This window comes from Arthrobacter sp. 131MFCol6.1 (assembly GCF_000374925.1).
Taxonomy (GTDB): domain Bacteria; phylum Actinomycetota; class Actinomycetes; order Actinomycetales; family Micrococcaceae; genus Arthrobacter.
Window position 1 is genome coordinate 340,752 of record NZ_KB895541.1, and the last position, 57,671, is coordinate 398,422.

Sequence of the window (57,671 nt, forward strand, 5' to 3'; positions counted from 1 at the left end):
GGCGGTGTTTTCATGGGGTCGACGCTGTCCTCTGAGACCACAGCGGCTGCCGCCGGCCAAGTCGGGGTGGTCCGCCGCGATCCGATGGCCATGCTCCCCTTCATCGGCTACGACGCCGGAAACTACCTCAACCACTGGCTGGAGATCGGCCGGGCAGCCAATCCCGCCAGATTGCCCCGGATCTTCCTGGTTAACTGGTTCCGCCGCGACAGCGACGGTGGCTTCCTGTGGCCCGGATTCGGAGACAACTCCCGCGTCCTGAAATGGGCCATCGAACGGCTCGAGGGGACAGCCGCTGCCATTGAAACTCCCATCGGCCTCGTCCCGGCACCGGAGTCCCTCGACGTCGAAGGCCTCGATGTCACCTGCGGACACCTCAGTGCCGCCCTGGCGGTCGATTCACAGGAATGGGCCCAGGAAATCGACAGCATCGATCAGTGGTACGCCCGGTTCGGTGACTCGCTGCCCCCCGAACTGCCGGCCGAGCTGCAACGCCTCAAAACCCGATTCGCTGCCCGCCGGGGGACGCCGCGCATCAGCTCCCGATAGGAGCCAGGGGTGGCACCCGGTGCCCGGAACCGTCGTGCACCGGGTGCCACACTGGGTTCGCAAATGTCAGAGACCACCATCGGTGTGGGTCATTGTGCCCATGAAATCAAGGAGACCGCATGAACGAAAAGATCAAAGTCGTTGGCTCTATTGTGGAGCTTGACGGCGATGAAATGACCCGCATCATCTGGCAGTTCATCAAAGGCCGCCTGATCCTCCCGTATCTGGATGTGGACCTGAAATACTTCGACCTGTCCATCCAGAACCGTGACGCGACCGATGACCAGGTCACCATCGACGCCGCGAACGCGATCAAGAGGTACAACGTGGGCGTCAAGTGCGCCACGATCACCCCGGATGAGGCCCGGGTCGAGGAATTCGGCCTGAAGAAGATGTGGTTCTCCCCGAACGGAACCGTCCGCAACATCCTGGGCGGGGTCGTCTTCCGCGAGCCGATCATCATCTCCAACATCCCGCGCCTGGTCCCAGGCTGGAACAAGCCGATCATCATCGGACGCCACGCCTTCGGCGACCAGTACCGCGCCACCAACTTCAAGGTCCCGGGTTCTGGCACGCTGACCATGACCTTCACACCCTCCGACGGCGGCGAAGAGATCAAGCAGACGGTGGTCACCTACCCCGACGGGGGAGGAGTGGCGATGGGCATGTACAACTTCAATGACTCCATCCGCGACTTCGCCCGAGCCTCCTTCGCCTACGGGCTGCAGCGGAACTACCCCGTGTACCTCTCCACCAAGAACACGATCCTGAAGGCCTACGACGGCCAGTTCAAGGATCTGTTCCAGGAAGTGTTCGACGCCGAATTCAAGGACCTGTTCGAAGCCGCCGGCCTTAGCTACGAACACCGCCTGATCGATGACATGGTCGCGTCGGCGATGAAGTGGGAAGGCGGGTACGTCTGGGCCTGCAAGAACTACGACGGCGACGTCCAGTCCGACACCATCGCCCAGGGCTACGGCTCGCTCGGTCTCATGACCTCCGTGCTCATGACCCCGGACGGCAGGACCGTCGAGGCCGAAGCCGCGCACGGCACCGTGACCCGCCACTACCGCCAGCACCAGCAGGGTAAGCCGACCTCCACCAACCCGATCGCCTCGATCTTCGCCTGGACCCGCGGCATCATGCACCGCGGCAAACTGGACAACACCCCTGCCGTCATTGACTTTGCCATCACTCTAGAGGACGTCGTCATCAAGACGGTCGAAGCCGGCCAGATGACCAAGGACCTGGCGCTTCTGGTGGGCCCGAACCAGAAATGGCTGAGCACAGAGGAATTCCTTGCTGCACTGGACGAGCACCTAGAGGCACGGCTGGGCTAGCCCATCCGGTCTATCCGGCGCTCTTCGTGGACGCGATCGTAGTGAAGGTCCGTGTCGGGCAGGTGCGCAACAGCCCGTTCTTATGTCGTCATGGGCGTCACCGTCAACGGGGAGCGGGAGATTCTAGGGATCTGGGCCGGCGACGGCGCCGAGGGCGCCCGGTTCTGGCTCCAGGTGTTCTCCGAGCCAAAAAACCGCGGAGTGAAAGACGTGTTCATCGCTGTCTGCGATTGGCTCAAGGGTCTGCCGGAGGCGATCACGACCACGTGGCAGAGCGAACGGTGGTGCAGCAGTGCGTCGTGCACCTGATCCGCAACAGCTTCCGCTACGCCGGTCGCCAGCACCGCTACGGGATCGTCAAGGCCCTCAAGCCGGTCTGCACCGCCCCGTCGGAGCAGGCCGCGAAGGAGCGGTTCGCCGACGTCGGGGCGGGGGTGTTGTTGAAATCGGGCCAGCTAGTGCTTGGACCAGCGTGGACGGGATCGCTCGATGATGCTGGACGTGGCAGCTGCTGCCGTGAGGGCTGTCGCCAGCATAAGCGGTGCCCAGAGCGCTGGTGAGATGGTGGCACCCGCTACGGCTGTTCCGGCCGATCCCGCAGCGATCTTGAGTGCGCCTACCCAGATGAAGACTTGGCCGCGAGCCTCGATGGGTGCGTGTTCACTGCGCGCGGCGAGTGTTGCAGCGAAGAACATGGCGTTGGCGATCCCTGCCAGGCAGAAGGCAATAAGGGAGGTGGGGAGTGTCGGGGTAAGCATCACCAGTATCAGCGTTGCCCCGACGAGTGCAGCAAGGGAGCTCATGAGAGGGTCTGCGTCGCGTCGGAGCGGCCGCAGCATAAGAGCTGCTGATCCGAGGAGATTCCCGATTCCGTAAGCCGCGACCAGTATTCCGGCGGCTGAGGCCCCGCCGAACCCGGGAGCTGTTGCGACAGCGTAGATCGGTAACGCGGCGACCGAGAATGCGACGGTCACGGTGAGCCCGAGTGTGCGGCGCAGCGGACCACGTTCCCAGATCAGGCGCAGTGTTCGCCCGGGCGATGGCACCTCAACTGCCTTGTTGGGCGGCTCTTGCTTGGGGAGTGCGAGGACGGCTCCGGCACCAACGATGGCGGCTCCGGCCAGAACGAGTGTCGCGGTGAGCGCGTCGGATGCTGCCGCGATCCATGCGACTGCTGCGGGGCCGAGGGTGCCGCTGAGTCCGTAGCTTGCGACGTCCCAGCTCTGTGCTCTGCGTTGGCTGCGCTGCTCGGGGCCGGCGATGGAGGGCAGGCGGCTGCTGATCCCGCCGGTGAGCATCGGCCCGAAGATGCCCGAGGTAAAGAGCAGCATGGCTGGCCAGATCGCCCAGTCGACGGGCAGGAGAAGTGCGGCAGCTCCGAGGAGCACGCCGTGGAGGACGGCGGAGCACGCGATGACCTTTCGCCCGTCACGGGCTGTGTCGAGGCGTCGTCCAATGAACGGGCCAAGCAGGTGGGGAGCCGTAATGGATGCACCCAGGAGCCCTGCCAGCCAGCCGGGCATCCCGCAGGCGTGCGCGAGCAGCACGATAGCAACTACTGCGCCGCCGTCTGCGCTACGCACCAGGGTCGCGGCGAAGACGTAGCGGGCCAGCGCCCCGACCCGGCGGTCCTTCCTGGGTGGAACGCCGAGGTCAGCGCTACGGGTTGAGCCCGAGCTCATCGACAATCCTGGCGACATGGGCGCGCTGCTTCCCGGTCAATCCCTGGATGGGAAGCGGCAGGCACGATGTTGAAGCCAGTCCCAGCTGTTCTGCCATTGCCGCAACAACACGGATGCTCCCGCCAAACTCGGCAAACAGCTGCCACAACGGTGCAAGCCGTTCGGATTCGGCCAATGCGTCCGCGATCCGCCCTTCCAGGGCGGCCCCGGTGATCCGCATCGCTAGCGCTGGCAAGGTGCCGCCGATGACCGAGTACCAGGCGTCGCACCCGGCGGCCAGACCGGCGGCGGCCCTCGCGTCACCGGAAACTCCGATAGTGACATGATCCGGGACGGCCGCCCGGATTTCCTGAATCCGCGCCTGTGCTAGCTCGGGATCGGCCGGTACGCCAGGGATTTTGATGGAAGCGATACCGGGCAGTTCGGCTATGCGTCCGTAGAGCTCGGTCGTGAAGGTGAAGTGGGTGGTGCCCGGGTTGTCATAGACGATGACGGGCAGCGACGAGTTCGCGGTGACGGTGCGGAAGAGTTCGAACACGTCGTCGTCGGTGAGGGGCTGATAGGTCATCGGAGCCATCAGGAGCCCGGAAGCCCCCGCCTGCTCTGCTTTCTCAGCGTTCGCGAGGACGTGTGAGGTCCGCAAGGCCCCGACGCCAATGAACACGGGTGTATCGCCGGCGTGCTTGACGGCAAGACGGGCCACACGGCTCCGTTCCTCGCCGCTCAGGTACGCGTAGGATCCCGTGGATCCGAGCGCGGTAATGGAGGCAACCTTCGCCTCCGAGAGCCGTTCGATCAGGCGAACGAACGCATGCTCGTCAACGGCATCATCTGCCAGAGGGGTAAGGGGGAAGGCGCTCAAGCCGGTGAACATGGTCATAACTCCTTTGGTCTGAACAACAGGGAAGCAAAGTCTTGAGGCGCCAGCCGCTGCCTGGGCGGGCTGTGCTGCGGGGCCACATGTAAGCAGGGAAATCTCGCGCAGCGTCTGGCGGGCTCACTCGGCTAGAGGACAGCCGTCTACTTCGGTCCTTGGCTGATGAGGCCAGGGTCGGTGCGCGTGCCGGCGTGTTCGCGGGAGCGTGGTTGCCGTTGGCCGCCGCGTTGCGCGGCGGCGCCGGCGAGGACGACGAGCGTGATCCCGCCCAATTGGGTGAGCGAGGGTTGCTGGTGCAGCACGAGCAGCCCGAGGAGCACGCCGATGGCCGGTTCGAGGGCCATCAGGGTACCGAACGCGGTGGGCGTCATCCGGCGCAGGGCGAGCATCTCGAGCGCCATCGGCAGCACCGGCATCAGGACGGCCAGTCCCAAGCCGGCGGCAAGGATACCGGGGTTGAGGTGACCGACGGACTGCGGGATGCCGAGGATCGCTGCCGTGGCAGCGGCGACGGGAACGGTGAGGGAGAGCGCGCCGATGCCCGTGAAGCGGTCGCCGATCCGTTGGGTCAGCAGGATGTAGACGGCCCACCCGATGGCCGCGAGCCCTGCGAGGCCGATACCGGCGAGGTTGATCTCGCCAGCCCAGGGTTCGGTCAGCAGGACGACACCGAGGAGCGCGAGGGCTGGCCAGATTAGCGCCCGTGCGCTGTGGCTCCGTACTGCGGCGACGGTCAGCGGACCGAGGAACTCGATCGCGACGGCTGTGCCGAGCGGGATACGCTCGATGGAGGCGAGGAATGCGATCGTCATCAGTCCGGTGGCGACGCCCAGACCCAGAAGCACGGGGACGTCGTGGCGGCGCAGCGCGCGCAATGGGGGTCGGGCAACGGCGAGGAAGATGAGTGCTCTCACGCTGAGTCTGAGCCAGGCGGTTCCGGCCGGCCCTACCGATGCGATCAGATCCACCGACACGGCCGAGCTCAGCTGGACCGAGAGCATGGCGGCAACGGCCAGCCCCGACGGCGGCACAGGGAGATTCTTGGGGACACGTTGGCTCACGGCTGGCCCCTTGGGCCAGCCGGTCACCGATCGCGCGGATCCGGGGGTGGATGAGCATGTCAGTCTCCTTCGTTGGCTGGCGTGCCGGCGGCTATCAGGCGGCGGGCGACGCGGACGTCGGGACCGAGCAGGGTCAGCCTGGCGGCCAGGTCCTCGGCGACGGCGTGGAGCGCCTCATCGGTCATGGGTTCGAGCGCGTCGAGGATGAACAGTGCGGCGGTGGTGTCCTCTCCGAGCTGGGTGCGGCGTGCCTGACGCCAGTTCCAGCGTCGGCAGGTCACTCCGGCGTCGTCGCACCACACGACCTCGCCAGGTTCCGGGTGTTCGATCACCGCTGCGCCGCCGGCCGCCGTATCGAAGGGCTCCTTGCCGGTGGCGCGGACCAGCCGGGGCGCACCGGTGTAGCGGTTTAGGTCCTCCCCGCCCAGCGGAATCTGGTGGAGCACCGAAACGGCGTTATAGAGGTCGGTGAGACGGTTCACCCGGGGCAACCCGGACACCGAACGGCGCAGTAGCGCCTCCAGACTGTTGCGCGTGCGGCTGGGTTTGGCTCCGAAGGCCTGGTAAGCATCGCGCCAGGCCGCCACGTGCGGGAGCCGCTCGACCGGCCGGTCAGCGAGCAGCCCGCGGGCTGCGGATTCCGCCTCCTGGAGCAGCTCCTCACCGGCCTGGTCGCTCGGGCCCGGGACGAGTCCGTCAACGGCCAGCAGCGAGGCCCGGTAGTCGGGCCGCAGCGCGAACACGCCGGCGTCAACCTGGCCGCCGTCGAGGAATTTCTGCAGCATGCCTTGCTCAGACATTGGATGCCTCCGGCCGGTGTCCTGTCCCCACGCCCGGCTCGAAGACGGCCAGGGAGAACCTCGCCGGCTCTGTGCCCGTATTGGCGTAGGAGTGTGCCACGTCGCCCGGGAATGTCAACGCGTCGCCTGCATCGAGGGTGACCGACTGGCTTGCGACCTCCACCGTGACCGTGCCCTGCTGGACCTGCAGGAGCTCCTTGGTGCCCGATGTGTGGGCCTCGCTCACGTGACGGTCACCGGGACCCAACGTCCAGTCCCACAGTTCCACCACATCCGGCGGCTCGGTGCCGGCCACCAACACACCGAGGCCGCCGGACTCGCCGCTCCACAACGCAGCGCCCTCACCACTGCGGGTGACCTTCACCGGCTTCGGCCGAGGTGACTCGACCAGCGCCGGCAGCCCCACACCGAGCGCGTCACTGATCCTCAGGAGCGTTCCAACGCTGGGATTCGCGGCACCCTGCTCCACGTTGACGACCATCCTGCGGCTTACCCCGGCAGACTCCGCCAGCTGATCAAGCGTCCAGCCCCGCGACTGCCTCTCCTGCTTAACCCGGGAGCCGATGGCCAGCGCCAAGTTCGTTGTACTCTCATCCATTAGTGCATCATACTGCACTCGCAGTGCACTCGACTACTGCCCGTCGTGCGGCCGAGTGGCCAAAAGACCCTCTTGAGCTTCGACGTCGCACCTCATGCCGCCAATCAGGACCAAACCGTGCATGACTGAGACAACCCTTTGGGAGACTACTCGGAAGTGTCATTTTTCGAAGTCGTCTGCACCACTTCATGCGGAAGTACGGGGTTGTACAGGCGCTTTAGAACATCTGAGTGTTCAAAGGTGCCTGTACGGTCTGCATCTTGATCCGTAGTCGGCTGCACAAGCCGACAGGGCGCGCCCGGAGCCGGGCTTCTGGGCTTTCTGATACTCGGCCGTCAGAGTCTCCGGTGGTGATGCGGAGGAGGCGCCTAATACTTTGCGCCGGGGAGCACCACTAGCTCGCAGCTCGGCCCGCAATCTTGCGCAGGAGGCCGGCAAGGTGCTGAATGCCCGGGCTTTGGGTCATGGTCCTGCGGTGCACCATCCCCACACGACGAGCCGGCACGGGACGGACCACCGGTATAGTGACCACATCCGCGGGCAGTGCCGGCCTGCCGAGACGAGGCACGAGCGCCACCACGGCCCCTTGCTCCACCAGCGCGATGTGGGTTGCGAAGTCCGGATCGTAGACCTGGATATCCGGGATGCGGCCCAGATCGGCAAAAATCCGCAATAGGGCCTCGTTGCAGATGGCGCCGTGCGGGGTGCTGATCCAGCGCTCATCAACCATGTCGGCAGCTTCCACCTCCGTCCTTCCTGCCAGGGGATGGTTCCGGTGAACCAGGAGGTCCGCGATGTCATCGGAAAGCCACTCGAGCATCACGTGCTCTGGAATCACAAGCGGGACGGAGTTCCAGTCGTGGACGATGCCGAGGTCGGCTTCCCCGCCGGCTACACGTGCCACGGCTTCACGGGGGTCCTCAGCCAGCACAGTGACGTCCAGATCGGTGCCGGAGGAAGCGAGCATGCCCAGCATCGGCCCCACCAGCCCCCGGCACGCGGTGGAGAAGGACACCACCTTCAAGCGGCCATACGGTTTGGCGGGATCGGCCAGGAGCGTGGACTGGAGTTCTTCCAGTTCGGCGAGAATGCGGCGCCCATAAGCGGCCAAGGCAAGTCCGCGTTCAGTCAGCAGCACCCCTCGGCCATGCCGCTCCAGGACCGAGAAGCCAGTCTGCTTTTCCAGCTTCTTGATCTGCTGCGATACCGCCGACGGGCTGAAGCCCATTACCTCTGATGCTGCAATGACGGAACCATGGTGCTCAATCGCTGCCAGCGCACGGAGCGCTCCGATGTCTATCATGAAGCAAACGTACATGCTATGCGGTGTGAATCAACGCTGGTGCTTCATTCTCTTCTCTGTCAGGGTGGGGAGCGTGAACCTTCGCCATTCCTTGCTTGCCATCCTCGTCGCTGTCTTGTGGGGCCTAAACTTCGTGGCCATCGACTTGGGCCTCCACACCAACGGACGCGACGTTCCGCCGTTGCTGTTTGTGGCGATGCGGTTTGTCCTGGTGGTCTTCCCGTGGATTTTCTTCGTGCGCAAGCCTGATGTCAGCTGGGCAGCAATTGTCGGTGTCGGACTCTTTATGAGCGCCGGCCAGTTCGGGCTGCTGTACCTGGCCATGGCGCTGGGCATGCCGGCAGGTCTGGCCTCCCTGGTACTACAGGCGCAGGTTCTGCTTACGGTTCTGTTGGCCGCCGTGTTCCTTGGCGAGCGGCCCAGCGGGCGTCAGTTGGCCGGCGTCGCACTTGGCGTTGTCGGCCTGGCGGTAGTGGCGGTGGGCCGCAGTGCCGTAGCCCCGCTACTTCCGTTCATCATTGTGCTGGCCGCGGCGCTTTCCTGGGCTGTGGGCAACGTAGTTGCACGCAAAGCCAAGGCGGCGTCGGGGCTGGGGCTGGTGGTCTGGTCGGGTGCGGTGGTCCCGCTCCCGCTCGCCGGACTTTCACTGATCATCGATGGTCCCGATGCCATCACCGCAACGATCGGAGACCTCCAGCCCGCCACTGTCCTGAGCGCGCTATACACCGCGGTTTTCGCTTCGCTGGTGGGGTACGGGATCTGGAACCGGCTGCTCGCGACATACTCGCCGTCGGCCGTGGTCCCTTTCACGCTGCTAGTGCCGGTGGTGGGGATGAGCGCAGCGTGGCTGGCCCTGCAGGAGGTGCCCTCGGCCACGGAAGTGGCTGGCGGACTGCTCCTGCTGGGAGGAGTGGCGACGGCGGTGCTCACCAGAAGCGGCGGGCGGATTCAACGACAGGGCCCCGCTTTGCCGCCAGTTTTGGGCCCGGCTTCGGCCAGTGGCTTGCGGGTCGCAGACGCCGACGAACAAAACCTGCAGCGACTGCAGGGATCAGCCAGCGGAAAACCGTCCGAGAACTGACATCACGCAGTTCAGGGGCCAGCTCAACCACGTTAACAGTCTCACCCCCGAGATCGTCGACGCCGCTAGAGAAACGATGTTTTGTCCTGACACCAACCCCGGAACGTTGACCTCGAACGTGTTATCGCATCGGCGCGGGACCTGCCAGAGTTGTATGCCCGGAGCGTTCCGGCGATGGCCTCATCGAGGGGGGTGCTGTGAGCCCTAGTCTGTTCACGATTTTGCTGCTCTCGACGATGAATGGCTCCTCGAATTGTTACTGCATTTCGAGGAGTTCACGGATAGTGGGGTTGAAGAGGTTCGCCGAGGACTGCGAGGCCTTCGTGTCGGCTCCCCTGGGGACGACGAGTCAGGGGCTCGGGGATCCGGCCACCGCGAAAACTGAGTTCGGTGTTGAGCAGGCTCGACTTGACCGTGTTGAGACGGATGTCCGGACCGCAGGGCACTACAAGGGAAAGCTGGGGCGAGTCGTCCGATGAACCAAGATAGCCTTGGTATCCCTGGCGAGTCGACCAGGTGAACAGTGTTCCTGCCTGGCTGAGCCTTTCCAGGAGGCGGTAGGCCTTGCGGAGCCGGTCATGGGTTAACCACCAGCTCTGGTGTGCCCGCACCCACGCATGGGCCACGGTGGTGTTGCACCGCGGTATTGGACCAGCTATCAGACAACGCCGCGGCGATCCCGGATCCGCCGTCGGTGATCACCACCTGGGGTGCGGGGAACCGCTGCAGCAGCGCAGCCCAGGCGGCCTTTCTTCTCGGTATCGCACCACTGCCATCCGATCACGTGGTCGCCGGCGATGGGACCTAAGCCCCTACCGTTCCTGTTCGGACGGCCAAAACTGGAGGTGAAAGACCGCGTTCTTCCACGGTGCTCGAGCAGCTGTTGGAGGCGGCTGAGCGTCCTTGGCCGCCTCGAGGCGGCGGAGCATCCCGGGACGCGGCCGTCGACGCAGTAGTGCAGTGACTGCCACCGATCGAAGCGTGGCTCGTCCGCCGCAACTTCCAAGGAGAGCAATGCCCCGACTCCACCCGCCGCCGCCACTGCGCGAACACCCGGTCGTGACCAGGTTCCGGGAGAAGCGTGCCGAGCACCCGCAACTGAGGATCGCCGATGCAATCACCAGCTTTGCCGGATCGATGCCTTTCGTTTGCGTCCACGTGGCCGTCTTCGCCGGGTGGATGCTGTTCGTCGAGAAGAGCCCGTGGCCGACGCTGACCCTCGTCGTTTCGCTGGAGACGATCTTCCTGTCGACCTTCATCCTGATCGGGCAGAACCGCGCATCCGCCTTCCAGCAGGAAAAGGCTGATCACGACTTCCTCGAGCAGGAATCCGAACTGAAGAACAACACCGAACTCACCCGCGAGATTCACAAACTCACGACGGAGCTGCATCGACGTGTGATCGGTCAGGGATGACTGCCGCCTACGGCCCGAAGAGCGCCGCCCCGATTACCCAGAGGCCCCTGGCAGTTCGTGGCGTGCGCTGGCCGCGGTTCCGGCGACACGGCGGCATACCTCACGCGGCTTCGCCTTCGTCAGCGTCTCCGTCAACGCCGTCGCGCAGACCCTGCCCACCACGCCGACTGAACGCCGCGGTGACTCGTTCGAGCAGATCCGACACCGGTTGGGTCGGGGCGTTCATAACAGGGACGGTGCTCGTCTTGGCGGGCATCGCGGCCATCCGCGGGATTCGCGGCCTGCGACGGTCGGAACCTCCGGGCCGCGCCGTTCCGCCGGCGGGCCATCCCGCCTTGATCGTGAACCCCCGCAGCGGGGGCGGCAAGGCCGATCGCCTCGGCTTGGTCAACGAATGCAGGGCACGCGGCATTGAGGTGCTCATCCTGGAACCGGGGCAGGACCTTACCGGGCTGGCCGAGGCCGCAGTGGCCAGCGGCGCCGATGTGCTCGGCATGGCTGGCGGGGACGGCTCGCTTGGGCTGGTCGCGGACGTGGCCGCCCGGCACGGTGTGCCCATGGTCGTGGTGCCTGCCGGCACCTTCAACCACCTGGCCATGGATCTCGGCCTCGACCGCGGCAACGTTCTCGGGGCACTCGACGCGTTCGGAGTGGCCGTGGAACGCCGCATCGACCTCGGCCAAGTCAACGGCCGGGTGTTCGTCAACAACGTCTCGCTCGGGTTGTACGCGCAAATCGTCCGTTCCCCCGAGTACCGAAATGCCAAGGTGGACACCACCCTGAGCATGCTGCCGAGCATGCTGGGGCCCGGGAGCCAACCCTTCGACCTGCGCTTCACCGGTCCGGCGGGGGAGGAGTACACCCGCGCGCACGTGCTCCAGGTCTCGAACAACCCGTATGGGCGCACGCCCTCCACCCTCGCCAACCGGCCGCGACTCGACGGCGGCCACCTCGGGGTGATGGCCCTCAAGCTCCCGGACGATCCAGCAGAAGCACGGCGCCAGCTGGCCGCGGCCAGCGGGCACCCGGACACGTTTCCCGGCTCCGTCGCCTGGGAGCCCTCGACTTTTGAGGTGGACTCGGGTGGGCCGATCGACGTCGGCATGGACGGGGAAGCGATCCGCATGGCGGCCCCACTGCGGTTCACCATTCGGCCAGGCGCACTGCGGATCCGCCTCGCCCGGGAGACCCTGCTCTCACCCGCGGCCCGTCCGCTCCGGGCCCGCTCGGCTCTGCGGGACTTGCTGCGCTGTGGGCTCGGCCGTTGAGTGGAGCGCCGGCCACCGCGGCCGCGCGACCAAGTCGGTGATGGGCGCACTGCGCGAACCCTCGCAGTTAGTCCCGGAACGTAGCAGATATGGTGTCGCGGCTGTCGCTCACAGCAAGGGGGTCCCGCCGCTGGCGCGGCAGGTGCTCACCCTTCTATCGTCCAGTCAATGGAGTCGGCTCGCATCGTCCGCATTGACTGTTCCACTACCGCATTCGCAGTAGATGGATCAGGAGGCGAGACGTGCCCTGTATGCGTGGGCGACCAGCTGGGCCGGTCTCTGGTTCCTACCTTGGCCATGAGGTCGTTGACGAATGGCGCCTCCCGATCCACGACCGCAGGCGCCTGGTGGACACCGGGCGTTAGTGCGAGCACTTGATTGCGTCAGCGGGACAGCAGCACGCCGACCTGGGTCCGGATATCCCGCACAATCTCGTCGGTGCTCAATCCGGCGTTCACGCTCGCCGCCATGCTGAGGAACATGATTGCAGTGACGATGTGGGCCATCGTTGCGGCATCACCAGCACCGGCCTGCTCGTGCGTGCCCAGGACGGCAGCGGTGGCCTCCTCGGTCTGCGCGACGATCGACAGAGCTTCGCTGTGTCGAGGCTCCTCGGGATCGCCGAAGACCATCTCCCGCAGGTAAGTGCGTCCGTTGTCGACCTGGACGCGGTTGCACTCCACGATCGGCTGGACGATGGCCATCACCGCATCGAGGACATCGGATATGGTTTCGGCATCCGCCCGACCCCGCTGGAGTGCTTCGGCGTAGTGTGCGTTCTGCACGAGCAGCAGGAGTTCACCTTTGGACTTGGCGTAGAGAAACAGGGTCCCGGTGCCGATGTCCGCCTTGTCGGCGATCTGCTGGGTCGTGACATCCTCGATGCCGTGCTCGGCGAACAGTTCGCTGGCTGCCGCGGTAATACGGTCCAGCTTTTGTTGCTTGTTCCGCTCACGCCGTCCGACCGGCTGGGAGGCGAGAGACATGATGGATCCTCCGGGAATATATTCTGACTGCACTCAGTTATGAGCATAGTCATTACTGTAACGGGTTGAACTCTTCGCTAATTCTCCCACGCCGTTGGCGGGCTGCAACGGTCCGCCCGGGTGGAAGTGGCCGGTTTCCCATCAACGCAAAGGACTATGCACTCATGACCACGTCATCTTCGCTCTGGCAGCCATTCACCCTCGGGAATGTGGAGCTGCCGCACCGGCTCGCGCTGGCACCGCTGACCCGGAGCCGTGCGAACCCGGACGGTACCCCCGGGGAACTGGCCGCGGAGTACTATGGCCAGCGCGCCTCGCTCGGGCTGATCATCACCGAGGGCACACAGCCGTCCGAGGACGGTCAGGGCTACTTGAACACCCCAGGCATCTACACTCCCGAACACATCGAGGGATGGCGAAAGATCGCCGACACGGTGCATGCAGGCGGCGGAGCGCTGTTCATCCAACTGATGCATGTCGGCCGGATGTCGCACCCGGATAACACCCCGCACCACCGTCGGCCTGTGAGCCCGTCGGCGATCTCGGCCGAGCAGGACATGTTCACTCCAATGGGCCCGCAGAAGACGCCGGTGCCGCGTGAGTTGAGCGCCCACGACATCCAGGCCACCATCGCCGGGTTCCGCCATGCCGCGGCCTCCGCTATCGCAGCGGGAGCGGACGGCGTGGAGATCCACAGCGCGAACGGGTACCTGCTGCACCAGTTCCTCTCGCCGAACTCGAACCATCGCACGGACGAATTCGGCGGATCAGTGGAGAGCCGGTCCCGCTTCGTCGTCGCGGTCGCCCGCGCGGTGGCCGAGGAGATCGGGGCAGACCGGACCGGCATCCGCATTTCACCGGCGTTCCCGCTGGGCGGAATCAACGAAGGGGACCCCGTGGACGTCCGGACACAGTACCGACACCTGGTCGGCGAACTCGCCACCTTGAAACTTGCGTACCTGCATGTACACCACCTCGGTGACGACGAACTGCTTCGGTCCTTCCGCGACACCTGGCCTGCTGCCTTGCTCGTCGTCCGGTACGGGCGCGACCGCGAGCAGATTGCCGACGACATCGACGCCGGGCTCGCGGACATCGCGCCGCTGGGCCGATTCGCCCTCGCAAACCCCGACATTGTTCAGCGCCTGCGCACCGGCGCACCGCTGAACGAGCTGGACCCGGGCACCCTGTACGGCGGCGGTGCGGCCGGGTACACCGACTACCCTGCTCTGGCACACGCCTAGTCGTCTGCCGCGGGCAGCCCGCCACCGACCTCACCCAACCCACACCCCTCAGAAGGAAGAAACTGCCATGCCCTCACTCAACGGAGCAGTCGTTCTCATCACCGGAGCCAACGGCGGAATCGGCACCCACTTCGTGCACGAAGCCCTCGCCCGGGGAGCTGCAAAGGTTTATGCCTCCGCCCGCACGCCCGGCACTTGGAACGACGAACGCATCGTTCCGCTCGCCTTGGACGTCACCGACTCCGCCTCCATCCAGGCAGCGGTCGAGGCGGCACCGGATGTGACCGTGTTGATCAACAACGCCGGCGCGTCGGTCTCCAGCCCCGGGATCCTCACCCACACGGACGAGGAGATCCGCCGGAACGTCCAGACGAACTTCCTCGGGCCTCTGTTCGTCGCCCGCGCGTTCGCTCCAGTCCTGTCGGCGAAGGACGGGGCGATGATCATCGACATCCACTCGGCTCTGAGCTGGTACGCCGTCGCCGGCATCTACAGCGCCACCAAGGCCGCACTCTGGTCCGCGACCAACTCCCTCCGCCTCGAACTTGCCCCCGCCGGCGTGCACGTCGTCGGCGTCCACGTCGCATACGTCGACACCGCGATGGCCGCGCATGCCACCGACCCGAAGCTCGACCCGGCCGTGCTGGTGCGCGCCGTGTTCGACGCCACCGAGGCAGGGGAGTACGAGGTCCTCGCTGACGAAACGTCCGTCCAGCTCAAGGCCGGACTCAGCGCACCCCTCGAAGCGGTCTACCCGCAGTTGATGGACGCGAACGCATAAGCGAACATCCGGTGCCACCGGGTTCACCAAAAGTGAGCGCGGTGGCACCACACCTGTCCAAGGATGCCGCGGCCCACGAGGCCTCCAACAAGAGGCGACGGAACGGGTGGGGAGTGTCTGAACAACGGTGGGCCCTGTTCGAGCCGGCCGGCGCAACGAGGCCCCACGCCAATGGCCCTGCCCGCCCGTATTCACGGGCGGGCAGGGCCATTGTGCCTCTCTGCTCTGTTGGCGGGATCTGTCAGGTACGTGCTGGTCCGTGCGCGAGGAATTCTACGGCGACGGGGGAGAACCGGTCGTGGAACTGGAAGATGCCGCCGTGGCCCGAGTCGGGGTAGATGATCAGCTCGGACCCCGTGATGCGCCGGTGCAGGTCCTCGGACAGGATCGACGGCACCATGCGGTCGTTGTCGCCGTTGGCGATGAGGGTGGGGTGGGTGAGCTGCGACAGGTCCGACGGCGCGGAGCGGCCGAACTTCCGGATTGCCTTCAGCTGCGTCTGGAAGGCTTTGGTGCTGATCGGCTTGTCGCGGTCGACAGTGCGCTCCTGCAGGCTCCTGATGAACGTCTTCGCAGCCGGCTTGCCGGTGGCGTTGCGGTTAAAGAACAGGAACTCCTTCGGGTCCGCGCGCGTCAGGCTCGCGCGGAGGACGTCCCGGTAGGTCGTGCGGGCGACCTTGTCGATGTCCTTGCCGCCCCGCGGCCCGGTACCGGCCAGCACGAGCTTGCGGACGAGGTCGGGATGTTTGAAGAGCAGGTCCTGGGCGATCATGCCGCCCATTGAGAAGGAGAAGACGTCGATCGTGTCGAACCCGAGGGCCCTGATAAAGGTATAGGCGTCGTCGGCCATCGCCTCGATGCTGTCTGGAACCTGCCCGGTGGAGCCTCCGACCCCGCGCTGGTCGAAGGTGATGACGTGGCGGTTCTTCGCGATGGGCTCGATGATGCGGGGGTCCCAGTTGTCCAGGGTCGCGGCAAGGTGCACGAAGAACACGACGGGGATGCCGGCCTTGGGCCCGAGCTCGCGGTAGGCGTAGGTGACGCCACCGGCGGTGATGGTGCGTGTGGCGGCCTTCGCGTACGAGGTGACGACGGAGCCGTTTGGGGTGTCGAAGCTGCTCATGCTGGTAGTCCTCCTGAGTGGTCTGTGCGGTGAATGGTGCCGGCGGCTCAGGAGGGAAGGGTGACGACCGCTTTGCCGCGGAAGCCGCCCTTGGCCAGCGACTCGAGCGCCTGTGGGGTCTGGGCGAAGTTGAAGACCTTTCCCACGACCGGGCGCAGCACGCCGTCGTCGACCAAAGAGCCAATTTGGCGCAACTGGTCGCCGCTGGCACGCATGAAGAGGAACTCGTAGCTGACGCCGAGCTTCTTCGCCTGCCGCCGGATCCTGCTGCTGAGCCCCGCTATGGCCAGGCGCAGCACCGGGTTCAAACCGGCTCTGCGCGCGAACGCCGGGTCCGGCGGGCCGGCGATTCCGATCGCCTTCCCGCCGGGCTTCAGGATGCGCAGTGATTTCCCGAGGTTCTCCCCGCCGAGGCTGTCGAGCACCAGATCGTACCCTGCGAGGAGCTGCTCGAAATCCTGCGTACGGTAGTCGATCACCGTGTCCGCGCCGAGGTCGCGCACGAAGTCGGCGTTGGAGGCACTTGTGGTGGTCGCGACGGTGGCGCCGAGGTGCTTGGCGAGTTGGATCGCGATCGACCCGACCCCGCCGGCCCCGGCGTGAATGAGGACTTTCTGCCCCGGCAGTACGTTGCCTTGCTCAACGAGGGCCTGCCACGCCGTAAGTGCAACCAGCGGTAGCGAGCCGGCCTCCTCCATGCTGATCGATGCGGGTTTCAACGCCAGATCGGCCTCGGTGATGGCGATGCGCTCGGCGAACGTGCCGATGCGGTCTTTGTCGGGGCGGGCGTAGACCTCGTCACCGGGCTTGAATCCGCGCACCTTCGCCCCGACACGGATGACTGTGCCGGCGACATCGTTGCCGAGGATCAGCTGCAGCTTGTACGGGAGGATCTGCTTGAACTCACCCAGGCGAATCTTTTCGTCCAATTGGTTGAGGCCAGCTGCCTGGACCTGGACCAGCACATCGCGGTCGCCGACGGTCGGCTCAGGGACGTCGGCTGCGCGCAGCGGCTCCTTGTACTTGGTGACGACGAATGCCCTCATGGCGTGCTGCTCCTCATATGACGTGCGGTTCGTTGCAGCTGAGTTTACTCAATTATGAGCGTACTCAGAAATATAGTCAAGTGAACCGTGAGGTGCACGCGTTCATTTGAAGGTTCCCGAAGACGCGGGATAGAGGGCCGCCAGCGCAGTCCCCTGGCCCGCCCGGACATATGAGCAGCCTGGGTGGGGGCGCCGAGCGGGCCAAATTCAATGTCGGATCACAAGCGAGTCACACCAGTCACAGCCGTATCAACTTTGAACTGACCTTGGTAGGATCCCCGTCTATGGACATGCTGAAGGGCGAACAGATCGCCGAGGCCAACCTGACCGACTGGCGCAAACTGGCCCAGGGACTGCATGCCCGCTACCTGGTCGACGACTTCGGCGCCGGCGCACGGTTCGTCGCCGCGGTGGGCGAGGCGGGCGACGCGCTCGGACACCACCCCCGCATGTCGATCGGCAAAGGGTACGTCGACCTCAAGCTGATCACGGACGACGCCGTCTACCGCGACGGCGAGGGCACCGAACACGTCGTTGAATGGGTGACCCAGCAGGACGTCGACCTAGCGCGACGGATCACCGAGATCGCCGCCGACTACAAGCTCGACGCCGACCCGGCCTCGGTCAGCGACATCGAGCTCGGCCTCGACACGGCGCGCTCCGCGACCATCGCCCCGGTGTGGGCCGCCCTGCTGACCGGGAGCGCCGAGGCCCAGGGCCGCGGGTCCCCCAGCGATGAAATCAGGGACGCCACGGGACGGGTACCGAACCTGTGGTTCGGGGACGCCGAGGAGACGGAGACCTCGCGTCAGCGGTTCCACATCGAGGTCTATGTGGCGCCAGAGGTGGCCGAGCAGCGGATCGCCGCCGCCCTCGCCGCGGGCGGGACCGTCGTCGATGACAGCAACGCGCCCTCGCTCACCGTGATCGCCGACCAGGACGGCAACAGGGGAATCGTATGCATCGACCTGTCCGCCGCGAAGAAGGATTGAAACGCCAATTCGGTTGACCCGCAGCGCGCGGCGGCGGATCACTTCGGCCCGCGGGATCGAATACCATGAACGGCTCTTCTGGATCATTGCTGGTCTCTTCGTCGCCGTCGCCCTTGGAAACTTCTACGCCGAATAGGTCGTACTGCTGTAACAGTCTCATTCCAGCGACACGGAATCGCCAACCTCACCAATGGGCATTCACTAAAGCGGGGCTACATACCCGGACGTGTGAGCGCCGTAGACTTCGGACGGTGATCGACGAATCCGTAACCCTGGGCTTCGGATCGGGTGATACTGGTGCCGGACTGGTCCGGATTGCGGAGGATTTCGGGGGAGTGGCAGAAATTCGAGTGCTGGAACCCGGTTCGAGACCCACCTCGGGCACGTGTTTCCCTGTTCAGGGGCTTATGGGCCTCTGAGCGTGGACAAACAGTTCACATGAGGGCCCCTTCGGGGGCCCTTTCTTGTTGGTGGCCGTTGCTGAGGCCTGCGTGCTCCTTCCTTCCCTGGTCGGCGGTTTTGTCTTTTAGTTACCTGCACATGGACGTGACTGGCGGGGGCACCATGACCTGGTAATTCCCCTAGAACAGCGGCCAGGGCACCGCCGACATCTCACCGCTCGGAGCCGGAAACCGCCCTGCCAAGCGCAACCGGGCGCAGCGCGCGGCGAGCGATGCGATTTCTTCGGCGCTGAGCAAGTCCGCCAGGTTTCGTCCCAGCCCACCGTGCAGTCCCTCGCTGACACGATCGATGCCGTCGCGTTCCTCGGCGGTCAGAGCTTCTCCCAGCCACCCCACAGCACCGTGCGCAGGTTGTGGTCTCGGTGAAAGGTGAGCCCATGGTCCACGCCGTGCCGGTGTCCGTCCGTCATGGCAAGAATGTGGTCGCCTTTGCGGTCGGCGTTGTTGACGACCATGTCGAACACCGCCATGCGTCTGAGCGCTGGCGAGTCTTCGTGAACGAGGGCGACCATCCGTCCGTTCTCATCTCGTCCCTCGAGAACGTGTTTCCAGCCCGTCTCCGGCACCTGGTCCGTCGCGACCAGGTTCACGGCGCTTTGGGCTGGGTCTGGCTCCTGCCAGAGCTGCACCATGCCTTCGCCCATCGGACCATCGCGCAGCCAGGTGTGCGGCACGACGTCCCAGCCGAAGACCTGCGAGACCAGGTAGGCGGCCACCTCCCGGTGAGCCAGTGTGCCGTGGGGAAAATCCCACAGCGGACTTTCGCCTGCTATCGGCTTATAGACGACCACCACGTCGCCGATGCTGCCCAGAAATGTAGCGTTTGAAGCCGTCGTGATGCGGCCGGTGAGCGTCAGCTCGGCGGTCACTAGGTCCGGCGCTGGCATCAGACCTCGGGAAGGGTGCAGATGTGCCCGTCGGCGTCTATGGGGTAACCGCAGCGCGAGCACGTCGGACGCCCGGCGCCCACGATCTCCCGGGTGCGCTTGGCGAATGCGCGGGCGGTGCCGACCGGCATTCGCACCAGCAGCATTTCGGGCTCGTTAGCGCCGTCCACATCAAGCGATCTGTCGTTGTCATCAGCATCGACGTCGGTGATGGGGTGGGCCTCTAATACGACCTGGGCCGTGGTTGGGTCCCAACCTAAGCTCATGGCGCCGGCGCGAAACTGCTCCTGAACGGCCTCGAGTTGGTCATTGTCGACAAGTTCAATGGGAGTACTCGTGGGAACGCTGAAGGGGTTGCCCTCGATGGTGATCAGCTGGTCGAGAATTTCGTCGATCTTCTCCGCGAGCAGAGCCGACTGCTGCTTCTCCAGGGCAATACTCACGATCTGCGTCCCTGCGCGCACCTGCAGATAGAACGTTCGCGCCCCCGGAAGGCCAATGGTGCCAACGACGACCCGATCAGGCCAGGCAAACTCGTGAACACGTGTAGGCATGTCAGTATTCTAGGCACATGAGGTTCATGGCGCCTTTTGCCCTGCACCGCCACCCACCGGCGCGTCGCCAGAGTGGATGCCGTTCGACAGCCACGACAGATCACCCGCGTCGGTGTTTGTCGCGTAAACGCTCGGCCGACTAGCGCCGTAGCGCACGATCGATACGGAGGCGGGCCCCACGTTTATACGCTGGAACAGGTCAAGGTGCATGCCGAGCGCGTCGGCGAGGATTGACTTGATGATGTCACCGTGACTCACCGCCACCCACACGGCCCCTGGCCCGTACTCGGCTTCGAAGGCTGCATCGTGGCGTCGAATCGCTGCCACCGACCGAGCCTGCATCGCGGCCATGGATTCACCGCCGGGAAAGACGACGGCGGACGGTTGCGACTGCACAACGGGCCACAAATCCTCGGTCGCGAGATCACTGAGCGTGCGGCCCTGCCACTGGCCGTAATCGCACTCGGTGAGATCCGGATCGACCGGCGCGTACGGCGAGCCAGCCTGGCGATCGAGGATGAGCTGGGCGGTCTGCTGACAACGCTCAAGTGGGCTCGACACCACCCCGACTACTGGCACGGCCGCGAGCCGGTCTCCGGTCAGAGCCGCCTGGTCGCGCCCGATCTGGTCCAGGCTGACGCCGACGGCCCGACCGGCCAGCAGTCCAGTGGCATTGGCTGTGGTGCGGCCGTGCCGCACGAGAATAACTGTCGCCATCCACCCAGCCTAACCACCCGCTCGATGGCGGTGTGAACCTTGCCGGTCGTGCGTCGAACAGGCAGATAATGCACTGGCGGAACCCTTCAAGCACACCGACGCGCTCAAAGCCGCCTAAACGTACTCGGCACGCATCGACCAGCTCATGGCTGACGCAGCAAAACCGGACGAACCGGCACCGCCAGAAGAGTGTGGACAGTGTCCACACTCTTGGTTTCGGATCGGGTCTTTGCGATCCAAATTGGGTCCGACGTGGGATCGCCAGCAGTGCGGACTTGCCTCCGGTGTTGAGTGCTTGAATGGGGGCATGGTGGATCGCAGCGTACTGGTCTCCGGCGGCGGGATTGCCGGCTCGACCGCCGCGTACTGGCTGGAGAAGGCTGGCTGGTCGGTCACGATCGTGGAAAGAGCGGCCGACACACGATTCAGCGGCAACCCTATCGACGTACGCGGAGCAGCGGTCGCTATTGCACGGCAAATGGGCATCTGGCCGCGCCTGGAGGAGGCTGCCACCGGTGTCGAACGCCTGGTCTTCGTCGACGCGGACGGGCGGCCACAGGCCACGATCCGCACGCGCCGCCGCGTCGACCGCCAGCAGGAGGTCGAGGTCGCACGCAATGAACTCGTCGGCTTGTTGTTCGACAAGGCCCGGGAGACAAGTCTCATCATCCCGGACGACTCGATCGCTGCCTTGCATCAAGACGGCGGCGGAATCGACGTCGAGTTTCAGCGGACCCCTTCCCGTCGCTTCGACCTGGTCGTAGGAGCCGACGGACTCCACTCCACCGTTCGGCGCCTGGCATTCGGCCCCGAGGAACGTTTTTCCCGCCCTTTCGGCATGTTCGTGGGCACCGTGCGCGCCCCTGTGCCGGTCGCGGATCCGCGCACCGTGCTGTTGTACAACGAACCGGGAACCTCCTTGACCATCCATCCGGCGGGTGGGAAGCCCGGTTTCGCATTTATCTTCCGTGGGCAGCACGATTTCGACTACCGCGATGCGGAACAAGGAAAGCGCCTCGTCGAGTCCGCCTACGCCGGCGGCGGATGGCTCACCACGCTCGCGCTCGAGGAATGGGGTGCGTCCGGCGATAGGTACTTCGACGCCGTCTCCCGCGTGGACGTACCGCGGTGGAGTGCCGGCCGCGTGGTGCTGCTCGGTGACGCGGCGAGTTGCATCTCGCTGTTCGGTGACGGCTCCAGCAGCGCGATCGTTGGAGCCAAGACCCTCGCCGACGCGATTGCCGCCCATCCGGGCGACCACACCGCTGCTTTCGCCGGCTATGAACACAGGCACCGCCAACACGTCCGACCGCTACTACGGGGCGCCGGCATCGCATCGCGCCTCCTCGTACCCAAGACCCGATCGGGCATCGCGATGCGCAATGCGGTGTTGAACGCGGCCGGATCCCTCCGCCGCGGACAGCGCACTGAGGACGGGCTGCAACACCCGAACGGGGTGGATTGAGAATGGCGAAACGGACAGAGGAGGGGGACGGAGAACCCTGCGCCGATACGACCGGCTACTGTAGCGGTTTCTCGGGCAGCACTTCAGGTGAGTTGTATTCCGGAAGTACCCGGTACACAGCCTCGGCGTACGACGGTACTTATTAAACCGGCGTCGGAGGCTTGTTGCCTGAGTTTCGCGCCGTACGATCCTGTTCCCTCCATGGGAGAGCAGGACCGGCTTCACCGAACCGGCACCGTTCACCGGCGCGCTGGTGTGCTTGCGAGCCGTTGATGATCACGGCGCCCGTTGGGAGTCCTGCTTGGTTTGGGTGCCGGGTTGAATGGTTGGTATGCCGCGGGTGAAGACCAGGGCGAGCAGTGTGATCAGGGCAAGGATGGAGATGGCGGCGCGTAACCCTTGGATCTGGCTGTCCGCGTTCGCCTCCGAGACCGCGTCGATGGTCGCGGGGGGAACGTTCGCGGCAGTGAGCGCGGCCCTCAGGTCCGCGTCGGAAACGAACGGAACCCCGTCGGCGAGCTGTACTTGCGCTTGCGACTCGAGGGTGGCCGGGATTTCCGGGTTGTCGTGGATGATCGCGAAGAACGAGGCACTGAGCGCGGAGATGAGCACAGCGCCGGCTAGCGCGGTCCCGATCGAGGCGCCGAGCTGGGTGCCGGTGTTCTGCAGACCGCCGACCTCACCGCTTTGTTCGTCAGGCACGGCGGACACGGTGACGCTGCCGAGCTGGGAGGCCATCGCTCCCAGTCCGGAACCCGCGAGCAGCAGCGGCCAGGTCACGATCTCTGGACCCGCACCGACTTCGAGCAGTGCGACCAGGAGCACCAGGCCGGTGAACAGGGCGACGAAGCCGGCGTTGACGACACGTCGTGGCGAAGCGTCCGGGCGCAGTTTCGGTATGCCTATGGCGAAGATCAGCAGAGTCAGCGAAAGAGGCAGCAGGCGCACTCCGGTCTCGATCGCCGAAAGCCCGAGCGCCACGGACAAGAACAGTGGGACGACGAAGAAGGTGCCTGCTTGGACGAGGTACATGAACAGGAAGGAGGTGACGCCGCTGCGCAGCTGGAGGTTGCGGAGCATCGCGGGGTCGATGAGCGCGCCCTCACCGCGTGCGATGCGCCGGTTCTCCCACGCCATGAAAAGGGCCAGGACCACACCGCCGCCGAGGATGAGCCAGATGACCGGAGACAGCCCGAGCCACTCCGGCGCGTTGGGTTTGGGCTGCACGAACCCCCACGACCCCGAGAGGAGGATGCCCATGACGATCAAAGTGAGACCGAGCGCCGACAGCACCGTGCCCACGAGGTCGAGGCGGACACCCTCCGCAGCGGGTGTGTCGTTAACGCGCCGCGCGAGAAGCAGGATGACGACCACGATGAGGACCTCGCCGGCGAACACCCAGCGCCACGATGCGTAGGTGGTGAACGCGCCGCCGATCAGCGGGCCGAGCGCCGCCGCGATGGCGCCGGCGGCGGCGACCAGCCCGTAGGCACGCGGCCGTTCGGGCTTGCCGAAGTTCGACGCGACGAGCGCCACGATCGCCGGCATGATCAGTACGGCTCCCAGACCCTCCAGGAATGACCAGCCGATGATCAGCACGGTCAGGTTCGGGGCCAGTGCCGTCGTCAACGATCCGCAGGAATATACGACGCACCCGATCGTGAACGCCCGCTTCCGTCCGATGATCTCGCCGATCTTGCCGCCCGTAATCATCAACGACGCCATCACCAGCGTGTAGAGCGTGATCGCCGTCTGAATGCCGGTCACCGTGGTCCCGAGGTCGCTGGCCACCGTCGCGATCGCCGTGTTCATCACGGTGGTGTCCAGGGCCATCACGAACTGCCCCATCGCCAACGTCAACAGCACGACCCCGGTCGCACCCACTTGCCGCTCAGCCACATCGCTCACAGGCCCTCACTCTCCGACGGACGAACCGCATCCAGGACTTGATGTTGATGAGCGTTATCGCAATGGCAAAACACAACGTCGCTGAATGCTTCCATCCGCCCTGTCTGATAAGCACGCGGCCGAGACTGGGACTGCCAGGCAGCGGACTGATCATCCATGGGGCCAGCATGGCACCCGTCCTGGATATCCGGCTCATCCAGAACGGACGATCTATTCGATGGAGACGTCTCAGCAACCGGACGGGCGAAGCGTGAATGCCGCGCCTGTGCGACAGAATCATAAGTCTCCGAACGGATGGCGCTCAGACCTTCAGTTTTCACATGGCAAGGAGCCTCTTGCGTCGGCCATTACCGACTGGAGGCTCACCATGTCAGATCGCAATTACACCTTGTTCGTGGCGTCGTACGCCGACGCGGGCTTGGCGGCAGAGGATTTCAAGGCTATCAAGGCTATCAAGGCCGTGAACGAGGACAACGAGAACTGGTACGCCGTCGTCGCCTATGTCATTACCATCCTGATCAGTCTCATTGACCCTAAGGTGGCAATCGCACTCTACTTCGCCATTGCGGTATTCCTCTTCGTGCCGTTCCAGGCCGTCGCACGCGCGGTCACGGGGAAACGACCAAGCTAAGGACCGGCCTGCGGCAGGAGGCCGGATCCGATGACCCGTCGGGGCCCGGCCGCCCATCGCAGCGTCTGTCCTCAGTACGGTTCAGCGCACGCCACTCATACGCTCGGGGGTCCTTCGCCTCTGTCGGGCGACCCACGCCCGGTCGTAGCGTTCCTCCCATGTGGAGGCAATGATGTTTTCCCGCCGCGCGGCTGCGACCCTCCCGGCACCCGAGGACACGACCAGCCCCGGGTCGACGGCACCTGAGGGCACGACCAGCCCCAGGTCGACGGCACCCGAGCTGCACATCCGCGCGTTCCGTGTCGGATTCGTCGGCGCACTCGGTGTACTTTTGGCACTTTTTCTCGGCGTCATCGTCGGGCAGCTCAGCACCGTCATCCTCTATGTTGCCCTCGCCATCTTCCTGGCGCTGGGCCTTGACCCCGTGGTCAGTTGGCTTCAACGGCGCGGGATGCCCCGCTGGACGGCGATTCTCATCGTCTTCGCCGTCGTGATCGGAGTCTTTGTCGCGCTCATCGCGGTGATCGTGCCGATTGTCGTCGGGCAGGTCACCACCACGATTAACAACTGGCCGGAAATCGTCAGAGACTTCAAGAACAGCGACTTTGTGGCCTGGGTCGGGTCATTCAGCGGCTCGAGCTGGGTCGAGGACACCGCCGCCACGATCGGCAGTTGGCTCGGGAACCCGAACAACATCGGCGTACTGACCGGCGGTCTCTTCGCGGTCGGCGCGGGCATCGCTGGGGGCCTCACCGGCGCCACCATCGTTCTGATCCTCACGCTGTACTTCCTGATTTCGCTCGAGTCGATGGAGCGCTACGCCGCCCGGTTCGTGCCGGCCAGCTCGCGGGCCGGTTTCATCGACGTGGGCCAGGACATCACCGGAGCAGTCGGCCGGTACGTGATCGGCCAGCTCACTCTGGGTGCGGTGAACGGCGTTCTGAGCCTGATCTACCTGACCATCATCGGCGCCCCCGCCCCGATCCTGCTGGCCTTCATTGCGTTCCTCTGCTCGCTCGTGCCGCTCGTCGGAACCCTGACTGGTGCAGTCATCATCTCGCTCGTATGCTTGGCCGCGTCTCCCGCGACCGGCGTAGCGGCAGCGATCTACTACCTGATCTACATGCAGGTCGAGTCGTACGTGATCAGCCCGCGCATCATGAACAAGGCAGTAGCGGTGCCCGGCGCGCTCGTCGTGATCGCCGCGGTCGCTGGAGGAACCCTCGGCGGCGTGCTCGGCGCCCTCGTCGCCATCCCCATCGCCGCGTCCCTCATCATCATCGTGCACAAGGTGGTCTTCCCCAGACAGGATGCCGCGTAGCGGCGTCCCGCAATCCGGCCATGACACAAGAAACCTGGCAGAAGCATTCGCAGAGGCCCCTCATCGTTGCGGCCTTTGTCTTCCTGGCGGCCTATTCCATCCTGGTCATTGCACAACCGCCCGAGCCTTCCGCCGATGCGCTGACGTTTGTCATCTGGTTGACCTGGGCAGCCTTCGGCATCGACTACATCGTGAAACTAATGCTGGCCCCGCGGCGGCGCCGGTGGTTCCTCCGCCACCCCATGGACCTGCTTATTGTGGTCATTCCCGCGGCGCGGCCGTTGCTGCTCCTGCGGCCCTTGAGGCTGCGCAAGGTGATGGACCGGGCCCCGGGCACTGCCATCAGGGCGCGCGTCATGGCCTACGTCGTCGCCTCCGCCGTCCTTCTCCTTTACACCGTGGCCCTGAGCGTACTCAGTTTCGAACGGGGCGCTCCGGGCGCGAATATCACCTCGATGGGTGACTCCCTGTGGTGGGCGGTGGTCACCATCACCACGGTCGGTTACGGCGACCTGTACCCCGTCACAGTTCCCGGCCGGCTGGCTGCGTCCGCGTTGATGATCGGCGGGTTTGTCGTCCTGGGCATGGTCACCGCGGTCCTGTCTTCCTGGGTGATTGAGAGTGTGACCGCCGCAACCAGCTCACGGACCAAAGCACCCCATGACCGGCCAGCCCACAGCCTGAACGAAACCGACAATATGCACACACCAGGCAAGCCACGCACGGACCGGCGTTAGCGGAATCAACAACCCCGTGAGCTGATCCTCCAGCAGCGCTTTGAATCACCGCAGGTTCGCACGCACAGCAGGAACTGACCCAGGCAAGCAGTGCCAATGGCGGTTCCTGCCCGAACAGGAAGGTCGCCGATCATGGCCGAAACCAAAATCAAACACCCAAGCGTCGAGGAACGAGCTGCGAAGGGCAAAGACCGCCGGGAAAAAACGCCCGTCTCCAGCCACACCGGCTGGGCCCCTGCTCCCGACCGCCCTGACCCGGTCGCGCTGCTCGAAGAACAGAACCTCACCCGCGAACAAGACCTGGTACCGGTGCGTCACGGCCGGATGCTGGTCTCACCCTTCACGTTCTACCGGGGTGCAGCCAAGATCATGGCCACCGACCTGAAAGACACCCCCAGAGCCGGCCTGAAAGCCCAGCTGTGCGGCGACGCCCACCTCTCCAACTTCGGCGTCTTCGCCTCACCCGAGCGGAACCTGCTCTTCGACCTCAACGACTTCGACGAGACGCTCCCCGGACCCTTCGAGTACGACGTCAAACGCATGGCCGCGAGCTTCACCATCGCGGCCCGCAACAACGAGTTCACCAAGGCCGAGGCGCACGACGTGACCCTCAGCGCGGTCAGGGCCTACCGCGAAGCCATGAAGGATTTTTCCCGGATGGGAACGATGGACATCTGGTACGCGCACCTGTCCGAGCAAGAGCTGATGTCGGCGATCGAGACGGCCGCGAGCAGCGAGATAGGGAAGGCACAGAAAAAGGCGGTGGAACGGGTCGAGAAGCGCACCAAGAAGTCCGCACTGAAGGCACACACCCGCGACAGCCTGCAGGCACTCTCCAAGCTCGGCGAGCTCGTGGACGGACAGTACCGTATCGTCAGCCAGCCACCCATCGTCATCCCCGTCCGGGAACTGGCAGCTACGTACGGGATGTCTGGCGACGAGGTTGAGAAAACTGTTCGTGAACAGCTCCGGGCCTACCGGGCCACACTTCCCGACGACCGGCGTCTCCTGCTCGAGCGCTTCGAAGTCATCGACGTCGCCCGCAAGGTCGTGGGCGTCGGCAGCGTCGGCACCCGGGCATTCATCGCCCTGCTCCAGGGACGCGATCAAGAGGATCCGCTGTTCCTCCAGGTCAAGGAGGCCACCAGGTCCGTGCTCGAAGACCACCTTCCCAAGAGCAAATTCAAACAGCCCGGCGAACGCGTCGTGCGCGGGCAGCGGATGATGCAGGCCGCGAGCGACATCTTCCTCGGATGGACCAAAGGCGCCCAGGACAACCGGTACCTGTACTGGCGCCAACTGCGTGACATGAAGGGCTCAGCCGTTATCGAAGAAATGAAACCGTTCGACATGACCTCGTATGCCCGCGTCTGCGGATGGACCCTCGCCCGCGCCCATGCCCGGTCCGGGGACCCGATCGCAATCGGAGCGTACCTGGGCAAGAGTGACAAGTTCGATCACTCGATCACCGACTTCTCCGAACGCTATGCCGACCAGAACGAACACGACTACCAGGCCTTTTCCGACGCGGTTCGATCTGGCCGGCTGGAAGCCATTGCCGGCGTTTAGGCCGACGGTACGGCCACCTCCAACCCGACACCACGCCAGTGGCTCGCTCCTGCCTGCCTCCCACGAGACGGGCAGGAAGACCCCGGAACCCAGGGATCTTCCTGCCCCAGCTCACGCAACTTCAGGTTAGGGGCTTGCTGTGCCGCGGGCCCATCCGCGGTGTCGATGGAGGTGAAATTGGCACCATCGATGATTGAGAAATTGAGCGGTAACAAGAACGCGGCAACTGAACGGCGTTGCCGGTCAGTTGCCGCGTTACTCGTGGTGCCTCTGGCGCGGGCTGTGAGGTTGCTTCCCGGTCCTCGGTTGATCATCCACTTCTCACGCAGGCTGTGCTGTCACACCGTGGGGGCGATGTTCTGGTTCAACCGGAATAGATTGGTGGGGTCGTATTCGTTCTTCAGTTCCACGAGCCGCCGGTATGTATCCGCCGGGTACGACGCCCGGACGAGCGTCGTATTCGCTTCACCTGTGAAATTGACGTAGGCCGCCGCATCCGGACCGAGCGCGGACGTCACGCCCCGGGCCCATTCGACGACGTCCGCGAAGCCTTCCGCCGTCGGCGTGCGCGCAATAACATTGACGATGAATTCCTGATCGCGGACTGCGAAGGCCGTTGCTTCGGCAGGAACCCGGCCGACCGCGCCGCCAAGGTGGTGCACGTGAATCTCCGTCATGGCGTTGGGCGATGCTGCAAACGAGTCCAGCAGCACGCGCACGGACGCGTCGTCGGCGGCGCGCAGAAATGCCGAGCGGAAATAGTTGTGCACGCCCCGCGGGTACAGCGGATCGAGCGCCTGCTGCCATCCCGCGTACGGGTGGGCGGCGAACACATCGGCGATGACCGTGCCCAAAGACCGGAAGGGCGCGGTGGCGGCCTCGCCGGCATCCAGATCGCCGGTCCAACACCCTCCCACAGCGATGACCGGCTTGCCGTGCACCGATTCTGGCAGGAACGGGACCGGCGGCGCCGTGGTCATGTTGACCAGCGTGGTCAGCTCATCGGGGGCCGCCGCGCAGGCCGCTCGATAGCCGCGCAACACCTGCTCCGCCTCTTCTCCGGGGTAGAAGACCAGGCCGGAAAGGACGGTGGGGCCCACTTCGTGCAATTGATAGTCGAAGGACGTCACCACACCGAAATTGCCGCCGCCGCCGCGCAGTCCCCAGAACAAATCGGGGTGCTCGTCGGCACTGGCGTGAATAAACTGCCCGTCAGCAGTGACGACGTCGGCGCCGACCAGGTTGTCGCTGGCCAGCCCGTGCTTGCGCACGAGCCAGCCGATGCCGCCGCCTGTGGTGAAGCCGGCGACGCCGGTCGAGGACACCAGGCCACCGGTCACCGCAAGCCCGAATTGCTGGGTCTCCGCATCCAGGTCCTTCCAGGTACACCCTGACTGTGCCGCCACGCGGCGGCGGGCAGGGTCCACCTGGACCCCCTTCATCAGCGAAAGGTCCAGCACGATACCGTCGTCGACGGTGGAAAACCCGGGGATCGAATGTCCACCGCCGCGAACCGACAACGGCAGCCCCTCGCTGCGCGCGAGATCGACCGTGCGGATCACATCTGCCACACCCGCACAGCGTGCGATGAGCGCCGGGCGGCGGTCGTGGGCCCCGTTCCAGATGCTGCGTTCGTGGTCGTAGTCCGCGTCCCCTGGCCTGACGACCGTGCCGCGCAGCCCGGCGGCGAACTCGGCGATGGTGGCCTCGCCGATGCGGGTCGGCCTAGTCTGCGTCGTTGTCACGATGCGTTCCTCCTGATTGCTGTTTGTTTGTCAGATCCATTTGTCGGATCCAGGAATAACGCTAGAGAACCGTCCTCAACGGGCACTCAACGCCGTCTCAACATCATCATCCGAGTCCCGCCTACGCAGTGCGGCCAGCCGCTGACCGGCGATGAGGCATCTCGTTCGGTCGAAAATCGCCCCAGCCCTGTCGATTTCGCGGGCCGCCCGGTGCGGGTCGCCGAGCTCGTTGGATAGCTCTGCCACCATCAACCGTTGCCAGCCGGTGTGTCGCCGCCATGGGGCGACCTTTTCCGCTGCCTGCCTGTACATTTCCCGGGCTGCCCGGACCTCCCCGGAGATCAGTTCGGCGGCACCGAGAATGGTCAGCGTGGCGCCCATCCCCACCTGATCTCCCGCGGACTCGAACCCCGAAAGGCAACGCCGAGCGTCTGTCAGGCCACGGTTGATATCACCACCCATGGCGCGGAGCAGGGCGATATTAATCTCGGACAGCAGCTCGCCGCGTCGGTCGCCGAGGCCAAGCCGAAGCTCCCGCGCCAGGGACAGGGCCTCATGGGCCGCGCTGTGATCGCCACAGTCGCGCAGAATGCAGCCAAGTTGGTGAAGTGTTTGCGCCCTAGCCAGGTCATCTCCTAACTCGGCGAAATGTTCGGCTGCATCCGTGATGACGGATATCGCAGACTGCGTGTCTCTCGAAAGCCTGGCCGCGTAGCCGATCGCGGACAGCACGTAGCCTTTGGCTTGGATGACGCCAACCCGTCGGCCCAACAGCAGGGTCTCCTCGACGCAGGGGACCAACCGGCCGGCGATCGGGATCAGTTGCAGGCTGGGCGTGATCACCGGCAGGAATGGTGGAGTGCTGGTCTCAGACTGTGCGAGTTCGCTCAGGCAGGTGTTTAGGTGACGGGCGGCGAGTGGTCCGTCCTCCCGGGACAAGGCGCATTGGCCGAGCAGCCAACTGCTGGCAGCGCAATGTTCGGGTCGGCCAGCTTCGACTGCCTCGGTGTGCACGTCGGCTGCCAGCTGTTCAGCCTCGTCCAAGTCGAAAGTGCTCCAGGCGAGCGAGGTCTCAATGAGCCGGGCCATTACCACCTCGTCGGGGTTGCCGATCTCCCGCATAATGGCCAGGGCCTCCGCGCCGAGCGCCCGATGCCGATCGCCGCGGCCCTGCCGGCTGTCCAGCCCGGTCAGGCCGATCAGAGCAGCCGCGCGTGACCGGGTCGCGTCGGGCGCCACCGCCAAGGCACGCTCGACCCAACGTGCTCCCTCGACCGCGTGACCGCGGACGAACCAGAACCGCCACAGGCTGGCCGCGAGTCGGAGCGCGGTCTCGGGCTCGCGGGCGCACGACCAGCGCAACGCTGCGCGCAGGTTGTCGTGCTCGCGGTCGAGCAACTTCGGCTGTTCGATGACCACCCCGGTGGCCCGTTCGGGATTGTGGGATTCGGCGAGGGCAAGGAAGTAGGCGCAATGCGCAGCCGCCAGTTGAGCCGCCTCACCTGCATGATCGAGATTCTCCTGGCCAAACTGGCGGACCGTCTCCAATTGCCGGTATCGGGTCCCGGCGCCCGTCCTTTCGGTGACCACCAAAGACTTGTCCACCAGCTTGGCCAACAGGTCGAGCAGTTCGATCTGCTGGAGGGGCGCGTCAGCGCAGACTGCTACCACGGCGTCGAGGGTGAAACCACCCGCGAACACAGACAGCCGGCGCAGCAGAACCTGCTCCGGTTTGGTGAGCAGTTCGTGGCTCCATTCCAAGGTGCCACGCAGCGTCTGGTGCCGCGTGACGCCACTGGTTCCCCCGCCGAGCATGGACAAAGCATCGCCCAATCCCTGGACGATCTCGGCGGGTTCGAGTACGGCCGCCCTGGCCGCGGCCAATTCCAGGGCCAGCGGCATCCCGTCGAGCCGTCGGCACAACTCTGTCACCCCCTGCGCGTTGTCGGCGTCGAGCGCGAAACCCGGCCGGACCTGCGCTGCCCGCTCAACGAAAAGCCGGACAGAGGGCAGACGGCCCAGCACGGCCAGGTCGAGAGCGTCGGTCCGCAGGGGCGAGGGCAAGGGCAATGACGGCACCCGGTAGGTGTACTCCCCGTCGGCATGGAGTGGCTCCCGGCTGGTGGCCAGCACTTTAACCCCGGGGGATCCGTCAAGTAGCGCGACGACGAGTTGCGCACAGGCCGCCAGCAAGTGTTCGCAGTTGTCCAGCACGAGGAGCAGCGAGCGTCGCCGCAGTTGGTCCACCAGCGCTTGCACGCGGCTTGGTGCCGCGCCGGAATCCAACCCGAGGACCTCGGCTACGGCATCGGCCACCAGCAGCGATTCCCCGACGGCCGCGAGGTCGACGAACCAGACTCCGTCCACGTACTCAGGACGAACTGTCTTCGCGGCCTCCAATGCCAGTCTGGTCTTGCCGCTGCCGCCAGCCCCGGTGAGGGTGAGCAGGCGGGCATGGCCCATCAGCCGCTCGACGTCAACGAGCTCACGCTCGCGCCCGATGAAGCTTGTCAACGGGGATGGCAGATAACCGATGGCATCGTCTTTGCCGGTCACGCCGGCGGGCTGGTGGAGGCGTTCCTCGGGCGGCGAGCCGGTCAACAACTCGCGAAACAGTGCCATCGTGCGGGTGTCCGGGTCGGTCCCGAACGCGTCGAGGAGTTCGTCGACCAGCCGCTCATATCGTGCCAATGCTTCCGACCGCCGGCCCATCCCAGCCAGCAACACCATCTGCGCGCGCACGGCTCCCTCGTGGACGGGATCGGATTCGAGCGCATGGGTGAGGATGACCAACGCTTCCTCCGGCGCGCGCTGCGCCACCGTCGACGCCAGTTTCACCAGTACCTCGCGATGGATTTCCCGGAGCTCATCGCGGCGTGTCGTCAGCCAGTCCGCATCCGGCAGCTCCGGCAGAAGATCACCACTGTACAAGTCGGCCGCATCGCGCAGGCTTGCCTCGTCACCTGCAGCCAACGCTGCCACGGCCGAACGCTCGAACTGCAGGACATCGACATCGACCGGGCCAGTGTCATCCAGCACGACCACTTCACCGCGGATGGCGAGCAGTCCGTCGCTGCCGGCTCCAGCGCTGGCGAGCGCACGGCGGGCGACGTACAGGGTCTGATGCAGATTCCGTGCGGCGGCCACCGGCTCCATGTCAGGCCACAAGCGGTCCAGTACCTGCTCGCGACGGCCACGCTGACCACGCGCCAGCGCCAGCATTGCCACCACGGCCTTTGCTTTCTGCAGCCGCCAGTGGCTGTTCTCGACGGCGTTCCCGTTGACGTACACGATGAACGAGCCGAGAAGCTGGACGCGCAACCCGCTTTGGGTAGGCTTCATGGTTCTTCAGTATCCGCTCGCCATCCGGCGTTGTCGAACAACGAAATTTCCCGCACGCGCGCTGCCTTGGCGCACTCTGTGAGCGCCCCATCACTAGCAAGCAAACCACCGGAACCACAGCAGCCAATCGCCCCCGTCCGGCTCGATTCCGCAGTTTGGGTCGACTGTAGTGACACAACCTGGGAGAGTTTGTCTCCCTACAAGGCCGGGCGGGCGCTAGTTTTAAGGCTGCTTTCGTTTGGTCCGTGTTGTGTGAGTTGCTGAAGTTCGCGGAGAATCTCCAACTGCTGGCGGTTAATGTCCATCAGGAGATCGATCTCTTCCTTGGACTTCAGGTTCGTAGTGTAGTCGTGCTGGGCCATGGCCCCCGCGATGGCATCCTGGCGTTTGGCGGCGATGAGCAGAATTGCTCCTTGCAGACCGGCCAGCATGGACAGAAAGAGGTTAAGAAGGATGTAGGGGTACGGATCCCAGGCATGGGTCGCCAGCGCCCAGGTGTTTATGGCGGCCCAGACCAGCATGAAGGCGATGAAACCTCCCACGAAAGGCCAGCTCCCCATCCCGTTTCGCATGAGGTCCGCGGCCTGCTGCCCGCGGGTGAGGGAAGCCTTGTGCTTGTCGTGCCAGGTGTTCGGTTCTCCGGTCATCCTCCACCCTAACCAGACCCGGCGGCTGGGACCTGCTTCTCCGTTAGTCTGCGCCATGAGTCCTAACCCTCCGGTGCCGTCGGATCTCTCCGGCGGCACTGAGCTCACCGAACGCGAAGGCCGACGTCGGCCTATTCCTGGCGGCTGAAGACAGTTTCTCCGTCCACCCAGGTCGATTCGATCGGGAGGTCAATGAGCTCGTCGGCTGAAACCAGAAGGGGATCGTCGGCCCATATCGCGAGGTCCGCCTTGTTCCCGGGCCGGATTCTTCCCTGGTCGTGGTCTCCTTGGGCTTCGGCGGCCCAAACCGAGAAGCCCTTGAGCGCTTCGAGCGCCGTCAACCTTTGTGAAGGTTCGAAGACATGCGCATCGGTCCGGCCCGGGATGCGGCGCAGGCGTGCCCATGCCATGCCGATACGCGCGTCGTACTGAGCCACCGGCCAATCCGAGCCCAGCGCAACCGGAGCACCCGAATCGATGACGTCACGGATCCTCCAGGCCCGTTTCGATCGCTCGGCGCCCAAGCGGCCGGACCAAGAATCGGATCCGTCCGCCTTTCGCCACTGCATGTGCAGGGGCTGCATCGACGCGGTTATTCCGGCCGTGGAAAGACGTGCGAGATCCTTGTCCGCAATGCATTCCAGGTGTTCAATGCGGTGCGGGGCTCCCCGCCGGGATCGAACGCCTGCCGAGACGTATGCGTCGATCGCAGCACCGATGGCTCGATCACCGATAGCGTGTGTCGCGATTTGAAATCCTGCGTCGCTATAGTTTTTGACGGTTGCAGCATAGTCGGCCGGATCGGGCCAGAATGATTTCACTCCGCCGCCCATCGTGTCCGGTTCATAGAGCCAGCCGGTTCCCGTATCGATTACACCGTCGAGTAAGAGCTTGACGAGCCCGCCGCGCCAGCGCCGGCCCCGTCGGTCCTTCGACAAGACGTAAGACCGTGCTTCTTCAGCAGTCAGGCCGGGCCGATGCTCGAGTGCGGAAACCAGCCTGACGGGCAAGCCCGATCCGGTGCTGTCTATGTTGTCGATGAAATCGAGCGAAGCAAGGTCACCATCCATGATCGTTCCTGAGGTGATGCCGGTTCTCGACAAGCAGGAGATCAGCTCCCTTGCCCTCTCAACGGCCTGCGCTGCAGAAAGAGCCGGCGCGGTGGATCCAACCAAGTCGTAGGCAGTGGACTCCCGCAACTCCCCGGTGGGGTTGCCGGAATCGTCAACAACTATCTCGGAATTGTCGCAAAACCGGCGCCCACCTGTGATGCCGCTCAGTCTCAGAGCTTTCCTGCTCGCCAGTGCGGTATGAAGATCAAACAGGAGAATGTACGCCGGCAGGCCGTAGACCGACTCTTCAATCAGGTCAGCGGATATTCGTCTGCCTTCAAAGATGCCGTAGTCAAGGTTCCATCCCCGGACCCACCCCGCCGGATTCTCTGCAAGAACCCTGGCTGCTTCGGTGCGCAGGACGGCGAGGAAACCGTCGAACGTTGACACTGGGCCGAAATCGACACCGACCGTGATTTCCGAACCTTGGATGGGGTGAATGTGTCCGTCGATGAGTCCCGGCGTGATGGTTTGGCCCTTGGCATCGTGCACTCGGGTTCGTGGACCGCGGTGCTCGCCAAGAAGGTGGTTGCCGCCAGCGGCGAGGATCCTGCCGTTCGCGATGACGATGGTGCTGGCGGATGGTTGTTTTGGATCCAGGGTGTGCACCCCGGCATTAACGATGACAGTGTCCGCGGATTTGAGGTTATTGGGCATCAGACTTCCCGTGATCTTGAATGTGGGGCACGCGCCAAGACTTTCGGCGGCAAGGGTCGGAGGGCTTCACAGCGGCCGACAGCTGGCGGGTGCGGATGAGATCGTGCTGTCGATGGTCATTTCTGGCAACGAGTGCGTACCTCCGGGGCCGGAGGTACGCACTCGTTGTGGTGGGGTGCGGCCGTGGAAGGAAGCGGTCAGGCCCTTGAAGTGCTGAGCTGGTTCACGCGTGAATCCTCCGGGTCCGGGGTGCTCCACGCCGGGGGTTGGAAGTGTGCGCCGCCGTACATCGGGTAACGGAGGATTCCTTCCTGGTCGTGGAGTTGAGCCCAGGGCCGGTTGATGCCGTGGGTTCCGTAGCGGCGGACCTGGGTGACCCGGTCGAGGTCCAGGACGCCGAAAAGGATTTCCTCGCCTCCTCTGGCCTGCTGCATGATGGTGCCCTCCGGGTCCACGATGACGCTGTCTCCGACTGCTGATGGGTCGGCGCCGTTGACGTTGACGATGTACACCTGGTTTGCGAAGGCGTTGGCCCGTGACATCACGATTTCCATTTCCCTGTCCCGGGTCGTGGTGAGGGTCGGCTGGATGATGACTTCCGCTCCGAGCCATGCCAGTTGCCGGGCGACCTCGGGAAAGCTTCCATCGAAGCAGATGGCGAGGCCTACACGTCCCCGGCCGGGGATGTCGAAGGTCACGAACGAGTCGCCCGGCGTCGTTGTTTCGAACGGGCGCCAAGGAAAGAGCTTCCGGTACCGGGCCACGATCTCGCCGTCGGGGGAAACAGCGATTGCCGTGTTGTAGGTGTTGCCGCCGTCGGTTTCCAGCAGGGAGCCGGGCACGAGCCAGACCCCCAGGTGGCGGGCCAGGTCCGCGATCCGGTCGGTGAGCGCGCTGGGGATGGGGCCGGCGGAGCGGGTTTCGCCCTCAGGGTCAGGGATCAGGAATTCCCCGGGTGCTGCGAGCAGAAGTTCTGGTGCAACGATGATGTCGACCTCAGGACCGAGCTCTTTGGCGGTTTCGGCCTGGGCAGCGAAGCGTTCCCAGGTTGCTTCGACGTCGTAGGGCACGGGTTTCGTTTGGATTGCTGCAATTGATAGGACGCGCATTTATGCCTCGGTTTCGCTGCTCAGGATGGATTGCAGTTCGTTGCGGGTGGAGAAAGTTCCCTGGGGGATCGTTTGCCCGGCGAAGTAGGGCCGGAGTCTGGGGCGGATGATAGCGATGACCAGGACGCCCAGGGCGAGGGCACCGATGCCGATCCAGAACACGGTTCCGATACCGAGCAAGGAGAGCCCGGCATAGTCGGGGGACAACATGTCGACGGCGCTGTACGCAAACGCTCCCGTCATCAGGAGGGCGCCCAGGCCAGGGAGGATGCCCTTGATGACCAGGGCAGAGGTGGAGGTGCGCATTTGGGGAGCGAAATAAACGACACAGGCCAGCGCCGTCGCGGCATAGTAGGCGGCGATCATCAGGCCGACTGAAAGAATAGCCAAGCCGATGAAGTCGGCGCTGATCGCTGTCAGAACTACTGTCACGGCAATGCTCAGGAGCGCCCACCAAACGATTGACGTGGTGGGTGTCCCTCTGGAGGGGTGCATCTTCGTGGTGGCAGCGGGCAGTGCGCCGTAAGTTCCCATGCTGAGCCAGGACCGGGGGTTGCTGATCGCAACGGTCATCAGCGCCGCCAGTGCCGAGATGCCGACGGCGAGGATGATGACCTGCCCGAAGAGGCCACCGGTGGCCTGGGGGCCAAGCACGGACAGCACGTCCGAGACGGTTGCAGGATCCGTGATGCCGGCGGTTCCGGCAAATCCGACGGCGGCCGTCGCGGTCGCGACGTAGAAGAACAGAAGGATCACGGTGGTGATGACCACGGCCCGCCCTGGTGTTCCCTTGCGGTCGGTCGTTTCCTCATTGACCGCTATCAGCGCGTCCCAGCCCCAGTAGATGAACAGGCACAGGATGACGCCGTGGACCAGGCCGGAGAGATCGCCGGAGGCAAAGGGGTTGAACCAGTCCAGCCGTGGCTGCTCGGCACCCTCCGCCGCGGTCCCGGCGGCCATGGCGGTAAAGGCCCCGATGCAGAAACCGCCCAGAGCGACCAGCTGCAAGGCGATCAATGCGTATTGAAGCCACGCGGAGAGTTCGATTCCGCGGGCCGCCACGACGCCGCTCAGGGCGATCAGCCCGCACGCGATGGCCGCGACGATGACCGGTTGGGAGGCGGCCCAGCCGAGCCCCAAAAAGGTCAGAAGATACGTCGTGGCAACCTGCGCCAGGGCCGCGCTGGAGATGAAGGTGGCTATTTGGGGGACCCAGCCACCGAAGAACCAGCCCGACCACGGGCCGAAGACTCGGGAGATCCACACGAAAACCCCGCCGCAGTCCGGCATTTCCCGATTGAGGTCCCGGAATGCGAAGGCCGTAAACAGGATAGGCACGAACCCCAGCAGGAACGCCGCGGGTGTGCTCGACCCGACCGCCAGGACAACGAAGCCCAAGGTCACCGCCAAGCTGTACGCCGGGGCCACCGCGGCGAGACCCAATGCTACCGTTGGGCCGATGCCGATCGAGCCGGCCTTCAGTCCCTTGCTCGGAGCGGCAGCCGGAAGGGTGGGGGGTGTAACGGTGGGGGGTGGAAGGGGATGTGACACGGAGACTCCTCATTGAATCAAAGTTATTTGAATCACATTCAAATTTGAATACCATTCAATACGGGTCTAGACTCGCTGTCAATAGGCATCGGGCCGGGGGAGGAGTGGCAATGGCGGACCTCAGCAAGAGGGAAGTGCGCCGGAGGGCGATTGCGGCGGCGGCACAGGCCGTCGCCGCCCGTGACGGTGCGGAAGCCGCGACGCTGCGGGCGATTGCGGCGGAGGCAGGCATGGCCCCAAACGCCGTGCTGTACTACTACGGAAGCCTTGCCGAAATCACCGCAGCAGCCGTCGAAGCCTCGTCCGCCAGATTCCTCGCACGGCTGGCGGAGGCAGCGGACCCCGCCATGAGCCCGACGGTCCGGCTCGCCGCAGTCATCAGCGCGGGCACCACGGCAGGACTGGAGGACGACACTTTCCGGATTCTTTACGAGTACTGGACCCATTCGATCAGGGACGCGGAGCACCGACGGATCCAAGCGGAACTCATCCGCACCCAGCAAGCGACGTACGAACAAATCATTGCCGACGGAATCCAGGCCGGTGAGTTCTTTCCCGTCCTGGAACCGGCGAAGATCGCGCGGACGCTGGTGGCCCAGGAAGACGGCCTGGTCATGGATGTACTGGCCGGCACCGCCAGCAGTGAGGACGTGCTTGACCTGGTCGCCAGTCTCGCCTCGGCCCTTCTGGGCCTCGGCCACGACACGCTCGTCGACCACATCGGAAGTCTCGCCTTCTCCCGTTCCGGCCAATAGCGGCTGGATCGGGTCGGCAGTTGACGTCCATCACCGAAGGCAGCGCCGGCATCACCTGTGGGCGCTCACGTGCAAGCTCCTGTCCGGCGCGAATGTCTCCGGAATCATCAGGTGGCGAACCCGTCCGCGATGTCCAGCACGGTGTCCAGGATGGCCAGGCCTGTCTGGGTGTCTTCCACGCTGGTGTTGCAGGGCGGGACGACATGGATGCGGTTGAAGTTCGCGAACGGCAGCAGTCCGCGGGATTTGCAGGCCGCCACGAGCTGGTTCATTTCCGGGCTCGAGGCGCCGTACGGCGCGAGGGGCTCGCGGGTCTGCCGGTCCTTGACGAGTTCGATGGCCCAGAACACGCCCGTGCCGCGGACTTCCCCGACCGAGGCGTGGGTTTCGGCGAATCCGCGGAGGGCCGGGCCGATCACCGTCTCGCCGAGGGCTGCCGCGTGTTGGACGATCTGTTCGTTCTCCATCGCGTTAATGGTGGCCACGGCGGCAGCCGCCGCGAGCGGGTGGCCCGAGTAGGTCAGGCCGCCCGGGTAAACGCGCGTGCCGAACGTGGCGGCGATCTCCGGACTGATCGCCACGCCGCCCATCGGAACATAGCCGGAATTCACGCCCTTGGCGAAGGTCAGCAAGTCAGGGACGACGTCGAAGTGCTCGACGGCGAACCAGGCCCCGGTGCGGCCGAAGCCGGACATGACTTCGTCGGCGATGAAGACGATGCCGTGCCGTGTGCAGAGCTCCCGTACGCCCTGCAAGTATCCAGGAGGTGGCAGGTAGATCCCGGCTGTGCCCGGGACGCCTTCCAGGATGAGGGCGGCGATGGTTGAAGGCCCCTCGAAGCTAATCAGCTGTTCCAGGTGTTCCAAGGCGCGCTGGCTTTCCTCCTCCTCGGTGCTGGAGTGGAAGGCGGTGCGGTACAAGTACGGCGGGAAGAAGTGCACGGTCCCGCTGCTGGCGGTGTCGCTGGCCCAGCGGCGGGGGTCACCCGTGACGTTGATGGCCAGCTGAGTGCCGCCGTGGTACGAGCGGTAGGCGGAGAGCACCTTGTGGCGGCCCGTGTGCAGCCGGGCCATCCGGATCGCGTGCTCATTGGCGTCGGCGCCGCCGTTGGTGAAGAAGATCTTGTCCAGTTCGCCGGGGGTGCGACCGGCAATCAGACGGGCGGCTTCGGAGCGCGCGTCATTGACGTAACTCGGGGCGATCGTGCACAGTTTCGTGGCCTGGGCGGCGATCGCGGATACGACGGCGGGGTGCTGGTGGCCGATATTGGTGTTGACCAGCTGCGAGGAGAAGTCCAGGTACTTGTTGCCGTCGCCGTCCCAGACGTGGGATCCCTCGGCCGCGGAAATGACCATGGGGTCGATGAGGTCCTGGGCGGACCAGGAATGGAAGACGTGCTTGCGGTCCAGTTCGTAGGCGCAGCGTGCGGCGTCGGCAGTGTCCTGGAACGGTCGGATGCCGCTGTCGATTGTGGAGGTCATGGCAGTTGCCTTTCTCTTGACGTTCCGGTCACGCGTTCTGCGGGAAGCCGAGGTTGATGCCGCCGTGGCTCGGGTCCAGCCAGCGGGACGTGACGGCCTTGCCGCGGGTGAAGAATCCGACGCCTTCGGTGCCGTGGGCGTGGGTGTCGCCGAAGAGCGAGTTCTTCCAGCCGCCGAAGGAGTAGTAGGCCATTGGGACCGGCACCGGAACGTTGATGCCCACCATGCCGACCTCCACCTCGTTCTCGAAGCGGCGGGCCGCACCGCCGTCGTTCGTGAAGATCGCGGTGCCGTTGCCGTACGGGTTGGAATTGATCGTCTCGAGGGCCTGGTCGTAGCTGTCGACGCGGACCACGGAGAGGACCGGGCCGAAGATCTCATCGGTGTAGATGGACATGTCGGTGGTGACGTTGTCGAAGAGGGTCGGCCCGACGAAGAAGCCCTCACCTTCGGCGTCGGCGGCGATGGTGCGGCCGTCGACGACGAGCGTGGCGCCGGCCGCTTCGCCGGCGTCGATGTAACCGGCCACCTTGTCCCGGTGCTGGGCCGTGACGAGCGGGCCCATGTCACAGCCGCGCAGGCCGTCACCGGTGCGGATCGAGGTTGCTCGGCCGGCAATCTTGCGGACCAGTTCGTCCGCGATGTCGCCCACCGCGAGCAGCGCGGAGATGGCCATGCAGCGTTCGCCGGCGGAGCCAAAGCCTGCGTTGATGGCGGCGTCGGCGGCGAGGTCGAGATCGGCGTCGGGCAGGACGATCATGTGGTTCTTGGCGCCGCCGAGGGCCTGGACGCGCTTGCCGTTGGCGTTGGCGGTCTCGTAGACGTACTTGGCGATCGGTGTGGATCCCACGAAGGACACGGCCTTGATGTCCGGGTGGGTCAGCAGTGCATCGACGGCCACCTTGTCGCCGTGCAGGACGTTGAAGATGCCGTCCGGCAGCCCGGCTTCCTTCCACAGTTCGGCCATCCAGTTGGCGGCGGTCGGGTCCTTTTCGCTCGGCTTGATGACCACGGTGTTGCCCGCGGCAATGGCCAGGGGGAAGAACCACATCGGAACCATGGCCGGGAAATTGAACGGGCTGATGATGGCGACCGGGCCCAGGGCCTGGCGGACGGAATGGACGTCCACGTTGGTGGAGGCGTTCGCCGTGAAGCTGCCCTTGATCAGGTGCGGGATGCCGCAGGCAAATTCCACGACCTCCTGGCCGCGGGTGACCTCGCCCAGGGCATCGTCCAGGACCTTACCGTGCTCTGATGTGATGATGGCCGCGAGTTCGTCCTTGCGGGTGTTCAGCAGCTCGCGGAATGCGAAAAGGATCTGGGTGCGGCGGGCGAGCGAGGTGTCGCGCCAGGCCGGGAAGGCGGCCTTGGCCGCGGCAACGGCGGCATTGCTTTCAGCGACGCTGGCGAGCACAACCTGTCCGGTCACCTTTCCGGTGGCGGGGTTCGTGACGGGGGCTGTGCGGTCCCCGGCGGGGACGTGGGTGCCGTTGATCCAGTGCTTGATCGTGTTCAAGGATTCTCCTCAGTGCTGTTTGATGTGTGGCGGCATTCGGTGCCGTGCTGTGCGTCCAGTCTGTCCGCGGCCGCGTAACCCCGTAAGGGGCAGTGTGTAAAGAATTGCGCTCCTGGGATTACACTCTGTAAATGCTCCCTACGGTCCGTGCCATCCTTGACCTTCCCGTTCTGCGTGATGCGGACCCGAGGGTGCTCGGTGGTTTAGCCGGTTTGGACGCGCCGGTGCGCTGGGTGCATGTCAGCGAGCTGCTCGACGTCGGCGGGCTGCTCTCCGGCGGGGAACTGGTGCTGACCACGGGCCTTGAGCTGGAAAAGGAACCCGGCCTCACGGCGTCGTTCATCAGATCCCTGGAGGGGGCCGCAGCCGCCGGGCTGATCGTCGAACTTATCGGAAACAGGGAACGCAGCATGGCCGCGCTGCGGGCCGCGGCCAGGCGGGCCTCACTTCCGGTGATTGTCCTCGAGCGGCGCGTGCGGTTCGTCCAGGTCACGGAAGTAGTGCACCGGATGATCGTGGCGGAGCAGCTCGAACGCGTGGAGCGCGCCAGAGATGTCCATGAGGCCTTCACCGTGCTGAGCCTGGAAAGCGCGGGGAGCCAGCAGGTGGTGGAGCAGGCGGCGATGATGATCGACGCCCCCGTGGTCTTGGAGGACCTCTCCCATCTGGTCCTCAGCTATTCCGCCCGGCAGCTGGACACGGCAGAACTCTTGGAAGACTGGGAGCCGCGGTCCCGAACCACGCCGTCGCCGGCCTCGACGGCTCGGACCGGGCCGGAGGAGTGGCTTCAGACGCCGGTGGGCGTGCGGGGGCAGCTGTGGGGTCGGCTGATTGTGCCGGTGCCGCTCGACGACGACGAGACGGCCGCAATGGTCCTGGAGCGCGCGGCACAGACCCTGGCCATTAACCGCCTCGCGGAACGGGACCGGCTCGAACTGAGCCAGCGGGCCCAGGCAGGTCTGTTCAACGCGCTGCGCCAGCCCCGCGGACTGAGCGACGCCGAAGCCCTTGCCCGCGCCGGATCTCTGGGGCTGAAGCGGTCACCGCTGTACGTGCCTGTCGTGTTCCGGACCACCCCGGCCCCGCAGGCTGCCGCGCACGGCGCAACGCTTCCGCCGGGCGATCCGCTCGCCGGCCAGCAGGAGGAGCGGGAGCTGCTGGAACTCTTGGCCCGGACACTCAAAACAAGCTCCGGCACCGCCTTGACGGCCAGCATCCGATCGGGTTCGGTCGGCATGATCCTGGGACTGCCGGCACACCGGCTCCAGGAGGCGGTGCTCCAGCACCTCGCCCGGGTCGTTGCCGAACACACCGGTCCTTCCGGGGATGCGGGAGCCTGGGCGGCGCCGCGCTGGACCATCGGCGTCGGACGCCCCACCAGTTCCCTGCTCGACGCCGCAGCGGGCATCGACGAAGCGGCCCACGTCGCCGAGACGGCGGCGACCCTGCGCGACGGCGGAAAGTCCTTCTACCGAGCCACGGATGTCCGGCTCCGGGGACTCCTGGCCCTGCTTCGCCACGACCCGCGTGTGCAGCAATTCGTCGAATCGGAACTGGCATCCCTCCTCACGGCTGAAGCCCAAGGCCAGGTAGGCCAGCTGGAACTGCTCGGGAAGTATCTGGAATCCGGCGGCAACAAGGCGGCGATGGCCCGCAGCGGCTACCTGAGCCGTCCTACGCTCTACGCTCGGCTGGCCAAACTGGAGGAACTGCTGGCGGTGGATCTCGACGACGCCGAATCCAGGACATCCCTACACGTCGCACTCTTGTTGCACCGGCTGCGGGGGCTCTAACAGCGGAATCTCCGTCCCAGGCAGATGGCACAAGCCGCCCTCCGCCGTGAGGACGGCCGTGCAACACGCCTTGACGAAAATGTAGGCGTCGGTGAGCTGTGAGTGGAGCACGACACATGCACTGTCATCGGCCGGCTCTTTAGCGGTTGAAGGCGCTAGTGGACCTAGTTGGGTCCCTCTGACGGTTGTCGCGGCTCTTGCCTGCCGCCGCGGTGGCCTGTGAAGTTGTGTGGGTGGCCGAGATAAACGACTGGGGTTGTCATCTTGCGTTGCCTTAGGCGCTGCTTTCCCGAACGCACAAGGTTGGTTCCAGCCTGACCGGTTCGACGTGTTCGCCGTCCAGAACATGCTTGAGGAGCTGCACCGCCGTCCTCCCGATGTCGAGCATGGGCGAGTGGACCGAGGACAGCTGAATAGGAAGCTCCGCGGCCAGGGAGGTGTCATTGAAACCAACCACCGCGACGTCGTCGCCGACGCTAAGTCCGTGGGATCGTAAGGCGCCCATGGCGCCGATGGCCGCGAAGTCATTGACGGCGAAAAGTGCAGTCGGACGGGGTTTGCAGTGGGTCAGGATCGACTCGGCCGCTTCCCGTCCGCCAGCGGTATCGAACCGGGACCAGACCACGGCCTTACGGGGGATTTTTCCGCCGAGCGAACGCCAGCGGTCCACGAAGCCGGCCGTCCGGTCAACGGCTGTGCTGGCGTAGGGCTCGCCGGCGATCACGGCGACGTTCCGGTGCCCCTTGCTCCACAGGTGGTCGGCCACGAGCTCGCCGCCAAGGAGGTCGTCGCAAGTGGCGGACGGGTAGCCCGGGACGCGGCGGTTCACGAGCACGAACGGCACCTTACGGGCAGTCAACTCCTGCAACAGGCCACCGTCCAGATGTGCGTCGCCGATGATCAGTCCGTCCACGCGCCGGGCCAGCATGATGTCGGTCTTGCGCCGTTGTTCCTCCGGGTCGTCGCGGGAGTTCATGACGAACGTGGAATAGCCGAGTTCTGCCGCGGCCTCGTCGATGCCCTCGTACATGATCGCCAGGACAAGGTCCGAAAGCCGGGGCACAATCACGCCCATGAGGCGGGTGCGCCGCGTCCGCAGTCCGGCGGCCTGAGGGTCGGGGGAGTAGCCCCGATTCCGCGCCAGCTCACGTACGCGTTCGGCCGTGGCCAGGGAGGCTGCCCCTCTTGCCACCTCGGAGCCCGAGTGCAGGATCCTGGACACAGTCGACGGGTGGATGCCGAGCTCGTTCGCCAGATCCTTCAGCGTAACCGTGCGGTCCCCAGCTCTGGATTCTTCCATTCGTTCCCCTGCCTCAGCTCAAAAAGACGTCATCACCAAGACTGCCCGATAACCTGCGCAAGTCTGATCAGGGAGCCCTTGACGTGCCGCACCTCACATTCTATAGTCATTTCATCGCCAACCCAATCGATTGGGTTGCCGGGATCCCGGCGCCAATCGGCGAAGTGTTTACACCCTCGAAACACCCGGAAGCATCTTCAGGAAACATCGCAAAGATAATTTTTAACCTACAACCCAATCGATTGGGTAAGCATCTTTCGCAGCAGATGCAGGACAAGCGGAGTGGAAATGACTGTCACAAAATTGGATGGCCCCCATGTGGTGCTGTTGGCCACGGGAGGAACAATATCCTCCCGTGCGTCGGAGACCGGGGGAGCCGCCGTGGCCTCGGACACGGGAGAGGACGTGTTCGCCAGCATGGGGGTGCCGGCCGCGCATCCGGTCCGCGTGGTCGATGTCTTTCGGAAGGGTTCGTACTTGCTAACGGTGGAGGACATGATCGCCATCTGCGCCAGGATCCGGCTCGCTCTGGCTGACCCCCAGGTTTTGGGGGTCGTGGTCACCCATGGCACGGACACGATGGAGGAGACAGCCTATCTGGTGGACCTCACCCACGATGATCTCCGCCCCGTCGTGTTCACCGGAGCACAGCAGGCGGCCGATTCCCCGGCGCCGGACGGTCCCGGCAATCTGTACCGGGCGATCGCCGTCGCCGGGTCCCCGCAGTCGCGGGGGAGGGGCGTGTTGTTGGAGTTTGCCGGAACCATCTTCCCTGTGACCGGGGTCCGGAAAAGCCACACAACGCGGCTCGATGCTTTTGCCAACCCGGATTTCGGCACTGCGGGTTCGGTGTCCGAGTCCGGCGAGGTCATGATGCAGGCGGCACGCCCCGGAATGGCCCCGTTGCCCTTGCCGGACGTCGCCGCCGGTTCGCCTCGCGTGGACCTTATTGCCTCTTACCCGGGAGCCGACTCCACTCTCCTGCGGGCTTCCCTGGAGGCCGGGGCGGCAGGGATTGTGCTCCAGGGCACGGGGACGGGCAACGCCAACCGCGCGCTGTGCCGTGAGGTCGCCGACGCTACCGCGGCCGGCGTCGTGGTTGTGACGAGCACCCGCGTGGAAGCCGGCGCCGTCGTGCCCCGGTACGGCGACGGCGGCGGAGACGACCTGCGGGTTGCCGGTGCCATACCCTCCGGGCTGCTCAGGCCATCCCAATCGCTGGTCCTTCTCAGTCTGCTGCTCAGACTTGACACCCCCACTGCGCGGATAGCGGAAACTTTCGCCCGCCGGGGCGCGCCCCCTGACTAGTCCCGCCCCGGAACCAGAACTTCATCAGCAGAACCATCAACAAACCTCAGCAAGAAAACCTCTACAAGATACGCAGTGAAAGGTTGATCTCATGACTAAGGACATCCAAGTCGCGTTCGGCGTCGACGTGGACGCAGTTGCCGGAATGCTCGGCTCCTACGGGGGCGAGGACTCGCCCTGTGATATCTCCCGGGGCTTGTTCAGCGGCGAGGTCGGCGGCCCGCGCCTCATCCGCCTGTTCGAGAAGTACAGTCTGCCCTCCACCTGGTTCGTGCCGGGCCATTCGATCGAGACCTTCCCGGACCTGACCCGGATGATCGTCGACGCCGGGCACGAAATCGGCGTGCACGGGTACTCGCACGAAAACCCCATCGCCATGACCCGCGAACAGGAGACCGCCATCCTGGACCGCTCGATCGAACTCATCGAGAAGGTCTCCGGCCGACGGCCCACGGGCTACGTTGCTCCCTGGTGGGAATTTTCCCCGGTCACCAACGAGATCCTGCTCGAACGCGGGATCAAATACGACCACTCTCTGATGCACAAGGATTTCGAACCCTACTACGTCCGGGTCGGCGACAGCTGGAAGAAGATCGACTACACCAAGGCCGCCGAAACCTGGATGGAGCCGCTGGTCAGGGGCACCGAAACCGACCTTGTCGAGATCCCCGCCAACTGGTACCTGGACGACCTCCCTCCCATGATGTTCATCAAGGCGGCCCCGAACTCCCACGGATTCGTCAGCCCCCGGGACATTGAACAAATGTGGCGCGATCAGTTCGACTGGGTGTACCGGGAAATGGACCAGGCCGTCTTCACCATGACCATCCACCCGGACGTCTCGGGCCGCCCCCAGGTGCTCCTCATGCTTGAGCGCCTCATCGAACACATCAACTCCCACGAAGGCGTCAGCTGGCTGACGTTTGACCAGATCGCGGACTCCTTCCTCGCCCGCAGCCCCCGAAAGGATAACCAGTAATGACCATCCAGCAGCCCGCCGTCGATCTGACGCAACCCGGACCGGACGAAAAACGCCGGTTCCCGGTTTTCTCCAAGCACCACACAACCGTCGCCACCGTCTTGGCGCTATGTGCCTGGACCGTCGCCGTATTCGACTTCGGACTTTTCGGCACCCTCCTGCCGGCCATGCAGCAGGAATTCGGCTGGACCGCCACCGAGGCCTACGCAATCAACACCTGGATCGCCGTCGGCACCGCGATCGTCTGCTTCGGAATCGGCCCCGTCATTGACCGGCTCGGCCGCCGCAAGGGCATGATGACGACTGTCGGCGGAACCGCCATTGTCTCCGGCCTGACAGCCCTGATCCCGACCGGAATCCCGTTCCTCAGCAACGGCCTGTTGATTCTGGTTCGTTCCTTCGGTGGGCTCGGATTCTCCGAGCAGGCCGTCAACGCGACCTACATGAACGAGGTCTACCAGGTCACCGAAGTCGCGGATAAGCGCAAGCGCCCCGGCTTCCACTACTCCTTCATCCAGGGCGGCTGGCCGCTGGGCTTCCTGCTCGCCAGCGCCCTCGCCCTCGTCTTCCTTCCGTCCCTTGGCTGGCGCGCCCTGTACCTGATGGCGACCGTTCCGGCAGCAATCATCGTGTGGCTCATTGCCAAGAAGCTGAAGGAAACGCCGCAGTTCGAACTGCACCAAAAGCTGACCCAACTTGAGAAGCACGGCAAGCCCGAGGAAGCCCACGCCCTGGCCCATGCATTCGGGGTCGAGCACTCCTCCGCGGCCCCACTCAAGCGCATCTGGGAGCCGCACCTGCGCCGGAACACGATCGTCTTCTCGCTGGCCTGGATCTTCAACTTCTTCGGCATCCTGATCTTCAGCATTCTCGGCAGCTCCGTCCTGAAGAACGCCAAGGGTGTGGAACTTTCCGATGCCTTCTGGATGCTGATCATCATCAACATGCTGGCGTACTTCGGCTACGTCTTCCACGGGTGGCTCGGCGACAAGATCGGCCGGAAGCGGACCATCATCGGCGGCTGGATTCTTTCCGGCATTTCGTTCTCCATCATGCTCAGCCCCATCGCCACCAGCCCCTTCATGATCATCGCAACCTACGGTGCCGGACTGTTCTTCCTGGTCGGGCCGTACGCCGCGATCCAGTACTTCATGGCCGAGTGCTACCCCGTCAGCTGCCGTGCCACCGGCACAGCCTTTATCGGCGCGATGAGCCAGCCCGGCACCATTCTCGGCGGGTTCCTGTTCACGCTTGCGGCCGCCAGCATGGGGACCGGCGCTGCCGCCCTGTGGGTCGGCGCGGCCGGGACGCTGTTCTCCGGCCTCCTGATGATCGCCGCGAAGCCGCCGGCCGAGGCCCTGCTTGAGGACCACCCCCATGACGTCTGAGAACAGGGTGGCCGTGATCACGGGAGCGGCCAGCGGCATTGGACGGGCACTCGCGGTCCACTACGCCCACCGCGGGGTGCATTCGGTGATTGGCACCTTTCCCGGCGACCCGCACGATCCGGAGGAAACCCTTCGGCTGGTGAAAGCCGCCGGCGGCCAGGGAGTCATCCACGAAGTGGACGTCCGCAGTACCCCGTCCGTCGATGCCCTCGCCGAACGCGCCGTCCAGGAGTACGGCCGCCTGGACTACGCGGTGGCCAACGCCGGAATCCTGCGGAACTCACCGCTGGAGGAGATGACCGATCAGCGCTGGCACGACATGCTCGACGTCGACCTCACCGGAGTCATGCGGACCCTGCGCGCTGGTTCCGCGAGGATGACCGACGGCGGAGCGATGGTTGCCGTGTCCTCCATTGCCGGGGGAGTCTACGGGTGGGAGGAGCATGCCCACTACGCAGCCGCCAAGGCAGGCATCCTCGGGCTGATCCGCAGTGCTGCCGCCGAGTTGGGGCCGCGCGGCATCCGCGCCAACGCCGTGATCCCCGGACTGATCGAAACTCCCCAATCCCTGGATCCGGTGAACTCCCTCGGGCCCGAGGGCCTGCAGCGCGCCGGTGGGGAAATCCCCTGGGGCCGCGTCGGACGGGCTGAGGAGGTGGCCAGCGTGATCGGCTTCCTGACCTCCGATGATGCCGTCTACGTCACGGGGCAGTCCCTGATCGTCGACGGCGGTCTCACCATCAAGATGCGCGCCTGACTGGTCCCGGAAGGAAAAGAATGAACAACCCTGACGCCTCCCGATACACGGAGGGCCGTGCTGTAGTGGTCACGGGCGGAGCCAGCGGCATCGGCAAGGCCATCGCCGACGCATTCACCGCCAACGGCGACAGAGTCGCTGTCCTGGACCGGTCGGGCGTGGCGGGAACCATCGCCGTCGACGTCGCCGATGAAGCGAGCGTGAAGGCGGCCTTCGCCGCTGCCCGCTCCGAGCTTGGCACCATCGACGTCCTTGTGAACAGCGCCGGCCTGCTGACCGAATCGCCGTTGCAAGATATGACCCTGGCCATGTGGAACGAAACGATTGCCGTGGATTTGACCGGCGTGTTTCTGTGTTGCCGGGAGGTGGTGGGGGAGATGCGGCAGCAGAAGTGGGGCCGCATCATCAACATCGCCTCACAGCTGGCCATCAAGGGCGGCACCGGCCTCAGCCACTACAGCGCCGCTAAAGCCGGAGTCGTAGCAATGACCAAGGCCCTGGCCCTGGAAACTGCTGGCGACAACGTGCTGGTCAACAGCATCGCCCCGGGTCCCATCGAGACGCCCCTTGTAGACGGGATATCGGAGGAGTGGAAGGCCGCGAAACGTGCTGGTCTCCCGCTCTTGCGCTTCGGGCTGCCGGCCGAAGTCGCCCCTACCGCGCTGCTTCTGGCCAGCGATCCGGGCGGCAACTTGTATGTCGGCCAGACGCTGGGGCCAAATTCCGGCGACGTCATGCCCTAGGAAGGGACACTCACAATGTGCGGTGCGTGCGGACGAAGCGTTGTCAGGGATCCCGTGCTGGGAGCGGTCCGAACGATGCGGCAGCACCTGATCGTCGCCCAAACGATCAACAGCGTCTGCCAATCCTGGCCCGGGGCCCCGAAAGTGGTCGCCACCAGCGACGGCTGGCTGGTCTCGGGACCAACGGGTGCCACAGCGGCCGTCCCGACCGTGGAAGCAGTGTGGTCCGCCATTCTCCGGAGCAGTCCGGGATTGCGTTCCTCAGATCTGCATAATGTCGCGGACGGCCCAGGCGCTGCGGAAAATGCTGGCCCTGCGGGGAACATCGGAGATTTGGAGGCGAGGGTCCTGGCGGCCGGCGATCCTCAGGCGGAATTGGCGCTCCGGGTCTTGAACCTTGGCCAACACATGGCGCGCAATGTGGGCACGGTTCTGGGCTCCTTTCACTAACATTCACGGGCACAGCATTAGACGGCAGCACATCGAACGTCGTGACTGTGTATATGGATCAAGGAATTGCCCCACCTTAGGATTCTGCTCGGACCTTTCGTGACCGAACACCGATCGGTCGAGGCGGCTACAAGGGAGCCTGAGCGTCTTCTCCGTCCAGGCTGGTGCCGCCCTCCCACCTTCACGTGCCTTGGCTCCAGGGTGTGGCTCCTACTACTTTGAGCCAGTCGGTGATCGCGCGAACGACGACGGCGGTACGTCAGGGCGAGCTTGTCGTATAGGGTGGCGAGCCCGCGTCATTGCTTGAATACCTCTTTCCGGCGTTTCTAGGCATCTTTGTAGCTCACGGCCTAAGGCGGACGCGCGGCGCTGCCCGACCTGTCGGCCCTCGCCGCTGCGATATTTCCGCTGGCCAGGCCTCGTTGAATCGCTCAGAGTCGACCGTGGACCTCGCTGTGGGGTCTTTACGTCCGGCTGACTGATGCCGGCGGGTCACTGGCGACGAAGGCGGGAATTGTCAGCCTCCCATTCATCTCGGGTGATCGCGTACTCGACGTCACCGTGCTCCTCGCCCGGGACGGACACCGGCCAGTCGGCGACGAAGGCCCGCACCAGGCGCATCCCGGATTTCTCCATCACCCTTCGGGAGGCTGTGTTTACTGCCATGGTCGAGGCCACAACCCGTTGCACCCCGAACTCGGTGAACCCCTTGGCGATCAGCGCCCGCGATCCCTCCGTCGCGTGGCCCTTTCCCCATGCCGCGTGGCGCAGCCGGTAGCCCAGTTCCGGCTGATCTTGTGGATCGTCGGGGCCCGGCCGGAAGTGGAACCAGCCGAGAAATTCCCCGGTCGTCTTCTCGAGCGCGGCCCAGAACCCGTAACCGGGAAAGCGCTGGTAGTAGTCGAGGAATGCCGGGAGGAAGTCGCCTTCTATCTCGCCCCGGGAGGTGGGGATTCCGCCGGTGATGTACCGCATCACGCGCGGATCGCTGTCCAGTTCCACGAGTAGTCCGGCATCGTCGGGAGTGAACTGCCGGAGTAGAAGTCGTTCGGTCTCCAGGAAGGTGCGCATGCAGACATTCTCGCACCGGGGGAAGACCGTCACATCGATTTACGGTTGACCTGCTGCCGCTGGACGAGCGTCTGGCCATTGGGGTTGAACGGTCGCCTGTGAAGTTGTGGGGGAGCGGGTTCAGGGTCGTGGCTGGTGGGCCCAGCGCCCAAGGCATTCCCAAGCGAGGCGACGACCAGCCCAGCCAGCCCTATGGAGGTGAGGCGTACCGGCGTCGCACCTCGGGGTTTTTCCCGGCACGACACATTTCTTCGGGCTCGCGAAGACCGGTCTGGTGCAGGCCGTTGTGACCACCTTTCTGGACTCGCCTCTCTTCCGCTGAACGCCAAGCACGGCACCAATTGCAGCCGACCTGGCAGCAGGTTCTGTCCGCCGGTTTTAGCTGTTCACTGTCCGCGGACTCCCGCGTTCTCTGGCATGGGTGCGTCGGGCGTCTCTGGAGCGCGGACTGCGGTGGTGATCAGGGTGGACATGACTTCGACGGCGTCACCGTCGGAAAGCCCGTTGTCATGGCAAAGTGATCGCCAAGTCCAGAAGGAAACCGCGTGGCTGAGCGTGGCGTTAAACCTGGAATTCCTGTTCGGCTCGGGGAACGGCTCGACAAGAATGCTCCGGAAGTGGGCGTTCGAGGATTCGAGGGCCGTGCGGCGTGTTTGGGGGAGCGCATGCCAGTCCGCATAGATTCGGGTGAGCATGGCCTCGCCGCCGCGGTAGAACCGGTACAGATCGGAGAGGCCAACGGTCAGGCGTTCGAGTGGGTCGGTGTGCCGGGACCATTCCTCGGGGTCCGGCAGTTGCTGCTGCGAGAGCCAGTGCGAGGAGCAGGCGGAGAATAGTGCCTCCTCGTCAGGAAAGTGGCGGTAGACCGTCAGCCTGGTAACACCAGCCTTTTCGGCGATGCCCGCGATCGTGGTGCGGGCCGGCCCCATGGAACCGTGCAGGGTCACGGCCGCATCGACGATGCGCTGGTGAGTGCCGCTTATCTTTTCTGTCCTCTTGCTCATTTCGTAGCGGCGGCTCTCGGATGAACGGTGGTGTTCACTCAATGTATTGACTCGGTTTCTTCCCGGTCGGACAATTTCGGTAAACACCATTGTATATTGAAATTGGAAGGGTGGTCTGTTATGGACCTTGAAAGGGCTCCGCGGTTGACAGTTGTGCTGCCAGGCCACGGGCGGGAGGGCAGTCTCGGAACAATCGGTGTTGTCTTCAAGCTCTTCGGCGAACATACCAATGAACAGCTCTCGATTGTGGAGCACCCGTTCCCTGTCGGGGCTCTGGTCCCCCCGCACACCCATACGAGGGAGGACGAGTACTCGATCGTCCTTGAAGGCGAGATAGGGTTCCGGTCCGGTGATCGTGAGGCGGTGCTCGGAGCGGGAGGCTACATCACGAAACCGCGGGGGGAGCTCCACACGATGTGGAATGCCGGCAAAGTGCCCGCCCGGATGATTGAGATCATCAGCCCGGCCGGGTTTGAGCATTTCTTCTGGGGACTGGCCGATCACTTTGAAGCGGGTCCGCCGGATCCCGAGGTCATTGGCAAAATGGCCGCCGAATACGGTCTTCAGTTCGGTGAACCGCCCTGGCTGCCGGACATCATCGCCCGGTATGGGCTGACACCTCCGATGGGCTGACACGAGCCCAGGCGCAGAGGCCGGGCCTTCTACTTCACGACGTCCGTGGTTTGTCATTGAGAGTTTCAGTGTAGGCCGGGGTAACCACAGCGGCTCCAGGAACTGTTTGACGACGACCGGGGATAGCCGTGGCCTACCCCTCCCGTTTCTCCCGTTGGAACGCCCTCACTGCTTCGCTCACAGTCGGGTAGAAATGGTCGGGTGAGAACCGGGAGCCCATGCCGTACTGCAACAATCTGTCTTTGACCGGGTCTTTGAGCTCGGCGAATACCAGGTCCACGCCGTGCCGGTCCAGCCATTCGTCAAGCTGCACCAACTCGTCCAGTGCAGTCGTGTCGATTCCCGTGACTGGTTCTGCCGCGAGCACCACGCGTTCAGTGCCGTCCTCCGCCTGGTCCAGTTCGTTGCGCACGAACGATCCCAGCAAGGCTCCGTTGCCGAAGAACAGCGGTGCATCGAAGCGCAGGATCAACAGGCCGGGGATGCGTTCCCCTTCCGGATGACGGCTCACGTCGTGGTACCCGGGAATCCCGGGCACGTCCACCAGCTCAGCGCGGTAGGGGTCCCAGGAGTGCCGCAGGAAGTCCAGGATTGCCAAACCGATGGCAACGGCGATGCCCGGGAGGACGCCCAGTATGGTGACCCCCAGGAATGCCGCGAGCATCACCAACGATTCGCTGCGGCTCATGCCGATGAGCCGTCGCACACCGGCCGGGTCGGCTATTGCGACGGCTGCGGCGATGACAATGGCGGCAAGGGTTGTGGCCGGCAGGAACGCGGTGACGCCAGGCGCCACGAGCATGAAGCCGAGCACCAGGACGGCGCCTGCGGCCCCCGTGAGCTGGGATTTCGCCCCGGACTCGACTGCCACCGGCGTGCGGGACGTGCTGGCCGACACCGGGAAGCCGCCCAGTAGCCCGGTGGCAGCGTTCGCCGCACCCAAGGCTGCCATTTCATGGTTGCCGGATACCCTGCCGTCCTCTGCGGCCGCCAGGGATTGGGACAGAGTTCCGGTATCAACGAAGACGATGAGGGCGATCGCGGCGGCGGCGGGCAACAGTGTCAGGACGTCGGCCCAGCCAATTCCGCCCAGCGCCGGTGCGGGGAGCCCCTGCGGGAGGGCACCTGTGACCTTCAAACGCTCTTGGAGACCCAGCAGGGCCACGGCGATGCAGGACACAACCACCGCCATGAGCACGCCCGGAACCCTCCATTTCAGGCGGCGGGGAACCCAGATGAGCGCCAGTGAGACCAAGCCGAGCAGCAGTGCCGTCAAATTGGTCTCGCCGGCAAGCACCTTCGGTGCGGCGGCGATGAGTTTTTCCCAGGCTGTACTGCCTTCTACGGAGATCCCCAGGAGGGTGGGAAGCTGGGACACGGCCACCAGCAAGGCGATGCCATTGAGATAGCCGAGCCGGATGGGCTTCGACAACAGTCCAGTGACGATGCCCAATCTCAGCACTGAGCCGAGCAGCAAGATGCCGCCAATCAGTATCGCCAGGAGTCCAGCCAGGGCAACGGATTTCTGCTCGTTATCCGCGGCCAAGGGAACCAAGGCTGCAACGATCATCGGGGCGAGCGCGGAATCCGGCCCCAGCACCAGCACACGCGATGGCCCGACTGCTGCGTAGACAAGCAGGGGCACTACCGTCGCGTACAGGCCGGTCACCGGTGGAAGGCCGGCGGCCTGGGCGTACGCCATGCCCGCGGGGACCAGGATTGCGAAGAGCGCGGCGCCGGCCACCAGGTCGTGGCGCAGCCACTCGATCCTGTAGCCGCGCAGGGCTGGCGGGACCGCCCAGAATGGAATCTTTCCGGATCGGCGCATCTTCCGATCATGTCCCATCGTGCCCCTGCTCGCCATCCGTAATCGGGCGACCTCAGCCTTGCGCGGGACCTGTATTCGATTGATCGGATCGTTGCGCCCCAGCCATCGACTGTCTGCCTCTGCTCGGCTGGGGCTGCCAACAATCCCGGTCGTTCCCTGGCAATTGTTGTCAGGAACGTCCAGGAGATGAAACTAATGATTTGGTCTCAGGAAGGGAACAACAGGCGCGCAATGACGCTCATCGCGTACCAGCCCACGACCCCAAGGGCACCCAAAATAGCAATGGAAACTACCCAAAACCGGACGGAGCGTTTCGACCTCGCGTTTTCATACACAACAACCACCCCACGTTCAATCGGGATACGTCGGAACGCATCCTGCCAGAGGCGCCTTGCAGAAAGCTTGAATCGACACGGGGCCCACGGTCACTCGTCAGTTGGTTGATGCAGGGCTGACGGGGCTGACGAAACGGAGACTCCACGACAACATCTCTTAATCTGGGTTCACGGGTGGTGCGTTTCAGATCCCGCTTCCGGCCCGCGCGGCTGACGTCCCCGGGTCGTACTGGAGCGAGGCGGCGTCGGGCAGCCAGCCCGCCTCGTCGTAGAGGCTGCCTAGCCGGCGCGGAAGCTTCTCCAGAACACGGTCGGTGCGGACCTGCTCCAGAGCGTCCACCAGGTAGTACGTGCTGGTCGGATGACCTTTGGCCGACGCGGCGGAACCGAGCTCCTGCACCACTGGGCGGGTCACGACCGCGTCCTGGTAGTCGCCGAGCAGGTCCTGGAGCTTCTTGGCCTGCCGGCCCAGCCGCCGGGCGGGTTTGCCGACGACGGGGGTGGCGACGTCGATCACGTAGCGGAGTTGCTTGTCGGCCTTGCGGGCGTCGTGCAGTGCCTCGTCCCGCTCCGTCCCCGCCGGCAGCGCCTGGGCGGCCACGAGGTGACGGTCGAGCGTGCGCAGCGCCTTGGCGATGCTCTTTGGCAGCTCCTCCGCCGCGGGCCGCGCCGCGCGCTCGGTGAAGGGCGGGTCGGCCGGCGGCCAGTCCAGCACCTGACGGAGCGCGGCATAGCGATCGCTGGAGAGCGTGGCCTGGGTGGTCTGGCTGCTACTGACGGCGAGCTGGTCCAGCTGGGTCCGGGCGTCGTCGACCACAGGGCCAACGATCAACTCCGACGGCAGGGCGTCGTGCTGTCGTTTCAGCTCGATGAGTGTCCTCTGGGTGTCGTTCTCCTCGCCGAGCTGGCGGCCCAGCCACGCCAGCTCGGCGCACACCGGTCGGGTGACCTGCCGATCGAGGACGCGGGAGAAACCGCGAAGCGTGGAACGCAGCTGGCGGATCGTGACGCGCATCTTGGTGACCCCCTTCGGGTCGCCGTCGCGCACCTTGCGCTCGGCGTCCCGAAGCGCCCTGGTCTGGGCGCGGAGGGCCTGCAGCACCACCTCGCCGGCCGTGGGTGGGGACGCGGTCGACGTCTGGTTCTTCGACGACTTGGTGCGGCCGGTGGACGGCTCCAGGGTGTTCGTCGCGGTGGTGGTCATGAGAGGGCTCCGATGGTAGTGAGGCGGGTGCGATTGGCGGAAGGGTCTGCCGGTGCGGTCCCGGGCAGCTCGGTGTCCAGGACGCCACCCTGGCGCAGGTAGACGGTGCGGGTGGCCAGGGCAGTGACCGCGGGCCGGTGCGTCGTCGCGATGATCGTGCGACCTTCGACGAGCCGGCGCAGCGCCTGGACAACGAGCTCCTCGGCGCGAACGTCCAGGCCGGCGGTGGGTTCGTCGAGGAGCACGACGGGGGCGTCGACGAGCAGTGCGCGGGCGATGCCGACGCGTTGGCGCTGCCCGCCGGACAGCCCGGTCCCGCCGGTACCGACGGTGGTGTCGAGCCCGTCGGGGAGGTCGTCGGCGAACTCGCTGACCAGGGCCGCCTCGGCGGCGGCAGCCACCTCGGCGTCCGTGGCGTCGGGGCGGCCGTAACGGATGTTGTCGACCAGTGTGCCGGAGAACAGGAAGGTGTCCTGCAGGACCATGGCCACCTGCTGGTGCAGCCAGTGCTCCGGGACGTCGGGGACCGAGTGCCCGTCGAGCAGGACCTGGCCGGTGGTGGGACG

At 65.0% G+C, this 57,671-nt stretch carries 48 protein-coding genes and 2 pseudogenes (2 of these 50 cut by a window edge); 23 read left to right on the forward strand and 27 right to left on the reverse strand.

Annotation, left to right across the window (positions count from 1 at the left end; all coding sequences use genetic code 11):
• The 3 genes and pseudogenes from C566_RS20495 to C566_RS23425 all read left to right on the forward strand — a co-directional run.
• A protein-coding gene (locus C566_RS20495) for a phosphoenolpyruvate carboxykinase (GTP) (RefSeq protein ID WP_155846704.1) crosses the window boundary here: on the forward strand, positions 1-549 show its 3' end. 1,380 nt of this gene lie to the left of the window's left edge; only the last 549 of its 1,929 coding nucleotides appear in the window; the start codon falls outside the window, past its left edge; it ends in the stop codon at positions 547-549.
• Between the two features lie 119 nt (positions 550-668).
• Positions 669-1,889, forward strand: a complete 1,221-nt coding sequence (locus C566_RS0101690) for an NADP-dependent isocitrate dehydrogenase (protein ID WP_018772591.1) — start codon at positions 669-671, stop codon at positions 1,887-1,889.
• Positions 1,890-1,897: 8 nt separating this feature from the next.
• Positions 1,898-2,320 (forward strand): annotated as a pseudogene (locus tag C566_RS23425) (IS256 family transposase); the annotation flags it as partial.
• A gap of 24 nt (positions 2,321-2,344) precedes the next feature.
• On the opposite strand, the gene C566_RS0101700 reads toward C566_RS23425, so the two are convergent.
• From C566_RS0101700 to C566_RS0101725, 6 genes are all read right to left on the reverse strand, one after another.
• Positions 2,345-3,571 (reverse strand): MFS transporter, encoded by a 1,227-nt coding sequence (locus C566_RS0101700; RefSeq protein ID WP_018772592.1) that lies wholly within the window; start codon positions 3,569-3,571, stop codon positions 2,345-2,347.
• Positions 3,549-4,445, reverse strand: coding sequence for a dihydrodipicolinate synthase family protein (locus tag C566_RS0101705; protein WP_196802338.1), 897 nt, complete (start codon positions 4,443-4,445; stop codon positions 3,549-3,551). Before C566_RS0101705 ends, C566_RS0101700 begins: the two co-directional genes overlap by 23 nt.
• A 146-nt stretch (positions 4,446-4,591) precedes the next feature.
• Positions 4,592-5,449 carry an EamA family transporter gene (locus tag C566_RS0101710; protein WP_051082240.1) on the reverse strand — a complete coding sequence of 286 codons (858 nt, stop codon included), beginning with the start codon at positions 5,447-5,449 and terminating at the stop codon, positions 4,592-4,594.
• 119 nt (positions 5,450-5,568) lie between these two features.
• Positions 5,569-6,309 carry a B3/B4 domain-containing protein gene (locus C566_RS0101715; RefSeq protein ID WP_026266275.1) on the reverse strand — a complete coding sequence of 247 codons (741 nt, stop codon included), beginning with the start codon at positions 6,307-6,309 and terminating at the stop codon, positions 5,569-5,571.
• Entirely contained in the window at positions 6,302-6,907 is a 606-nt protein-coding gene (locus tag C566_RS0101720) for a helix-turn-helix domain-containing protein (protein ID WP_018772596.1), read from the reverse strand. Before C566_RS0101720 ends, C566_RS0101715 begins: the two co-directional genes overlap by 8 nt.
• A 394-nt stretch (positions 6,908-7,301) precedes the next feature.
• Positions 7,302-8,210 (reverse strand): LysR family transcriptional regulator, encoded by a 909-nt coding sequence (locus tag C566_RS0101725; RefSeq protein ID WP_026266276.1) that lies wholly within the window; start codon positions 8,208-8,210, stop codon positions 7,302-7,304.
• A gap of 73 nt (positions 8,211-8,283) precedes the next feature.
• Here C566_RS0101725 and C566_RS0101730 point away from each other — a divergent pair, with 73 nt between their 5' ends.
• From C566_RS0101730 to C566_RS20505, 3 genes are all read left to right on the forward strand, one after another.
• Positions 8,284-9,291 carry an EamA family transporter gene (locus tag C566_RS0101730; RefSeq protein WP_051082241.1) on the forward strand — a complete coding sequence of 336 codons (1,008 nt, stop codon included), beginning with the start codon at positions 8,284-8,286 and terminating at the stop codon, positions 9,289-9,291.
• 1,014 nt (positions 9,292-10,305) lie between these two features.
• Positions 10,306-10,707, forward strand: coding sequence for a DUF1003 domain-containing protein (locus tag C566_RS0101740; RefSeq protein WP_018772600.1), 402 nt, complete (start codon positions 10,306-10,308; stop codon positions 10,705-10,707).
• Between the two features lie 341 nt (positions 10,708-11,048).
• The gene (locus C566_RS20505) at positions 11,049-11,975 is read left to right on the forward strand and encodes a diacylglycerol/lipid kinase family protein (protein ID WP_196802317.1); all 927 of its coding nucleotides are present in this window, start codon (positions 11,049-11,051) and stop codon (positions 11,973-11,975) included.
• Positions 11,976-12,358: 383 nt separating this feature from the next.
• Here C566_RS20505 and C566_RS0101750 read toward each other — a convergent pair whose 3' ends face one another.
• Positions 12,359-12,961 carry a TetR/AcrR family transcriptional regulator gene (locus C566_RS0101750; RefSeq protein ID WP_018772602.1) on the reverse strand — a complete coding sequence of 201 codons (603 nt, stop codon included), beginning with the start codon at positions 12,959-12,961 and terminating at the stop codon, positions 12,359-12,361.
• A 164-nt stretch (positions 12,962-13,125) separates the two neighbouring features.
• Here C566_RS0101750 and C566_RS0101755 point away from each other — a divergent pair, with 164 nt between their 5' ends.
• Both C566_RS0101755 and C566_RS0101760 read left to right on the forward strand, forming a co-directional pair.
• Complete coding sequence (locus C566_RS0101755) at positions 13,126-14,205, forward strand: alkene reductase (protein WP_018772603.1); 1,080 nt, start codon at positions 13,126-13,128, stop codon at positions 14,203-14,205.
• A gap of 67 nt (positions 14,206-14,272) precedes the next feature.
• On the forward strand, positions 14,273-14,986 hold the full coding sequence (locus tag C566_RS0101760; RefSeq protein WP_018772604.1) for an SDR family oxidoreductase: 714 nt from the start codon (positions 14,273-14,275) through the stop codon (positions 14,984-14,986).
• A 241-nt stretch (positions 14,987-15,227) separates the two neighbouring features.
• Here C566_RS0101760 and C566_RS0101765 read toward each other — a convergent pair whose 3' ends face one another.
• Positions 15,228-16,109, reverse strand: a complete 882-nt coding sequence (locus C566_RS0101765; protein WP_018772605.1) for an alpha/beta fold hydrolase — start codon at positions 16,107-16,109, stop codon at positions 15,228-15,230.
• 47 nt (positions 16,110-16,156) lie between these two features.
• On the reverse strand, positions 16,157-17,155 hold the full coding sequence (locus C566_RS0101770) for an NADP-dependent oxidoreductase (protein ID WP_018772606.1): 999 nt from the start codon (positions 17,153-17,155) through the stop codon (positions 16,157-16,159).
• 284 nt (positions 17,156-17,439) lie between these two features.
• On the opposite strand from C566_RS0101770, the gene C566_RS0101775 reads away from it, so the two are divergent.
• Together C566_RS0101775 and C566_RS23290 are read left to right on the forward strand one after the other, a co-directional pair.
• Entirely contained in the window at positions 17,440-18,147 is a 708-nt protein-coding gene (locus C566_RS0101775) for a VOC family protein (RefSeq protein WP_018772607.1), read from the forward strand.
• Between the two features lie 13 nt (positions 18,148-18,160).
• Positions 18,161-18,283 (forward strand): hypothetical protein, encoded by a 123-nt coding sequence (locus C566_RS23290; RefSeq protein WP_018772608.1) that lies wholly within the window; start codon positions 18,161-18,163, stop codon positions 18,281-18,283.
• A gap of 445 nt (positions 18,284-18,728) precedes the next feature.
• Here C566_RS23290 and C566_RS20510 read toward each other — a convergent pair.
• The 3 genes and pseudogenes from C566_RS20510 to C566_RS0101795 form a co-directional block, all read right to left on the reverse strand.
• Positions 18,729-19,495: pseudogene (locus C566_RS20510) on the reverse strand (SCO1664 family protein).
• Positions 19,495-20,049 carry a DUF3090 domain-containing protein gene (locus C566_RS0101790; protein ID WP_018772609.1) on the reverse strand — a complete coding sequence of 185 codons (555 nt, stop codon included), beginning with the start codon at positions 20,047-20,049 and terminating at the stop codon, positions 19,495-19,497. The pseudogene C566_RS20510 and the gene C566_RS0101790 overlap by 1 nt, the downstream one beginning before the upstream one ends.
• A gap of 24 nt (positions 20,050-20,073) precedes the next feature.
• Positions 20,074-20,766 (reverse strand): histidine phosphatase family protein, encoded by a 693-nt coding sequence (locus C566_RS0101795; protein WP_018772610.1) that lies wholly within the window; start codon positions 20,764-20,766, stop codon positions 20,074-20,076.
• A 307-nt stretch (positions 20,767-21,073) separates the two neighbouring features.
• Here C566_RS0101795 and C566_RS20515 point away from each other — a divergent pair, with 307 nt between their 5' ends.
• Positions 21,074-22,231, forward strand: a complete 1,158-nt coding sequence (locus tag C566_RS20515) for an FAD-dependent oxidoreductase (RefSeq protein WP_018772611.1) — start codon at positions 21,074-21,076, stop codon at positions 22,229-22,231.
• 276 nt (positions 22,232-22,507) lie between these two features.
• Here the strand turns inward: C566_RS20515 and C566_RS0101805 are convergent, their stop codons facing one another.
• On the reverse strand, positions 22,508-24,139 hold the full coding sequence (locus C566_RS0101805) for an MFS transporter (RefSeq protein WP_231386227.1): 1,632 nt from the start codon (positions 24,137-24,139) through the stop codon (positions 22,508-22,510).
• 367 nt (positions 24,140-24,506) lie between these two features.
• On the opposite strand from C566_RS0101805, the gene C566_RS0101810 reads away from it, so the two are divergent.
• The 4 genes from C566_RS0101810 to C566_RS0101825 all read left to right on the forward strand — a co-directional run bounded on the left by C566_RS0101810 (position 24,507) and on the right by C566_RS0101825 (position 28,397).
• Positions 24,507-24,770, forward strand: a complete 264-nt coding sequence (locus C566_RS0101810) for a hypothetical protein (protein ID WP_018772613.1) — start codon at positions 24,507-24,509, stop codon at positions 24,768-24,770.
• A gap of 169 nt (positions 24,771-24,939) precedes the next feature.
• A complete protein-coding gene (locus C566_RS0101815) occupies positions 24,940-26,091 on the forward strand; it encodes an AI-2E family transporter (RefSeq protein WP_018772614.1) in 1,152 nt (383 codons plus the stop codon).
• Between the two features lie 20 nt (positions 26,092-26,111).
• Positions 26,112-26,828, forward strand: coding sequence for a potassium channel family protein (locus tag C566_RS0101820; protein ID WP_018772615.1), 717 nt, complete (start codon positions 26,112-26,114; stop codon positions 26,826-26,828).
• A 132-nt stretch (positions 26,829-26,960) separates the two neighbouring features.
• Entirely contained in the window at positions 26,961-28,397 is a 1,437-nt protein-coding gene (locus tag C566_RS0101825; protein WP_018772616.1) for a DUF2252 domain-containing protein, read from the forward strand.
• Between the two features lie 338 nt (positions 28,398-28,735).
• Here C566_RS0101825 and C566_RS0101830 read toward each other — a convergent pair whose 3' ends face one another.
• The 6 genes from C566_RS0101830 to C566_RS20530 all read right to left on the reverse strand — a co-directional run bounded on the left by C566_RS0101830 (position 28,736) and on the right by C566_RS20530 (position 38,560).
• Complete coding sequence (locus tag C566_RS0101830; RefSeq protein ID WP_018772617.1) at positions 28,736-30,142, reverse strand: FAD-binding oxidoreductase; 1,407 nt, start codon at positions 30,140-30,142, stop codon at positions 28,736-28,738.
• 75 nt (positions 30,143-30,217) lie between these two features.
• Positions 30,218-33,484, reverse strand: coding sequence for a BTAD domain-containing putative transcriptional regulator (locus C566_RS21950; RefSeq protein ID WP_018772618.1), 3,267 nt, complete (start codon positions 33,482-33,484; stop codon positions 30,218-30,220).
• A gap of 197 nt (positions 33,485-33,681) precedes the next feature.
• Positions 33,682-34,131 carry a DUF1003 domain-containing protein gene (locus C566_RS0101840; protein WP_018772619.1) on the reverse strand — a complete coding sequence of 150 codons (450 nt, stop codon included), beginning with the start codon at positions 34,129-34,131 and terminating at the stop codon, positions 33,682-33,684.
• Positions 34,132-34,262: 131 nt separating this feature from the next.
• The gene (locus C566_RS0101845) at positions 34,263-35,900 is read right to left on the reverse strand and encodes an amidohydrolase (protein ID WP_018772620.1); all 1,638 of its coding nucleotides are present in this window, start codon (positions 35,898-35,900) and stop codon (positions 34,263-34,265) included.
• A 197-nt stretch (positions 35,901-36,097) separates the two neighbouring features.
• Positions 36,098-37,009: a carbon-nitrogen hydrolase family protein gene (locus C566_RS20525; RefSeq protein WP_043465668.1), complete on the reverse strand. Its 912-nt coding sequence runs from the start codon at positions 37,007-37,009 to the stop codon at positions 36,098-36,100.
• Positions 37,010-38,560 carry an APC family permease gene (locus tag C566_RS20530; RefSeq protein WP_051082209.1) on the reverse strand — a complete coding sequence of 517 codons (1,551 nt, stop codon included), beginning with the start codon at positions 38,558-38,560 and terminating at the stop codon, positions 37,010-37,012. It lies immediately after the preceding gene.
• 110 nt (positions 38,561-38,670) lie between these two features.
• Between C566_RS20530 and C566_RS0101860 the strand changes: the two genes are divergently transcribed.
• Entirely contained in the window at positions 38,671-39,315 is a 645-nt protein-coding gene (locus C566_RS0101860) for a TetR/AcrR family transcriptional regulator (RefSeq protein WP_018772623.1), read from the forward strand.
• 107 nt (positions 39,316-39,422) lie between these two features.
• Here the strand turns inward: C566_RS0101860 and C566_RS0101865 are convergent, their stop codons facing one another.
• The gene (locus tag C566_RS0101865; protein ID WP_018772624.1) at positions 39,423-40,796 is read right to left on the reverse strand and encodes an aspartate aminotransferase family protein; all 1,374 of its coding nucleotides are present in this window, start codon (positions 40,794-40,796) and stop codon (positions 39,423-39,425) included.
• Positions 40,797-40,824: 28 nt separating this feature from the next.
• Complete coding sequence (locus C566_RS0101870; protein ID WP_018772625.1) at positions 40,825-42,312, reverse strand: CoA-acylating methylmalonate-semialdehyde dehydrogenase; 1,488 nt, start codon at positions 42,310-42,312, stop codon at positions 40,825-40,827.
• 131 nt (positions 42,313-42,443) lie between these two features.
• On the opposite strand from C566_RS0101870, the gene C566_RS0101875 reads away from it, so the two are divergent.
• Entirely contained in the window at positions 42,444-44,105 is a 1,662-nt protein-coding gene (locus C566_RS0101875; protein WP_026266279.1) for a PucR family transcriptional regulator, read from the forward strand.
• Positions 44,106-44,379: 274 nt separating this feature from the next.
• Here C566_RS0101875 and C566_RS0101880 read toward each other — a convergent pair whose 3' ends face one another.
• On the reverse strand, positions 44,380-45,405 hold the full coding sequence (locus C566_RS0101880) for a LacI family DNA-binding transcriptional regulator (protein WP_018772627.1): 1,026 nt from the start codon (positions 45,403-45,405) through the stop codon (positions 44,380-44,382).
• Between the two features lie 288 nt (positions 45,406-45,693).
• On the opposite strand from C566_RS0101880, the gene C566_RS20535 reads away from it, so the two are divergent.
• From C566_RS20535 to C566_RS0101905, 5 genes are all read left to right on the forward strand, one after another.
• On the forward strand, positions 45,694-46,713 hold the full coding sequence (locus tag C566_RS20535) for an asparaginase (protein ID WP_043465894.1): 1,020 nt from the start codon (positions 45,694-45,696) through the stop codon (positions 46,711-46,713).
• A 91-nt stretch (positions 46,714-46,804) separates the two neighbouring features.
• Complete coding sequence (locus C566_RS0101890) at positions 46,805-47,692, forward strand: polysaccharide deacetylase family protein (protein WP_018772629.1); 888 nt, start codon at positions 46,805-46,807, stop codon at positions 47,690-47,692.
• Positions 47,692-49,080 (forward strand): MFS transporter, encoded by a 1,389-nt coding sequence (locus tag C566_RS0101895; protein ID WP_018772630.1) that lies wholly within the window; start codon positions 47,692-47,694, stop codon positions 49,078-49,080. The genes C566_RS0101890 and C566_RS0101895 overlap by 1 nt, the downstream gene beginning before the upstream one ends.
• Entirely contained in the window at positions 49,070-49,837 is a 768-nt protein-coding gene (locus C566_RS0101900; protein ID WP_018772631.1) for an SDR family NAD(P)-dependent oxidoreductase, read from the forward strand. The genes C566_RS0101895 and C566_RS0101900 overlap by 11 nt, the downstream gene beginning before the upstream one ends.
• 20 nt (positions 49,838-49,857) lie before the next feature.
• A complete protein-coding gene (locus C566_RS0101905; RefSeq protein ID WP_018772632.1) occupies positions 49,858-50,580 on the forward strand; it encodes an SDR family NAD(P)-dependent oxidoreductase in 723 nt (240 codons plus the stop codon).
• A gap of 942 nt (positions 50,581-51,522) precedes the next feature.
• Here C566_RS0101905 and C566_RS0101915 read toward each other — a convergent pair.
• Both C566_RS0101915 and C566_RS0101920 read right to left on the reverse strand, forming a co-directional pair.
• On the reverse strand, positions 51,523-52,101 hold the full coding sequence (locus C566_RS0101915; protein ID WP_018772634.1) for a GNAT family N-acetyltransferase: 579 nt from the start codon (positions 52,099-52,101) through the stop codon (positions 51,523-51,525).
• A gap of 386 nt (positions 52,102-52,487) precedes the next feature.
• Complete coding sequence (locus C566_RS0101920; RefSeq protein ID WP_155846707.1) at positions 52,488-53,105, reverse strand: TetR/AcrR family transcriptional regulator; 618 nt, start codon at positions 53,103-53,105, stop codon at positions 52,488-52,490.
• Positions 53,106-53,225: 120 nt separating this feature from the next.
• Between C566_RS0101920 and C566_RS0101925 the strand changes: the two genes are divergently transcribed.
• Complete coding sequence (locus tag C566_RS0101925) at positions 53,226-53,738, forward strand: cupin domain-containing protein (protein WP_018772636.1); 513 nt, start codon at positions 53,226-53,228, stop codon at positions 53,736-53,738.
• A gap of 133 nt (positions 53,739-53,871) precedes the next feature.
• On the opposite strand, the gene C566_RS0101930 is transcribed toward C566_RS0101925, so the two are convergent.
• From C566_RS0101930 to C566_RS20545, 3 genes are all read right to left on the reverse strand, one after another.
• Entirely contained in the window at positions 53,872-55,566 is a 1,695-nt protein-coding gene (locus C566_RS0101930) for a SulP family inorganic anion transporter (RefSeq protein WP_018772637.1), read from the reverse strand.
• A 519-nt stretch (positions 55,567-56,085) separates the two neighbouring features.
• On the reverse strand, positions 56,086-57,105 hold the full coding sequence (locus C566_RS20540; RefSeq protein ID WP_018772638.1) for a CHAD domain-containing protein: 1,020 nt from the start codon (positions 57,103-57,105) through the stop codon (positions 56,086-56,088).
• Positions 57,102-57,671 carry the 3' end of an ABC transporter ATP-binding protein gene (locus C566_RS20545; RefSeq protein ID WP_018772639.1) on the reverse strand. 1,323 nt of this gene lie beyond the right edge of the window, so the window shows 570 of its 1,893 coding nt (coding positions 1,324-1,893); its start codon lies off the right edge, out of view — the gene reads right to left on this strand; it ends in the stop codon at positions 57,102-57,104. Before C566_RS20545 ends, C566_RS20540 begins: the two co-directional genes overlap by 4 nt.

What these genes read in the sequence shown, in the direction of transcription:
- C566_RS0101690 (WP_018772591.1), top strand. Translation starts at nt 669, where the DNA reads ATGAACGAAAAGATCAAAGTCGTTGGCTCTATTGTGGAGCTTGACGGC.
- C566_RS0101700 (WP_018772592.1), bottom strand. Translation starts at nt 3,571, where the DNA reads ATGAGCTCGGGCTCAACCCGTAGCGCTGACCTCGGCGTTCCACCCAGG.
- C566_RS0101705 (WP_196802338.1), bottom strand. Translation starts at nt 4,445, where the DNA reads ATGTTCACCGGCTTGAGCGCCTTCCCCCTTACCCCTCTGGCAGATGAT.
- C566_RS0101710 (WP_051082240.1), bottom strand. Translation starts at nt 5,449, where the DNA reads ATGCTCTCGGTCCAGCTGAGCTCGGCCGTGTCGGTGGATCTGATCGCA.
- C566_RS0101715 (WP_026266275.1), bottom strand. Translation starts at nt 6,309, where the DNA reads ATGTCTGAGCAAGGCATGCTGCAGAAATTCCTCGACGGCGGCCAGGTT.
- C566_RS0101720 (WP_018772596.1), bottom strand. Translation starts at nt 6,907, where the DNA reads ATGGATGAGAGTACAACGAACTTGGCGCTGGCCATCGGCTCCCGGGTT.
- C566_RS0101725 (WP_026266276.1), bottom strand. Translation starts at nt 8,210, where the DNA reads ATGATAGACATCGGAGCGCTCCGTGCGCTGGCAGCGATTGAGCACCAT.
- C566_RS0101740 (WP_018772600.1), top strand. Translation starts at nt 10,306, where the DNA reads ATGCCCCGACTCCACCCGCCGCCGCCACTGCGCGAACACCCGGTCGTG.
- C566_RS0101750 (WP_018772602.1), bottom strand. Translation starts at nt 12,961, where the DNA reads ATGTCTCTCGCCTCCCAGCCGGTCGGACGGCGTGAGCGGAACAAGCAA.
- C566_RS0101755 (WP_018772603.1), top strand. Translation starts at nt 13,126, where the DNA reads ATGACCACGTCATCTTCGCTCTGGCAGCCATTCACCCTCGGGAATGTG.
- C566_RS0101760 (WP_018772604.1), top strand. Translation starts at nt 14,273, where the DNA reads ATGCCCTCACTCAACGGAGCAGTCGTTCTCATCACCGGAGCCAACGGC.
- C566_RS0101765 (WP_018772605.1), bottom strand. Translation starts at nt 16,109, where the DNA reads ATGAGCAGCTTCGACACCCCAAACGGCTCCGTCGTCACCTCGTACGCG.
- C566_RS0101770 (WP_018772606.1), bottom strand. Translation starts at nt 17,155, where the DNA reads ATGAGGGCATTCGTCGTCACCAAGTACAAGGAGCCGCTGCGCGCAGCC.
- C566_RS0101775 (WP_018772607.1), top strand. Translation starts at nt 17,440, where the DNA reads ATGGACATGCTGAAGGGCGAACAGATCGCCGAGGCCAACCTGACCGAC.
- C566_RS0101790 (WP_018772609.1), bottom strand. Translation starts at nt 20,049, where the DNA reads ATGCCTACACGTGTTCACGAGTTTGCCTGGCCTGATCGGGTCGTCGTT.
- C566_RS0101795 (WP_018772610.1), bottom strand. Translation starts at nt 20,766, where the DNA reads ATGGCGACAGTTATTCTCGTGCGGCACGGCCGCACCACAGCCAATGCC.
- C566_RS20515 (WP_018772611.1), top strand. Translation starts at nt 21,074, where the DNA reads ATGGTGGATCGCAGCGTACTGGTCTCCGGCGGCGGGATTGCCGGCTCG.
- C566_RS0101810 (WP_018772613.1), top strand. Translation starts at nt 24,507, where the DNA reads ATGTCAGATCGCAATTACACCTTGTTCGTGGCGTCGTACGCCGACGCG.
- C566_RS0101815 (WP_018772614.1), top strand. Translation starts at nt 24,940, where the DNA reads ATGATGTTTTCCCGCCGCGCGGCTGCGACCCTCCCGGCACCCGAGGAC.
- C566_RS0101820 (WP_018772615.1), top strand. Translation starts at nt 26,112, where the DNA reads ATGACACAAGAAACCTGGCAGAAGCATTCGCAGAGGCCCCTCATCGTT.
- C566_RS0101825 (WP_018772616.1), top strand. Translation starts at nt 26,961, where the DNA reads ATGGCCGAAACCAAAATCAAACACCCAAGCGTCGAGGAACGAGCTGCG.
- C566_RS21950 (WP_018772618.1), bottom strand. Translation starts at nt 33,484, where the DNA reads ATGAAGCCTACCCAAAGCGGGTTGCGCGTCCAGCTTCTCGGCTCGTTC.
- C566_RS0101840 (WP_018772619.1), bottom strand. Translation starts at nt 34,131, where the DNA reads ATGACCGGAGAACCGAACACCTGGCACGACAAGCACAAGGCTTCCCTC.
- C566_RS0101845 (WP_018772620.1), bottom strand. Translation starts at nt 35,900, where the DNA reads ATGCCCAATAACCTCAAATCCGCGGACACTGTCATCGTTAATGCCGGG.
- C566_RS20525 (WP_043465668.1), bottom strand. Translation starts at nt 37,009, where the DNA reads ATGCGCGTCCTATCAATTGCAGCAATCCAAACGAAACCCGTGCCCTAC.
- C566_RS0101860 (WP_018772623.1), top strand. Translation starts at nt 38,671, where the DNA reads ATGGCGGACCTCAGCAAGAGGGAAGTGCGCCGGAGGGCGATTGCGGCG.
- C566_RS0101865 (WP_018772624.1), bottom strand. Translation starts at nt 40,796, where the DNA reads ATGACCTCCACAATCGACAGCGGCATCCGACCGTTCCAGGACACTGCC.
- C566_RS0101875 (WP_026266279.1), top strand. Translation starts at nt 42,444, where the DNA reads ATGCTCCCTACGGTCCGTGCCATCCTTGACCTTCCCGTTCTGCGTGAT.
- C566_RS0101880 (WP_018772627.1), bottom strand. Translation starts at nt 45,405, where the DNA reads ATGGAAGAATCCAGAGCTGGGGACCGCACGGTTACGCTGAAGGATCTG.
- C566_RS20535 (WP_043465894.1), top strand. Translation starts at nt 45,694, where the DNA reads ATGACTGTCACAAAATTGGATGGCCCCCATGTGGTGCTGTTGGCCACG.
- C566_RS0101890 (WP_018772629.1), top strand. Translation starts at nt 46,805, where the DNA reads ATGACTAAGGACATCCAAGTCGCGTTCGGCGTCGACGTGGACGCAGTT.
- C566_RS0101895 (WP_018772630.1), top strand. Translation starts at nt 47,692, where the DNA reads ATGACCATCCAGCAGCCCGCCGTCGATCTGACGCAACCCGGACCGGAC.
- C566_RS0101900 (WP_018772631.1), top strand. Translation starts at nt 49,070, where the DNA reads ATGACGTCTGAGAACAGGGTGGCCGTGATCACGGGAGCGGCCAGCGGC.
- C566_RS0101905 (WP_018772632.1), top strand. Translation starts at nt 49,858, where the DNA reads ATGAACAACCCTGACGCCTCCCGATACACGGAGGGCCGTGCTGTAGTG.
- C566_RS0101915 (WP_018772634.1), bottom strand. Translation starts at nt 52,101, where the DNA reads ATGCGCACCTTCCTGGAGACCGAACGACTTCTACTCCGGCAGTTCACT.
- C566_RS0101920 (WP_155846707.1), bottom strand. Translation starts at nt 53,105, where the DNA reads ATGAGCAAGAGGACAGAAAAGATAAGCGGCACTCACCAGCGCATCGTC.
- C566_RS0101925 (WP_018772636.1), top strand. Translation starts at nt 53,226, where the DNA reads ATGGACCTTGAAAGGGCTCCGCGGTTGACAGTTGTGCTGCCAGGCCAC.
- C566_RS0101930 (WP_018772637.1), bottom strand. Translation starts at nt 55,566, where the DNA reads ATGCGCCGATCCGGAAAGATTCCATTCTGGGCGGTCCCGCCAGCCCTG.
- C566_RS20540 (WP_018772638.1), bottom strand. Translation starts at nt 57,105, where the DNA reads ATGACCACCACCGCGACGAACACCCTGGAGCCGTCCACCGGCCGCACC.